The 57,671-nt window shown below is 38.8% G+C and carries 54 protein-coding genes and 1 other RNA gene (1 of these 55 only partly in view); 38 read left to right on the top strand and 17 right to left on the bottom strand.

Annotated features, from left to right (window positions below; translation table 11 throughout):
* The first annotated feature begins 16 nt into the window (after nt 1-16).
* The 9 genes from recJ (at nt 17) to AM305_RS03940 (ending at nt 8,236) form a co-directional block, all read left to right on the top strand.
* Nucleotides 17-1,735 carry a single-stranded-DNA-specific exonuclease RecJ gene (recJ, locus tag AM305_RS03975; protein ID WP_005823337.1) on the top strand — a complete coding sequence of 573 codons (1,719 nt, stop codon included), beginning with the start codon at nt 17-19 and terminating at the stop codon, nt 1,733-1,735.
* Nucleotides 1,736-1,855: 120 nt separating this feature from the next.
* Nucleotides 1,856-2,704, top strand: coding sequence for an OmpA family protein (locus AM305_RS03970; protein ID WP_005823336.1), 849 nt, complete (start codon nt 1,856-1,858; stop codon nt 2,702-2,704).
* A gap of 79 nt (nt 2,705-2,783) precedes the next feature.
* Nucleotides 2,784-3,602, top strand: a complete 819-nt coding sequence (locus AM305_RS03965) for a pyridoxal phosphatase (protein WP_005823335.1) — start codon at nt 2,784-2,786, stop codon at nt 3,600-3,602.
* The gene (gene narQ / locus AM305_RS03960; protein ID WP_005823334.1) at nt 3,602-5,320 is read left to right on the top strand and encodes a nitrate/nitrite two-component system sensor histidine kinase NarQ; all 1,719 of its coding nucleotides are present in this window, start codon (nt 3,602-3,604) and stop codon (nt 5,318-5,320) included. The genes AM305_RS03965 and narQ overlap by 1 nt, the downstream gene beginning before the upstream one ends.
* A gap of 39 nt (nt 5,321-5,359) precedes the next feature.
* A complete protein-coding gene (locus AM305_RS03955; protein WP_005823333.1) occupies nt 5,360-5,872 on the top strand; it encodes a GNAT family N-acetyltransferase in 513 nt (170 codons plus the stop codon).
* A gap of 53 nt (nt 5,873-5,925) precedes the next feature.
* Nucleotides 5,926-6,156 carry a sulfurtransferase TusA family protein gene (locus AM305_RS03950; RefSeq protein WP_005823332.1) on the top strand — a complete coding sequence of 77 codons (231 nt, stop codon included), beginning with the start codon at nt 5,926-5,928 and terminating at the stop codon, nt 6,154-6,156.
* Nucleotides 6,157-6,198: 42 nt separating this feature from the next.
* An RNA gene (gene rnpB, locus AM305_RS11805) (RNase P RNA component class A) lies at nt 6,199-6,577 on the top strand.
* Between the two features lie 58 nt (nt 6,578-6,635).
* Nucleotides 6,636-7,253: a DUF1007 family protein gene (locus AM305_RS03945; RefSeq protein WP_035293877.1), complete on the top strand. Its 618-nt coding sequence runs from the start codon at nt 6,636-6,638 to the stop codon at nt 7,251-7,253.
* The gene (locus tag AM305_RS03940) at nt 7,244-8,236 is read left to right on the top strand and encodes a nickel/cobalt transporter (RefSeq protein ID WP_005823330.1); all 993 of its coding nucleotides are present in this window, start codon (nt 7,244-7,246) and stop codon (nt 8,234-8,236) included. Before AM305_RS03945 ends, AM305_RS03940 begins: the two co-directional genes overlap by 10 nt.
* 37 nt (nt 8,237-8,273) lie before the next feature.
* On the opposite strand, the gene AM305_RS03935 is transcribed toward AM305_RS03940, so the two are convergent.
* On the bottom strand, nt 8,274-8,975 hold the full coding sequence (locus tag AM305_RS03935; protein ID WP_005823329.1) for a 3-deoxy-D-manno-octulosonic acid kinase: 702 nt from the start codon (nt 8,973-8,975) through the stop codon (nt 8,274-8,276).
* 118 nt (nt 8,976-9,093) lie between these two features.
* Here AM305_RS03935 and folE point away from each other — a divergent pair, with 118 nt between their 5' ends.
* Entirely contained in the window at nt 9,094-9,750 is a 657-nt protein-coding gene (gene folE, locus AM305_RS03930) for a GTP cyclohydrolase I FolE (protein WP_193594263.1), read from the top strand.
* Between the two features lie 29 nt (nt 9,751-9,779).
* Nucleotides 9,780-10,568: a tRNA pseudouridine(38-40) synthase TruA gene (truA, locus tag AM305_RS03925; RefSeq protein WP_005823327.1), complete on the top strand. Its 789-nt coding sequence runs from the start codon at nt 9,780-9,782 to the stop codon at nt 10,566-10,568.
* A 54-nt stretch (nt 10,569-10,622) separates the two neighbouring features.
* On the opposite strand, the gene hpf is transcribed toward truA, so the two are convergent.
* The gene (gene hpf / locus AM305_RS03920) at nt 10,623-10,907 is read right to left on the bottom strand and encodes a ribosome hibernation-promoting factor, HPF/YfiA family (protein WP_005823326.1); all 285 of its coding nucleotides are present in this window, start codon (nt 10,905-10,907) and stop codon (nt 10,623-10,625) included.
* Nucleotides 10,908-11,089: 182 nt separating this feature from the next.
* On the opposite strand from hpf, the gene AM305_RS03915 reads away from it, so the two are divergent.
* Nucleotides 11,090-12,031: a Kdo(2)-lipid IV(A) acyltransferase gene (locus AM305_RS03915; RefSeq protein ID WP_005823325.1), complete on the top strand. Its 942-nt coding sequence runs from the start codon at nt 11,090-11,092 to the stop codon at nt 12,029-12,031.
* A 52-nt stretch (nt 12,032-12,083) separates the two neighbouring features.
* Here AM305_RS03915 and ispA read toward each other — a convergent pair whose 3' ends face one another.
* Both ispA and xseB read right to left on the bottom strand, forming a co-directional pair.
* The gene (ispA, locus tag AM305_RS03910; protein ID WP_005823324.1) at nt 12,084-12,983 is read right to left on the bottom strand and encodes a (2E,6E)-farnesyl diphosphate synthase; all 900 of its coding nucleotides are present in this window, start codon (nt 12,981-12,983) and stop codon (nt 12,084-12,086) included.
* Nucleotides 12,976-13,200 carry an exodeoxyribonuclease VII small subunit gene (gene xseB / locus AM305_RS03905; RefSeq protein WP_005823323.1) on the bottom strand — a complete coding sequence of 75 codons (225 nt, stop codon included), beginning with the start codon at nt 13,198-13,200 and terminating at the stop codon, nt 12,976-12,978. Before xseB ends, ispA begins: the two co-directional genes overlap by 8 nt.
* Before the next feature lie 228 nt (nt 13,201-13,428).
* On the opposite strand from xseB, the gene AM305_RS03900 reads away from it, so the two are divergent.
* The gene (locus AM305_RS03900; RefSeq protein WP_005823322.1) at nt 13,429-15,381 is read left to right on the top strand and encodes an LTA synthase family protein; all 1,953 of its coding nucleotides are present in this window, start codon (nt 13,429-13,431) and stop codon (nt 15,379-15,381) included.
* Between the two features lie 56 nt (nt 15,382-15,437).
* Here AM305_RS03900 and AM305_RS03895 read toward each other — a convergent pair whose 3' ends face one another.
* Nucleotides 15,438-15,965, bottom strand: a complete 528-nt coding sequence (locus AM305_RS03895) for a single-stranded DNA-binding protein (RefSeq protein ID WP_005823321.1) — start codon at nt 15,963-15,965, stop codon at nt 15,438-15,440.
* 146 nt (nt 15,966-16,111) lie between these two features.
* On the opposite strand from AM305_RS03895, the gene uvrA reads away from it, so the two are divergent.
* A complete protein-coding gene (gene uvrA, locus AM305_RS03890; protein WP_005823320.1) occupies nt 16,112-18,940 on the top strand; it encodes an excinuclease ABC subunit UvrA in 2,829 nt (942 codons plus the stop codon).
* Nucleotides 18,941-19,029: 89 nt separating this feature from the next.
* Here uvrA and AM305_RS03885 read toward each other — a convergent pair whose 3' ends face one another.
* The gene (locus AM305_RS03885; RefSeq protein WP_005823319.1) at nt 19,030-19,794 is read right to left on the bottom strand and encodes a TOBE domain-containing protein; all 765 of its coding nucleotides are present in this window, start codon (nt 19,792-19,794) and stop codon (nt 19,030-19,032) included.
* Nucleotides 19,795-19,951: 157 nt separating this feature from the next.
* On the opposite strand from AM305_RS03885, the gene AM305_RS03880 reads away from it, so the two are divergent.
* The 5 genes from AM305_RS03880 to AM305_RS03860 all read left to right on the top strand — a co-directional run bounded on the left by AM305_RS03880 (nt 19,952) and on the right by AM305_RS03860 (nt 24,835).
* Nucleotides 19,952-20,866, top strand: a complete 915-nt coding sequence (locus tag AM305_RS03880; protein ID WP_035293857.1) for an ABC transporter permease — start codon at nt 19,952-19,954, stop codon at nt 20,864-20,866.
* Complete coding sequence (locus AM305_RS03875; protein WP_005823317.1) at nt 20,866-21,663, top strand: ABC transporter ATP-binding protein; 798 nt, start codon at nt 20,866-20,868, stop codon at nt 21,661-21,663. Before AM305_RS03880 ends, AM305_RS03875 begins: the two co-directional genes overlap by 1 nt.
* Nucleotides 21,664-21,726: 63 nt before the next feature.
* Nucleotides 21,727-23,649, top strand: coding sequence for a DNA repair helicase YoaA (locus AM305_RS03870; RefSeq protein ID WP_005823316.1), 1,923 nt, complete (start codon nt 21,727-21,729; stop codon nt 23,647-23,649).
* 123 nt (nt 23,650-23,772) lie between these two features.
* Complete coding sequence (locus AM305_RS03865; protein ID WP_005821099.1) at nt 23,773-24,135, top strand: CidA/LrgA family protein; 363 nt, start codon at nt 23,773-23,775, stop codon at nt 24,133-24,135.
* Nucleotides 24,136-24,145: 10 nt separating this feature from the next.
* The gene (locus AM305_RS03860) at nt 24,146-24,835 is read left to right on the top strand and encodes an LrgB family protein (RefSeq protein ID WP_005823315.1); all 690 of its coding nucleotides are present in this window, start codon (nt 24,146-24,148) and stop codon (nt 24,833-24,835) included.
* Between the two features lie 72 nt (nt 24,836-24,907).
* Here AM305_RS03860 and nth read toward each other — a convergent pair whose 3' ends face one another.
* Genes nth through proB form a run of 3 tightly spaced genes read right to left on the bottom strand, consistent with a single transcriptional unit; the run spans nt 24,908 to nt 27,423 of the window.
* Nucleotides 24,908-25,543, bottom strand: a complete 636-nt coding sequence (nth, locus tag AM305_RS03855; RefSeq protein ID WP_005818971.1) for an endonuclease III — start codon at nt 25,541-25,543, stop codon at nt 24,908-24,910.
* Nucleotides 25,544-26,308 carry a TSUP family transporter gene (locus AM305_RS03850; RefSeq protein ID WP_005823314.1) on the bottom strand — a complete coding sequence of 255 codons (765 nt, stop codon included), beginning with the start codon at nt 26,306-26,308 and terminating at the stop codon, nt 25,544-25,546. It lies immediately after the preceding gene.
* Between the two features lie 23 nt (nt 26,309-26,331).
* Entirely contained in the window at nt 26,332-27,423 is a 1,092-nt protein-coding gene (proB, locus tag AM305_RS03845; protein ID WP_005823313.1) for a glutamate 5-kinase, read from the bottom strand.
* Between the two features lie 122 nt (nt 27,424-27,545).
* Here proB and AM305_RS03840 point away from each other — a divergent pair, with 122 nt between their 5' ends.
* Nucleotides 27,546-28,043: a dihydrofolate reductase gene (locus AM305_RS03840; protein ID WP_005823311.1), complete on the top strand. Its 498-nt coding sequence runs from the start codon at nt 27,546-27,548 to the stop codon at nt 28,041-28,043.
* A 73-nt stretch (nt 28,044-28,116) separates the two neighbouring features.
* On the opposite strand, the gene dcd is transcribed toward AM305_RS03840, so the two are convergent.
* Together dcd and udk are read right to left on the bottom strand one after the other, a co-directional pair.
* Nucleotides 28,117-28,701 (bottom strand): dCTP deaminase, encoded by a 585-nt coding sequence (gene dcd / locus AM305_RS03835; RefSeq protein ID WP_005823310.1) that lies wholly within the window; start codon nt 28,699-28,701, stop codon nt 28,117-28,119.
* A 1-nt stretch (nt 28,702) separates the two neighbouring features.
* Nucleotides 28,703-29,362 (bottom strand): uridine kinase, encoded by a 660-nt coding sequence (udk, locus tag AM305_RS03830; RefSeq protein ID WP_005823308.1) that lies wholly within the window; start codon nt 29,360-29,362, stop codon nt 28,703-28,705.
* A gap of 100 nt (nt 29,363-29,462) precedes the next feature.
* Between udk and AM305_RS03825 the strand changes: the two genes are divergently transcribed.
* From AM305_RS03825 to AM305_RS03755, 15 genes are all read left to right on the top strand, one after another.
* Nucleotides 29,463-30,092 carry a LysE/ArgO family amino acid transporter gene (locus AM305_RS03825; protein ID WP_005823307.1) on the top strand — a complete coding sequence of 210 codons (630 nt, stop codon included), beginning with the start codon at nt 29,463-29,465 and terminating at the stop codon, nt 30,090-30,092.
* A gap of 119 nt (nt 30,093-30,211) precedes the next feature.
* Complete coding sequence (locus tag AM305_RS03820; RefSeq protein WP_005823305.1) at nt 30,212-31,264, top strand: rod shape-determining protein; 1,053 nt, start codon at nt 30,212-30,214, stop codon at nt 31,262-31,264.
* Nucleotides 31,265-31,355: 91 nt separating this feature from the next.
* Nucleotides 31,356-32,414 (top strand): rod shape-determining protein MreC, encoded by a 1,059-nt coding sequence (gene mreC / locus AM305_RS03815; RefSeq protein WP_035293853.1) that lies wholly within the window; start codon nt 31,356-31,358, stop codon nt 32,412-32,414.
* On the top strand, nt 32,414-32,902 hold the full coding sequence (gene mreD, locus AM305_RS03810; RefSeq protein WP_005823299.1) for a rod shape-determining protein MreD: 489 nt from the start codon (nt 32,414-32,416) through the stop codon (nt 32,900-32,902). Before mreC ends, mreD begins: the two co-directional genes overlap by 1 nt.
* A gap of 18 nt (nt 32,903-32,920) precedes the next feature.
* Entirely contained in the window at nt 32,921-34,255 is a 1,335-nt protein-coding gene (locus AM305_RS03805; RefSeq protein WP_005823298.1) for a replication-associated recombination protein A, read from the top strand.
* Nucleotides 34,256-34,318: 63 nt separating this feature from the next.
* Nucleotides 34,319-35,098, top strand: coding sequence for a zinc ABC transporter permease subunit ZnuB (gene znuB / locus AM305_RS03800; protein ID WP_005823297.1), 780 nt, complete (start codon nt 34,319-34,321; stop codon nt 35,096-35,098).
* Between the two features lie 83 nt (nt 35,099-35,181).
* On the top strand, nt 35,182-35,982 hold the full coding sequence (locus AM305_RS03795; protein WP_005823296.1) for a class II glutamine amidotransferase: 801 nt from the start codon (nt 35,182-35,184) through the stop codon (nt 35,980-35,982).
* Between the two features lie 85 nt (nt 35,983-36,067).
* Nucleotides 36,068-36,700, top strand: coding sequence for a lipoprotein insertase outer membrane protein LolB (lolB, locus tag AM305_RS03790; protein WP_035293874.1), 633 nt, complete (start codon nt 36,068-36,070; stop codon nt 36,698-36,700).
* Nucleotides 36,700-37,536, top strand: coding sequence for a 4-(cytidine 5'-diphospho)-2-C-methyl-D-erythritol kinase (ispE, locus tag AM305_RS03785; protein WP_005823294.1), 837 nt, complete (start codon nt 36,700-36,702; stop codon nt 37,534-37,536). Before lolB ends, ispE begins: the two co-directional genes overlap by 1 nt.
* 19 nt (nt 37,537-37,555) lie before the next feature.
* The gene (locus AM305_RS03780; protein WP_005820993.1) at nt 37,556-38,506 is read left to right on the top strand and encodes a ribose-phosphate pyrophosphokinase; all 951 of its coding nucleotides are present in this window, start codon (nt 37,556-37,558) and stop codon (nt 38,504-38,506) included.
* Nucleotides 38,507-38,566: 60 nt separating this feature from the next.
* Complete coding sequence (pyrD, locus tag AM305_RS03775) at nt 38,567-39,574, top strand: quinone-dependent dihydroorotate dehydrogenase (protein ID WP_005823293.1); 1,008 nt, start codon at nt 38,567-38,569, stop codon at nt 39,572-39,574.
* 295 nt (nt 39,575-39,869) lie between these two features.
* Nucleotides 39,870-42,527, top strand: coding sequence for a pyruvate dehydrogenase (acetyl-transferring), homodimeric type (gene aceE / locus AM305_RS03770; protein ID WP_005823291.1), 2,658 nt, complete (start codon nt 39,870-39,872; stop codon nt 42,525-42,527).
* 124 nt (nt 42,528-42,651) lie between these two features.
* Nucleotides 42,652-44,544: a pyruvate dehydrogenase complex dihydrolipoyllysine-residue acetyltransferase gene (gene aceF / locus AM305_RS03765; RefSeq protein WP_005823290.1), complete on the top strand. Its 1,893-nt coding sequence runs from the start codon at nt 42,652-42,654 to the stop codon at nt 44,542-44,544.
* Nucleotides 44,545-44,660: 116 nt separating this feature from the next.
* Complete coding sequence (gene lpdA / locus AM305_RS03760) at nt 44,661-46,085, top strand: dihydrolipoyl dehydrogenase (RefSeq protein WP_005823288.1); 1,425 nt, start codon at nt 44,661-44,663, stop codon at nt 46,083-46,085.
* Between the two features lie 178 nt (nt 46,086-46,263).
* Nucleotides 46,264-47,715: an alanine/glycine:cation symporter family protein gene (locus AM305_RS03755; RefSeq protein ID WP_005823286.1), complete on the top strand. Its 1,452-nt coding sequence runs from the start codon at nt 46,264-46,266 to the stop codon at nt 47,713-47,715.
* Between the two features lie 144 nt (nt 47,716-47,859).
* Here AM305_RS03755 and AM305_RS03750 read toward each other — a convergent pair whose 3' ends face one another.
* Nucleotides 47,860-48,477: a DUF1919 domain-containing protein gene (locus tag AM305_RS03750; protein WP_005823284.1), complete on the bottom strand. Its 618-nt coding sequence runs from the start codon at nt 48,475-48,477 to the stop codon at nt 47,860-47,862.
* A gap of 8 nt (nt 48,478-48,485) precedes the next feature.
* Nucleotides 48,486-49,004, bottom strand: coding sequence for a primosomal replication protein PriC (priC, locus tag AM305_RS03745; protein ID WP_005823283.1), 519 nt, complete (start codon nt 49,002-49,004; stop codon nt 48,486-48,488).
* Nucleotides 49,005-49,483: 479 nt separating this feature from the next.
* Here priC and AM305_RS03740 point away from each other — a divergent pair, with 479 nt between their 5' ends.
* On the top strand, nt 49,484-50,536 hold the full coding sequence (locus tag AM305_RS03740; protein WP_005823281.1) for a porin: 1,053 nt from the start codon (nt 49,484-49,486) through the stop codon (nt 50,534-50,536).
* Between the two features lie 162 nt (nt 50,537-50,698).
* Here AM305_RS03740 and AM305_RS12535 read toward each other — a convergent pair whose 3' ends face one another.
* Nucleotides 50,699-50,845: a hypothetical protein gene (locus AM305_RS12535; RefSeq protein ID WP_005823279.1), complete on the bottom strand. Its 147-nt coding sequence runs from the start codon at nt 50,843-50,845 to the stop codon at nt 50,699-50,701.
* 125 nt (nt 50,846-50,970) lie between these two features.
* Between AM305_RS12535 and uvrB the strand changes: the two genes are divergently transcribed.
* Both uvrB and AM305_RS03730 read left to right on the top strand, forming a co-directional pair.
* Nucleotides 50,971-52,986 carry an excinuclease ABC subunit UvrB gene (gene uvrB, locus AM305_RS03735; protein WP_005823277.1) on the top strand — a complete coding sequence of 672 codons (2,016 nt, stop codon included), beginning with the start codon at nt 50,971-50,973 and terminating at the stop codon, nt 52,984-52,986.
* A 145-nt stretch (nt 52,987-53,131) separates the two neighbouring features.
* A complete protein-coding gene (locus AM305_RS03730) occupies nt 53,132-54,355 on the top strand; it encodes an ATP-binding protein (RefSeq protein WP_035293849.1) in 1,224 nt (407 codons plus the stop codon).
* A gap of 4 nt (nt 54,356-54,359) precedes the next feature.
* Here the strand turns inward: AM305_RS03730 and fbpC are convergent, their stop codons facing one another.
* The 3 genes from fbpC to AM305_RS03715 form a co-directional block, all read right to left on the bottom strand.
* Nucleotides 54,360-55,400, bottom strand: coding sequence for a ferric ABC transporter ATP-binding protein (fbpC, locus tag AM305_RS03725; protein ID WP_005823274.1), 1,041 nt, complete (start codon nt 55,398-55,400; stop codon nt 54,360-54,362).
* A 1-nt stretch (nt 55,401) separates the two neighbouring features.
* On the bottom strand, nt 55,402-57,390 hold the full coding sequence (locus tag AM305_RS03720; RefSeq protein ID WP_035293846.1) for an ABC transporter permease: 1,989 nt from the start codon (nt 57,388-57,390) through the stop codon (nt 55,402-55,404).
* Nucleotides 57,391-57,476: 86 nt separating this feature from the next.
* Nucleotides 57,477-57,671: the 3' end of an ABC transporter substrate-binding protein gene (locus AM305_RS03715; protein WP_005823271.1), read on the bottom strand. Its footprint extends 852 nt past the window's final position; the window shows 195 of its 1,047 coding nt (coding positions 853-1,047); the start codon falls outside the window, past its right edge; its stop codon occupies nt 57,477-57,479.

The raw sequence follows: 57,671 nt of genomic DNA, 5'->3' as shown, positions 1-57,671 counted from the left end.
TTAATAAGAATTTATTGTGCAAAAAATTATTAAACAACGTCCTGTATTAACGGATCTTCAATTATCGGAACACCCTCTACTAAATCGGCTATACCAGAGTCGGGGGGTGCAATCGACAAAAGAGTTAGAACGAACGCTTCAACATTTACACCATCCACAACAACTTTCTGGTATAGAGCAAGCAACTGACTTATTAGTTGAGGCTTATGAGCAACAAGCTAACATTATTATTGTCGGCGATTTTGATGCTGATGGCGCAACAAGTACGGCATTAATCTTGCTTGCCTTACGTCAAATGGGGTTCCAGCATGTTGAGTATCTTATTCCGGATCGTTTTTCTCAAGGCTATGGTTTGAGCCTTGATATTGCCAATACGATTTTGGAAAAAGAGGTCGATTTAGTTATTACGGTAGATAATGGCATTTCTTCATTTGAAGGCATTGCGTTATTGAAAGAAAATGGGATCAAAGTATTAGTCACCGATCATCATTTACCGGCAGAGCAACTACCTAATGCGGATGCGATGGTCAATCCGAATTTATCTTATTGCCAGTTTCCTTCCAAATCTTTAGCTGGTGTGGGCGTTGCGTTCTATGTGATGTTGGCATTGCGTAGTAAAATGCGCGAGAAAAATTTATTTCAAGGTAAAGAACCTAACTTAGCCGAGTTATTGGATTTGGTTGCATTAGGTACGGTGGCAGATGTTGTGCCTTTAGATCATAATAATCGGATTTTGGTGCACCAAGGTTTAAATCGTATTCGTTCCGGTGCATGTCGAGTGGGCATTAAAGCCTTAGTGGAAGTAGGGAAGCGAGATTTAGAAACATTACAAGCTGCCGATCTCGGTTTTGCGATTGCTCCAAGACTTAATGCAGCAGGTCGCTTGGAAAATATGTCGTTAGGGGTTGAATTACTCACGGCGGATAATATGGAGATCGCTCGCCAATTAGCTTTTGAATTAGATAGCTTAAATCAGACGCGTAAAGAATTTGAACAAGAGATGAAAACGGAAGCATTGGCGATTTGTGCGAAGTTGCCAAGTCTGGCTCAAAAAGAACAAGCACATGGTATTGTTTTGTATCAACCTGATTGGCATCAAGGCGTGATAGGGATTCTTGCTTCTCGAATTAAAGATCAGTTTCATCGCCCGGTTATTGCATTTGCACAAGAAAATGAAGATAGTCCATTTATTAAAGGCTCCGCACGTTCTATTAGTGGGTTACATATGAGAGACTTGTTAGAACGTATTGATAGTCATTACCCTGAATTAATCGTTAAATTTGGTGGACATGCAATGGCGGCAGGTTTGACGATTCATCAAGATAATTTTCTCAAATTTCAAAGAATCTTTGATGAAAAAATTAATGAAATGATTGAGCCGGAATTATTGCAAGGCATCATTTATACGGATGGTGAATTGCAAGCGGATGAATTTACGCTAGAAATTGCAAATTTATTGCAGCAAGCAGGCCCGTGGGGGCAGCATTTCCCTGAACCAACTTTTGAAGGTGACTTTCGAATTTTACAGCAAAGACTACTAGGTGGAAAACATTTAAAAATGATGGTAGAAAATGAAAGAGGAATGTTACTGGATGCAATTTGGTTTAATATTGATGTCAGAGCATTTCCTGATATGTCAGTAAAAAAAGCTAAAATAATTTACAAACTTGATATAAATGAATTCAAAGGTAATAAAAATTTACAATTGAGGGTGGAAAATGTAATAATATCGTAATTGCTGCACATATATGTAGAATTTCATAAATTTGTATTGTACAATCCGTAAGCCTCATATCCCTAGGTGGGTTCATGAGTCCTTGAATAAAGTTTTTACCTAGATAAGGAATAAATGATAATGAAAAAAGCAACTCTTTTTCGCGGTTTGTTATTATCAAGCGTTGCTGTTGCAGTAGCTGCTTGTGGTAACTTAAGCAATGTGTCTGATGAAGGTCAGATTGAAAATCCGGTATTCCCAAAAATTTCAGAATCTGAATTCAACCATGATGGTTCTCAATTCGGTTCTTGGCCTAACTGGGAAAACGTTCGTCAAATCGAACGTGGTATGAATAAAGACCAACTTTATAACCTAATCGGTCGTCCTCATTTTGAAGAAGGCTTATATGGCGTTCGTGAATGGGACTTCGTGTTTAACTATCGTGAAAATGGTGTTCATAAAATTTGTCAATTCAAAATTGGTTTCGACAAAAACATGAATGCACAAAGCTTCTTCTGGTATCCAAATGGTTGTAACGGTAATGCGTCATTCAATTTAAGTGGCGACTTCTTATTTGATTTTGATAAAGATACTTTAACGGCTAAAGGTAAAGAAGTTGTTGATAATGTTGCAGCACAATTGAAATCTTCTAAAGCACAACAGGTTAAAGTTGCAGGTTATACAGACCGTTTAGGTTCAGTAAATTATAACCTAGATTTATCACAACGCCGTGCTAACATGGTTAAAGCTCGTTTAGTTCAACAAGGCGTAACAGCTCAAATTGAAGCTGTAGGTTACGGTAAAGCAAACCAAGTGAAAGCATGTGATGGCGAATCAGGTCAAGCATTACGTGACTGTTTACGTCCAAACCGTCGTGTAGAAATTTCTGCAAACGGTGGTGTTTTAACACAAAGCGAAGGTGGTAATGTGGCAGGTCCTAATGGTCCAGCTCCATTATATCAAACGCCAGCATACAACTCTGGTAAATAATTTACAGTTCTTTAAGAACTGAGTAGAATAAAGGGTAATCTGAATGGGTTACCCTTTATTTTTATATACGGAGAGATTTATGACTTACCAAGCAGTAGCTTTTGATTTAGACGGCACTTTACTTTCTTCACAAGCCACCATTTTAGAGTCAAGTAAGCAAGCTATTCAAAGAATAAGAGAAAAAGGCATTAAAGTTTTTTTTGTAACAGGTCGCCATCATACTGCTGTTCGACCATATTATGCAGAAATTGGATTAGATACTCCCGTAGTTTGTTGTAATGGCACTTATTTATATGATTTTAAGCAAGATAAAGTGCTTGAAGGAAATCCGTTATCCGCGAAGCTTGCTTCACAATTGATCAATCAAGCTCAAGCCGAAGGAATCCATACTGCAGTTTACTTCCGTGATGCAATGACCTATGAACAACTTAACCCACATTTCACTAAATTCAAAAAATGGGTAGATTCTTGTCCTGAATTGGTTCGTCCGGATGTTCATCAAGTTGAAAAATTCCAAAAAGAAATTGATAAAGGTACGTTAGTTTGGAAAGTACTTATCAGTGATCCTGACTTAGATAAAATGCAAAATTTTGTAAAAACATTACCGCTTGATCAAGTTAGTCCGGAATGGTCTTGGATAGATCGTGTTGATATTACGGCAGTAGGGAATAGTAAAGGGGCGATGTTGGCTAAATTACTTGAACGTGAAGGTATTTCTCCTCAAAATGTTGTGGCATTTGGCGATAACTTTAATGATATTTCGATGTTAGAGCTTGTTGGTTTAGGCGTTGCAATGGGCGGTTCAGAAGCGGAAGTTCAGCAACGCGCGAAGAAAACCATTGGATCTCACGATCAAGATAGTATTGCACAAGAACTCACAACATTGTTTAATCTTTAATGAATACGTTTGTCATTAACCCTAAAAATTCAATTGCAAGGCGCATTGGATTATATTTCTTTATTATTATCGGATTTGCCACGTTAATTAGTGGCATTTCTCTTGGTATTATGTGGAGCAATAAATCAGATGCGAGCCTTATCAACGTATCAGGTTCATTACGCTACCAAAGTTATCGTTTTTGGTACGAAATGAACCATGCGCCTGAAAATATTGAATTAAGGCTTGAAGAGTATCGAGCCAGCTTACACTCTCCGGAATTACAAGCATTAAATTCAAGCTATTTATTACCTAAAGAAGTAAAAGCACGCTATCAACGCCTAAAAGATGTATGGGAAGAGATGGCGTTGTATATTCGTCATCAGGATCATGAGAGTTATTTATCTCGCATAGAACATTATGTAAAAGAAATAGATGCTTTTGTCTCTGCCTTGCAGAAGTTTGCGGAGTTTAAACTTAAGATCGCTATTAGTGTTATTGCGATTTCGATGTTGCTTATTATTGCCCTTGCCTATTATGGCATTTGGTATACCCGTAAACGAATCATTAAGCATTTGGATCAATTAGTTCTGGCGAGCCAACAAATTCAGCAAGAAGATTTTGATCATGTGAGCTTAGCCATTAATGAGCCAAATGAGTTGGGCGTTTTATCAAAAACTTTTACACAAATGGTGAGTGAGTTGAAGAAACTTTATACCTCATTAGAGGATAAGGTTGCGGATAAAACACGGCGTTTAACTGCTGTGAATCGTTCAATGATGGTGCTTTATCATTGCTCACAAATTTTGACTTCGAAGCCGGTCAGTAGGACTCTTCTTTTACAAGTATTAGAGAGGGTTCTTGCTAATGAACAATTAAAAGGCATCGCTTTAGAGGTTTATGGGGCAGACTATTGGAATATTACGATTGATACTGACTTATTAAGCGAACAGTGGCAACAATATGAGATTGCAATTGAAAATGAGAAAATTGCTATGCTTCGTTGGAAATCTTCCTTATTGTGTCCAGATGAACGCTTATTACAAAGCGTAGCTGAAATGATTGGGCGTAGTATTTATGTCGTACAAAATCATAAACAACAGCAACAACTCATTCTTATGGAAGAACGATCGATTATTGCAAGGGAGCTACATGATTCTCTCGCTCAATCGCTTACATTCTTTAAAATTCAGATTAGACTATTGCAGCGTAATGGCGAAATAGAACAAGATTGGGAAAAGCAAAAAGCCATTCTTAATGATCTTGAGAAAGCTTTAAATGATGCTTATAGTCAATTAAGAGAACTGCTTTCAACTTTCCGCCTAACTATAGAAGAAGCTAATTTGACCAGTGCGTTGGAACGAATGTTAGATACCTTACGAGCAAGAACTTCTGCACAGATTAGCCTCACTTGTAAGCTACCTTCATTAATGTTTAGCGCGCAAGAACAGGTTCACGTATTACAAATTGTGCGAGAAGCAGTGATTAATGCTATTAAACATGCGGATGCGAGTGAAATAGAGGTTATTGCCGAAACCAATGCCGATGGCGAACATTGTTTAATGATCCGTGATAATGGAAAAGGTATTGAAACAGATATAGAGCCTGAAGGGCATTATGGTTTAACCATTATGAAAGAGCGAGCGACAGAGCTACATGGCGAATTTAAAATCCAAAATCGCTCAGAAGGGGGGGCTTTAGTGATGGTTATTTTGCCTAATATGCTTAGCAAGCGGTAGAATATAAAGAAAATTTTGCATATTTAAGAAGGAAAAGAAATGCGTATACGCAAATCTACGGAAGCCGATTTTGAAACAATTTTAGCTATTTATAATCAAGCCATTCCAACCCATCAAATTACGGCAGATCTTGAGTTGGCAACAACAACTAATCGCCGTGCATGGTTTGATTTTCATCTATCAAGTGAAAAATATCCCATATGGACAGTGGAAGATGAAGAAGGGATTGCTGGCTGGTTCAGTTTTTCGCCATTTTATGAGCGGCCCGCTTTTATCCATACTTCAGAAATCAGTATTTATTTAGATGGAAAAGCAAAAGGAAAGGGCTACGGTTCAGTGATCATTCAATTTATGCAAGCAGAAATGTTAAATCATGGTATTCATACTCTGATGGCATATGTGTTTGAAATGAATGAAGTGAGTCAGAAATTAATGTACAAACATGGTTTTGAGCAATGGGGACGTTTCCCGAATATAGCCAATATGGGGAAAGATGAGCAAGGGCAAGATAAGTGGCGAACCTTGTTAATGTTATCTTTCCAAAAGATTTAGGAAAAGACTGGAGATGGAGATCTTCAGTTTTTCTTATCATGAGAAAAAATGATATGATGGAAATCAGGCGATTAGATTTTAGAGGTTATATGTGTCCTATGCCTGTATTGATGGCTCACCGTGCGTTGAAACAGCTTCCTCCTCATACTCAAATTCTTTTTCGACTCAATAAACAAAGTGATATTCGTGATTTTGAATTGTTATGTGATGAAATGGGGCTCGTTCTAAAGGAAAAACGAGAAAGTGAGGACGAAATTCAGCTTGTCATTGTATCTCTAGATTAAACCTAGCTTTCCAACAACGGACAAATGCGTTATACTTACGCTTGAGTTGGTTAGACAATCGCTGGTTTATTGAAGCCCTTAACCGTAGCAATACGACCTAGTGGGACAAGTAAACGAGAGGAAAGTCCGAGCTACACAGGGCAGAGTGCCAGATAACGTCTGGGAGGCGTGAGCCTACGACTAGTGCAACAGAGAGCAGACCGCCAGTTTCGGCTGGTAAGGGTGAAAGGGTGCGGTAAGAGCGCACCGCGTGAGTGGTAACATTTCACGGCACGGTAAACTCCACTCGTAGCAAGACCAAATAGGAATCCAATGGGTGGCCCGCTCAGGATTCGGGTAGGTTGCTTGAGCGTATGTGTGAATGTACGCCTAGAGGAATGATTGTCCACGACAGAACTCGGCTTATCGACCAACTCATCTTATTCCAGCGAATCGTTTTTAACGGTTCGCTTTTTTGTATCTTTTCTTTTTTAAATATTATGAAATATATCTTTTTTTCTCTTTTGAGCTTATTTTCCGTATCGCTTTGGGCGCATCCTCACTCTTTTGTTGATCTTAAAACGAAAGCGTTAGTGAATGACAAAACATTAACAGGCTTTCAAATGGACTGGACGTTAGATGAAATCGCTTCAAGTACGTTAATTTATGAATTGCAAGCAAGTGATAGACCGGATAAAACAAAATCCACTATTTTGAATGAGATGATAGAAACGGCAAAAGAAGAACATTATTTCAGTTACTTATATAATCAAAAAAATGATTTGATTAAATTTACAGATAAGCCTGAAGATTATGCTTTTGAGATTAAAAATAATCGCATTATTTTTACCGTGAAGTTTTATTTGGAAAAACCGCAACAGTTAGGCGAGCTCCCCACCGTTCTGATGACCTATGAGCCAACTTACTATATGGGAATGGAATATAATAGTGAAAAAGAACTCGCCATTACTGACTCAAATTGTCAAATCCGGTTAATTCAACCTAAAGTGGATAATTCATTGAAACAATATGCTTCAGGTTTAGATAAAGATCAAACACCGGAAGATGGTTCACTTGGTCGTCATTTTGCTCAAAAGGTAAGTATGACATGCAAATAAAATTTCAGCCTAAATGGTTCAGCTGGGGAATTGTTGTTTTCTTGCTTCTGGTAGGTGGATATTGGCTTTATCCTTATTTACTTTATCAGGTAATGGAATGGCAAAAGAGCTTTAATTTACAGCTATCCGGTGCGCTAAATCAATTAAGTCAGCAACAAGGGAAAGCAGGTGTAACCTTGGTATTGATCAGCTTTCTCTACGGTATTTTCCATGCCGTAGGGCCAGGTCATGGAAAATTTATTTTGACCAGTTATCTCTCTTTAGAGCAAACTAAATTACGCCAAGCAGTTAAAATGAGTTTAGGCGCATCTCTCGTGCAGGGCTTTGTCGCCATTATTTTAGTATCGATTATTGTTGTCGTCTTCACGTTATCTCGAACCTATTTTAATGTTACTTTGCAATGGGTAGAGCGAGTGAGTTTTTTCGTAATGATTGTTTTGGGGGGCTATTGGTGTTATTCAGCATGGCGTGCTAAAAGAGAAACACAAGTAGCTTTTAAAATTCATGCTGCGAAACCTATGCAAAAAATCACACAAATTCGACCGCTTACGCATATACATCATCCATCTTCTGAAAGTTGTAGTTGTGGTCATCAACACTTACCTTCTCAGTCGCAAATGCAAAAAGCAACAAATTGGAAAACACAACTCTTACTCGTTTTGAGTATTGGTGCAAGACCTTGTTCGGGGGCAATTTTAGTTCTTTTCCTTTCTTATACGTTGAATATTTATTGGTGGGGCATGTTGTCTGCTATTGTTATGGCTGTGGGGACAGGGCTTACCCTCACGCTTTTTGCATTATTGGTGGTTTGGGCAAGACAAAAGGCTGTAATGTTAAGTCATTGGTATTTATCACACAGAACAACTCAGCAATATGCCGTGATTTTGAAATGGGGGATCGGCTTTATTTTAATGATGATGGGAATATTGCTTTTACATAGTAGCTTTATTGAAACAACAAGCGGTCATATTTTTAAGCGATAATACAAACCTCTTAGTTGAAAAGCTAAGAGGTTTAGAATTAAGCGTGATAGCCTTTTAGTAGATTTTCCCAATCTATTTCATCAAACAGAATATTTAATCGCCCTTTTTCTTTACGGAATGAGCGAAGTAAGCGGTTGAGATTCTCTTTTTTCCATTCGTTACCTTTTTCCACATGACATTTATCGAAATCAATCAGCCAAAATTTTTCTGCACTATCGAGCAAAATATTGTGAATGTTGAGATCAGAATGATGGACTTGCTTATTGTGTAATTGGCGGATAAGTTGCCCTATTTGTTGGTATTGTTTCGCAGATAAAGCCTGTTTTTGGAGTAATTTGCTTAAATCTTGAGTCTGTTCAATTTTCTCGAGCATGATATTTGCTTGGTAGCAAAATATGGACTTTTTGATCTGAATCCCTACAGGGCGAGGCACAGGCAAGTCCCAATCATACATTTTCTGAAGTAACTCAAACTCTTGATAAGCACGAGTCTGTTTGATACCACGGAACAGATAATGATCTTTTACAATCTTTCCAAACAATCCACCACGATAATAATGGCGCAAGACAATATTGATACCTAACTCTGCTTGTGTATTTAAAAACCAAGCTGTTCCTCTTCCTTTTGAAAAGCCGAGTAAACGTTCTGAATGCATGAAATCTTGCTGATTAAACAAGGATTCAAGAACGAGTTGGTGGGCTTTTGAAACCAGCGTTTGATTAAAATGGTAATAAATCATTGTTATTCTTCTATGTTCTTATATGTTTAAAAGGGATTACTAGATTTTAGAGCTATTTTTTTTGATGTCAATTTGTTAGAATCTTTCGCTTAAATTGAGAGGAAACCAAATGACAACGATCTCACCGATTTCAGAAGAAGCACAAAAAGTTCGTAAAGCACTTATTGCAAAAGGGATTGAAACCCCAACGATTGCCTTAACTAAAGATAAATCGACTCGCCGAGCCGAAATTCAAGCGCACTTTCGTTCCGTAATGGAATTACTGGGGTTAGATTTAAGTGATGATAGCCTAGAGGAAACACCGCAGCGATTAGCTAAAATGTATGTTGATGAGATTTTTAGCGGATTGGATTATGCGACTTTTCCAAAAATTACGAATATCGAAAACCGTATGAAAGTAAGTGAAATGGTGTTGGTTGATGATATTACCCTGACATCAACTTGTGAGCATCATTTTGTTACGATTGATGGCAAAGTAGCAGTGGCTTATTACCCTAAAAAATGGGTTATCGGTTTATCTAAAATTAACCGTGTTGTACAGTTCTTTGCACAACGTCCACAAGTGCAAGAGCGTTTTACAGAGCAAATTTTAACGGCATTCCAAACCATTTTAGAAACAGAAGATGTGGCGGTTTATGTGAAAGCAACGCATTTCTGTGTGAAATGTCGTGGCGTGAAAGATACGAATAGCTATACTGTTACTTCTGCTTTCGGTGGTGTATTTTTAGAAGATCGTGAAACACGCAAAGAGTTTCTTTCGCTTATCAATAAATAAGCGGTCTATTTTTAAAGATTTTTTACAAAATGAAGATTGCATTAGGTATTGAATATGATGGCAGTCGCTATTTTGGCTGGCAACGACAAGAGAGTGTTGAGAGTGTTCAGCAAAAATTAGAAGAGGCTTTATCCACTGTGGCGAATTCGCCTGTTGAGGTTTTTTGTGCAGGACGAACGGATTCTGGCGTACATGGTACAGGGCAAGTTGTCCATTTTGAAACGGATGCGAATCGTCCTCTACAGGCTTGGTGTTTCGGCACCAATGCGCATTTGCCTGATGATATTGCCGTGAAGTGGGCGGTAGAAGTACCCGAGGATTTTCATGCCCGTTTTAGTGCAACAGCTCGCCGTTACCGTTATATTATTTTTAATCGAAAATTACGTTCAGCGATTTTGCCGAAAGGTGTTTCGCATTATCACGTGGATTTAGATCACGAGAAAATGCATGAAGCAGGGCAATATTTATTGGGAGAAAATGATTTTTCTTCTTTTAGGGCGGCAAAATGTCAATCGCATACGCCGTGGCGAAATATCCATCATTTAAATGTAAGTCGATTAGGTGCTTATATTATTGTTGATATTCAAGCAAATGCTTTTGTTCATCATATGGTGCGAAATATCGTTGGTAGTTTGATCGAGGTAGGGCAAGGAAATCAGCCTCCTGAGTGGATTAAGTGGTTATTAGAACAAAAAGATCGTACGTTAGCTGCTCCAACAGCAAAAGCCGAAGGGTTGTATCTGGTAGATGTACATTATCCGGAACATTTTGGATTGCCAAAAGGGGAGCTTGGGCCCCTCTTTTTAGAAAATAATTAGCAAAAAAGCCAAACAGATTTTGCTCCGTTTGGCTTTTATTTTATTTAGTGAAAATTAATGTTCTTTTTTCTCTTTAAGTTTAATCAATTGTGATTCTAATTTTTTCTCCACTTCATTGATTGCATTATATAAATCTTCATTAACAGCTTTTGCAATTAAATCGCCTAAAGGACTACCGATAGTGGCTTCAACCTCATAACTATTAGGTTGTTTGTGAATCATAAAGTGTGGATTGATCAGTTGAGTGTGATATTTGTCGAGTTTTGCTAAACGCTCCTCAATATGGGTACGGATTGCAGGGGTTACTTCCATTTGTTTACTAGAGATATTGAGTGACATAACGTTTTCCTCTTTTTGAGTTGATTGTGTTTTCCTTTACTCCAAAAATATGCCTTTTGCTCCAATAATTCAAGAGCAATTTTCAAATAATTTTCAAATTTGTGATCCACTTAACACTTTTATACTTTTTTATCCCTTTTTTGGCTATAATTACCCCGTGATATTGATGAGAAATCGTATATATGGAAAATAAAAAACAACTCCCGCCATTTCAATGGCACTTTTTATCGCCCAAATTTTGGGGATTATGGATTGGGTTAGTGGTTTTTAGAGCAATCCTTTGCTTACCATATCCTGTTTTAGTTTTAATTGGCAAAGGCTTAGGCAAATTATTTGCATCATTAGGCTTTGGGAAACGCCGCTTACGTATTGCACAACGCAATTTAGCACTCTGCTTTCCGCATTATTCAGATGCTGAGATTCAACATATCTTAACGAAAAATATTGAATCGGTTGGCATGGCAATTATTGAAACGGGAATGGCGTGGTTTTGGTCGGATAAACGTATTTTAAAATGGTCGAAAGTAGAGGGATTGGAACACCTCAAAAATTATCCGGAAGGAACAGGTATTCTGTTTGTTGGGGTACATTTCTTAACTTTAGAATTGGGGGCGAGAATTGTTGGTTTACATCACCAAGGCGTTGGTGTCTATCGTCCTAACGATAACCCTTTGTTAGATTGGATTCAATTTAGAGGACGGATACGCTCAAATAAAGCGATGCTTAATCGTAATGATCTGCGAGGTATGATTAAAGCATTGAAGGCAGGAGAAACGATTTGGTATGCTCCAGATCATGATTATGGGCGTAAAAACAGCGTATTTGTGCCATTCTTTGCGGTAAAAGAGGCTTGTACAACGGCAGGAACACGTATGTTATTAAAATCAACGCCGAATACCGTTGTGGTACCATTTTCTCCGATTCGACATGCTGATTTCTCTGGTTATACGGTAAAAATTAGTGCTGCCGTTGATTTTTGTCATTGCAATGATGAAATAAGTACAGCGATAAAAATGAATCAATTGATTGAAAAAGAAATTATGCAGGCGCTAGAACAATACATGTGGCTACATCGCCGATTTAAAACGCGACCTAATGAAACCGATCATAGTTTGTATGATTAAAAGAAAAAGGGCAGCTTCTCATTGAGCAGCCCTTATTCATGGGGATAAAAAATTAGCTTTCTCGCTGAATAATAAAATGTGCTAATGCTTTTAATGCTCTCGTATCAAAAGGAAGTTCATCTAAAGCTTTTAATGCGGTTTGATATAAACTCTGTGCTTTTTCCATCGCACCTTCTAACCCCAATAGTTTTGGGTAGGTACTTTTATTCAGTGATTCATCCGAGCCTGCGGTTTTACCAATTTTATCCGTATCACCAATGACATCTAAAATATCATCTTGCACTTGGAACGCTAAACCAATCGCTTTTGCATAGCACTCCAGTGCATTTTTAATCTTCTCATCTTGTGCGTAATCAGAGAGATTAAAACCCATAAGTACAGATGCTACAATCAGTGCTCCAGTTTTATTTCGATGAATTAACTCTAATTCAGAAAGTGAAATCGCTTTATTTTCAGAAATTAAATCCAAACTTTGCCCTAAACACATACCTTTAGCACCGGCTGCTTTTGCAAGCGATTGAATTTGTTTGATTTTTTGCAAATCCGTTAAGAACGGATCTTTAGCGATTAACTCAAAAGCAAAGGTTTGTAGAGAATCTCCGGCTAAAATAGCGGTGGCTTCATCAAAAGCAATATGACAAGTCGGTTTGCCTCGGCGAAGTTTGTCATCATCCATGGCAGGAAGATCATCATGAACTAATGAATATGCATGAATGGACTCCATGGCAGCTGCTGAATGGTCTAGAGCCTTAAGTGATACACCTAACATTCTCCCCGTTGCATAGATTAAAAAGGGACGAACACGTTTCCCTCCGAGCAAGACAGCATAAGCCATCGCATCAATCAATGGGGAATGGTGAGCAGAGTATTGCTTTAATTCTTGCTCAATAAATTGATTTACTCGTTGCTGAAAGGTAACGAGATCTGTTTTTAGTTCATACTCGTTATTCATAATCCACTAAATCCGCTTGCTCGTTTTTATTGAGGAGAATTTGAATACGCTGTTCTGCATTTTGTAAACGTTCTTGACCTTGTTGAACTAATTTAATGGCTGTTTCAAATTCATTTAGAGCTTCTTCTAAAGGTAGATCGCCTGCTTCTAAATGATTAACAATTGCTTCAAGTTCTTTTAAAGTGCTTTCAAAATCAGGGGTAGGTTTCTTTGCCATAGTGATGAAAAAAGTAAAAAATAATGAAAAGTTTACCGTTCAGGAAAAGGATTTGCAAATACCTTTTGATTTTTAACCGCTTGTTTTAACTATTCAGTGAAATACAGTTTGAAAAAGCAGGAACTTTCAGGTAAAAAGAGTGCCTTAATGCTGAATTTATGTTGGTTTCAACCTATTTCAAAATAACATGAATTTGAGCTTTTTTCTTTATTTCCCTTTGGAGTTGCTATGCAGCAATCAAATAAATCACCTCACCGTTTTATTCTCTTTCCGGTGTTATTTTTCTTTGCGGTCAACTTGATCGTTCTATTTATTTCTCGTTTAGGATTAGCGTTATGGCAATCTGAGCGTGTTTCAGCCGTAGATGGTTGGGTTCAACTTTTCTTACAAGGGCTACGCATAGATGTTTCTGCACTTTGCTGGCTTTTTGGTATTCCTGCATTATTTACTGCACTGTTTTTAAATCAAAATAGATTAGGAAAAGTGTGGCAAATCATTTTACGTATTTGGCTAACCTTAGGTTCCATTTTCATTTTATTTATGGAAGTGGCTACACCGAACTTTATTGAAACTTTTGACTTACGTCCAAATCGTTTATTTATTGAGTATTTGGTTAGTCCGAAAGAAGTGGCAACGATGTTAATCAATGGGCATTTGACTACGGTTATTATTAGTTTAGTCGCATTGGTTCTTTCGAGCGTAATCTACTGGAAGTTATCGGGTTGGGCTGTTCAACATATCCGTTATCCTCATTGGAAATTTCGCCCATTAATTGGGTTACTGGTTGCTGCTTTAGTTTTTGCCGGAGGGCGTTCAAGCTTTGCTCATCGTGGTATCAATCCGGCAATGGTGGCATTTTCAAGTGATCCATTAGTGAACTCTTTAGTGCTGAGTTCCGGATACTCTGTTTTATATGCTGTTCAACAACTAAAAGATGAAGAAAAGTCCTCGGAACAATATGGCAAAATGTCCGAAGAAGAGATGTTCGAACGTGTAAAAAATGCGAGGGGCAGACCGGCGAGTGATTATATTTCAACAGAGATCCCAACGCTTACTTATAACCAAGCGACCTATCAGGGAAAACCTAAAAATATCGTGATTATTTTGGAAGAAAGTTTAGGGGCGCAATTTGTTGGTACTTTAGGTGGAAAACCACTTACCCCTAATTTTGATAATTTAGCAAAAGAAGGTTGGCTATTTGAAAATCTTTATGCCACAGGAACGCGTTCGGTACGTGGTATTGAAGCTGTTACGACTGGCTTCACGCCGACACCGGCTCGTGCTGTTGTCAAATTAACGAAGAGCCAAAATAACTTCTTCAGTATTGCGGAATTATTACGCCGTCAAGGTTATGACACCTCATTTATTTATGGTGGTGAAAAGCATTTTGATAATATGGCAAGTTTCTTCTATGGGAATGGTTTCAGTCGCATTATTGATGAAAAAGATTATGTCAATCCAAAATTTAAAGCGACTTGGGGGATGAGTGATGAAGATTTATTTGATAAAGCAAATGAAACTTTCACGCAGTTACAACAAGAGGGCAAGCCATTTTTTAGCTTAGTTTTTAGTTCAAGTAATCACGACCCGTTTGAATTCCCTGATGGCAAAATTGAACTTTATGAACAGCCTAAACAAACCCGTAATAATGCAGCGAAATATGCGGATTATGCGTTAGGACATTTCTTTAATTTAGCGAAGAAATCGAATTATTGGAAAGATACTCTCTTTTTAGTCATAGCCGATCACGACTCACGAGCTGCGGGCGATCATCTTGTGCCAATTAAACATTTCCGTATCCCGGGGCTATTTTTAGGTGAAGGAATTGAAGCAAAACGTGATAGTCGCTTAGTGAGCCAAATTGATATGCCTACAACCTTGCTTTCTCTCGCTGGGATAAGTGGTGAATACCCAATGATTGGCTATGATTTGACTAAAAACGTTAATCCGGATCGTGCAATTATGCAGTATGACGGCACTCAAGCGATGCTAAAAGGGAATAATGATGTTATCGTAATGCGCCCAAATTTACCGATTGAAGGCTATCAATATGACAAAGCCAACGAAAAACTGATCGCAAAAGATTTGCCAGAAGAGCAGAAAAAAGAGGCGTTAGCGCATGCGTTATTAGGTAGTTATCTATATAAAAACCAGTTATATCGTTTACCTAAAACAAAATAAAAATTGTACAAAAAACCAGCGTGCAGCTGGTTTTTTTATACCTTTATAGCAGTAACTTAGAACGGAATATCATCATCAAAGTTGTTCATAACCGGTTCTGCCGGTGCAGCTGGTTTTGTCTGTTGTGGACGAGGCGCTGAAGTTTGATCGTAACCATAGCCACTATTACCTTGATTATAATTGTTGCCTGCCGGTTGTGTTTGCGCATTACCGCCCCAAGATTGTCCACCGCCGAAATCGCCACCTTGATTACGACCGCCTAACATTTGTAGCACATCGCCTTGAATTTCTGTGGTATAGCGATCTTGACCGTTTTGGTCTTGCCATTTACGTGTGCGTAAACGTCCTTCAACGTAAACCTGCGAACCTTTGCGTAAGTATTGGCCTGCAACTTCAGCTTGGCGGCGATAGAACACAATACGATGCCATTCTGTGATTTCACGGCGTTCGCCTGTATTTTTGTCCGTCCAGCTTTCACTTGTTGCGACACTGATATTTGCCACGGCTTCACCGTTTGGCATTGTACGCATTTCCGGATCGTTTCCTAAATTACCAACAATAATAACTTTATTGATACCCGCCATAAAAACCTCTTTAAGCTGAATGAATTTGTAAAATTTTGGCGTATTCTAACCGCTTTAAATAAAAAATGCTAGGATAAACTGATATTTTGTACAGTTTTTGTTTTTATGGCATAATAAACATTATTTCCCATTTTATGTGAGGGAGCATGAAACAAATTGATATTCGTGGTGCAAGAACCCACAACCTAAAAAATATAAACCTAACACTGCCGAGAGATAAATTTATTGTGATCACGGGCTTGTCCGGCTCAGGTAAATCATCTTTAGCCTTTGATACCCTTTATGCAGAAGGGCAACGCCGCTATGTTGAAAGTTTATCCGCCTATGCTCGTCAATTCTTATCGTTAATGGAAAAGCCTGATGTTGATCATATCGAAGGGCTATCACCGGCGATTTCAATTGAACAAAAATCAACATCGCATAACCCTCGTTCTACGGTTGGTACAGTAACCGAAATTCACGATTATTTACGTTTATTGTTTGCGCGTGTGGGCGATCCTCGTTGTCCTGATCACGATATACCATTAGCGGCACAAACGATTTCACAGATGGTTGATCGTGTGCTGGAAGAACCGGAAGGCAAACGTTTAATGTTGCTAGCCCCTGTCGTGAAAGATCGAAAAGGGGAACACGTAAAATTATTAGAAAATTTGACTGCTAACGGCTATATTCGGGCTCGAATTGATGGTGAAATTTGCGATTTATCCGATCCACCTAAATTGGAATTACAAAAAAAACATACCATTGAAGTTGTGGTTGATCGCTTTAAAGTGCGAAGTGATATTGCAACACGTTTAGCGGAATCTTTTGAAACGGCGTTAGACCTTTCCGGCTCGACGGCAATTATTGCGGATATGGACGATCCTAATGCGGAAGAATTAGTCTTTTCTTCCAGTTTTGCGTGTCCGCATTGTGGCTATTCGCTACATGAATTAGAACCTCGCCTATTCTCATTTAATAACCCTGCCGGGGCTTGTCCTACTTGCGATGGATTGGGCGTTGAACAGTATTTTGATCCGCAAAAAGTGGTTCAAAATGCTGATGTTTCACTTGCAAGCGGTGCGATTAAGGGCTGGGATCGCCGTAGTTTTTACTATTTTGGTTTATTAAAAGCCGTGGCAGAACATTATGGTTTTGATATTGAAAAACCATTTAATCAGCTTTCTAAAAAACACCAAGAAATTATTTTAAACGGCTCAAAAGATGAAATTGAATTTGTTTATGTGAATGATCGAGGCGATAAAGTTAAGCGTAAGCACGCTTTTGAAGGCGTACTGAATAATATGGCTCGCCGTTATAAAGAAACGGAGTCGAATGCCGTTCGAGAAGAGCTAGCAAAATATATCAATAACCGTCCTTGTTTGGATTGCAGCGGTTCTCGTTTGAGAAAAGAAGCTCGTTATGTATTTTTAGATAAAACCAATTTACCGATGGTATCGGAAAAATCAATTGGGGAAGCATTAACTTTCTTTGAAGAATTAACGCTAAATGGGCAAAAAGCCAAAATTGCAGAAAAAATCTTAAAAGAGATCCGTGAGCGTTTGCAGTTCTTAGTGAATGTCGGGTTAAATTATCTTTCGTTATCTCGCTCAGCAGAAACTTTGTCAGGGGGCGAGGCTCAACGTATTCGTTTGGCAAGCCAGATTGGCGCAGGTTTAGTTGGCGTTATGTATGTGCTTGATGAGCCCTCAATCGGATTACATCAACGTGATAATGAACGACTTTTGAATACCTTATTACATTTACGCAATTTAGGAAATACCGTCATTGTGGTTGAACACGATGAAGATGCTATTCGAGCGGCAGATCATATTGTTGATATTGGACCGGGTGCCGGTGTGCATGGTGGGAACATTATCGCTCAAGGCACAGCGGAAGAAATTATGCAAGTGGAAGCTTCTATTACTGGGCAGTTTTTATCTGGTAAACAGAAGATAGAAGTGCCTGCGAAGCGCATTCCTTATGATGAGAAGAAAGTCCTTACGTTAAAAGGGGCGAAAGGAAATAACCTAAAAAATGTGCAACTAGATATTCCGGTTGGCTTATTTACTTGTATTACCGGTGTGTCCGGTTCAGGCAAATCAACTTTGATCAACGATACGCTTTTCCCACTTGCGCAAAATGCTTTAAATCGGGCTGAAAGAACAGATGTAGCACCTTATGACAGTATTGAAGGTTTGGCCCATTTTGATAAAGTCATTGATATTGACCAAAGTCCTATTGGACGAACGCCTCGTTCAAATCCGGCAACTTATACAGGTTTATTTACCCCTATTCGAGAATTGTTTGCCGGCACACAAGAAGCTCGAGCCAGAGGCTACAATGTTGGTCGTTTTAGCTTTAACGTACGGGGCGGACGTTGCGAGGCTTGCCAAGGCGATGGAGTAATCAAAGTTGAAATGCACTTCCTGCCTGATGTTTATGTGCCTTGTGATCAATGCAAAGGTAAGCGTTACAATCGAGAAACCCTCGAAATTCGTTATAAAGGCAAAACCATTCATCAAGTATTGGATATGACCGTGGAAGAAGCTAGAGAATTTTTCGATCCTGTTCCGGCTATTGCACGCAAATTGCAAACCTTGATAGACGTTGGGCTATCTTATATTCGACTAGGGCAGTCATCAACGACACTTTCAGGAGGAGAGGCTCAGCGTGTTAAATTGGCAACCGAACTTTCAAAACGAGATACAGGGAAAACACTCTATATCCTAGATGAACCAACGACAGGGCTACATTTTGCCGATATTAAGCAATTATTAGGCGTGTTACATCGTTTACGTGATCAAGGAAATACCATTGTAGTGATTGAGCATAACCTAGATGTGATTAAAACCGCAGACTGGATTGTGGATTTAGGTCCGGAAGGTGGTTCTGGTGGTGGGCAGATTATTGCAACGGGTACGCCGGAAGAGGTCGCAAAACATCAAGGTTCACATACGGCGAGATTTTTAAAGGATATCTTACAGAAAAAATAATTGGCAAAACTATATCAACAAGCGGTCAAATTTCTTTTGTGATTTGCAAATTAAGAGAGAAATTTGGCCGCTTGTATAGAGAGGGTCATTTAAAGTGTCGCTAAAATGATTTGTTCGGGATCGATGCTAAATGAAATGGTTTCTCCGATATTAGCCATTACAGGTTTTGTAGTAGCAGCACAAAATTCAATATCGTTTACATTTATTAAAACTTCAACTTCATTATCTTGCTTTTGCAGATGCGTTATTTTCCCTAAAAAAACATTCTCAGAATGAGATGTATGCTCTAAGTTTACCCAAGGTGCTTTGATCATAATCATCACTTCTTTCTCTAAAGAAAGGGATAGCCTTTCGTAACTTTTTAGTGTAATTCGGGCGTTAATCGGATGAGGTAAACCTTTAACTTGGATTGAAATAGTCGCATAGATGCCATCAATTTGAATAGCAGAAACCGTGCCAAAAAATTGGTTTCGAGCACTGGTTTTAAGCGAAGAACAAGCGGTTGCAACCAAAAGGTTATCTAAAGAGACCTCTTCTTGATGAAGGATCGTAAAAGCCCTTTCTTGGATCTGTTTTAAGAGATCATAAAGTTGAAGTAAGCGTTCAGCATAGGCGGTTAAACGTGTGCCTCCACCTTGTTTTCCGCCAACATTTCTCTCAAGTAATGGCTTAGGACTTAATTTATTCATTGCATCAATGTTATCCCAAGCGGTTTTATAGCTTACATCAGCTAATTTAGCGGCTTGGCTGATTGAGCCAATTTTTTGAATTTGGCGTAATAATTCGATACGACGTGGATCGGCAAATAATTGTTCATTTAGTTTGATAGTTAATAAAATTTCTGAACTTAACATATCACTCCAGTTAAATTTTGATATTTGTTACGTATTCTATATGAAATACAAGCAGTTAGCACAGATTTGCTCAATATAATTTCGGTAAGGGCATTTACACAGCAAGGCTTGTACTAGTATAATAGTGCAAGTTTTTACTGATTTTGTAGCGAATATGATGAATGATATTTTTAGTAACATTGCTTTATTAGGCGCATTAGAACTAGGATTAATTTATGCCCTTGTTGCTTTAGGTGTGTTAATTTCATATAAAATTTTGGATTTTCCGGACTTAACCGCAGACGGCTCTTTTCCATTAGGGGGCGCAGTTTGTGTTGTCTGTATTCTTAATCAAATTGATCCTTGGCTAGCAACCTTATTTGGGATGTTAGCAGGGGGATTTGCTGGTGTGATTACAGCAACGCTTTATATCGGATTTAAAATCGAAAAATTATTATCAAGTATTTTGATGATGATTGCACTTTACTCCATCAACTTACGTATTATGGGAATGCCGAATTTAGCCTTATTGGGCGAAGCAACAATTTATGATGTGATGTCAGTCGAAACAGACGTTCAACTGGCATTAGTTCGTTTTGCGATAGCAGCATTAGTTGTTGCAGTTGCTAAAATTTTATTTGATTTGTTCTTTTCTACTCAAATTGGTTTAGCAGTTAGAGCAACAGGGACTAACCCTCGAATGGCAAAAGCACAAGGGATTGCAATCAATAAAATGACAATACTCGGAATGGCGATCTCAAATGGCTTGATTGCTTTAGCCGGCGCATTATATGTACAGAGCAATGGCGGTGTCGATATTTCTATCGGTGTCGGAACAATTGTTATCGGCTTAGCAGCCGTGATCATTGGAGAAGCTATTTTTTCTGCAAAACGTATTGTTTGGCTAACAACAGCGGTGATTATCGGTTCTATCTTATATCGTGCCTTTATCGCTTTAGCTTTAAATAATGAAACCTTAAATACAATTGGATTTGGGCCTCAAGATCTGAATTTAATTACAGCACTTTTAGTCGTTTTTGTGTTAATATTACCAAAAATGAAGCAACGTTGGTTAGCCTCTTGGGGGAAATGATGATCGAACTGAAAAATTTATTCATTACCTTTAATAAAGGCACCGTAATTGAAAATCCTGTATTAAGAGGGCTTTCTTTAAATGTTGCAGAAGGCGAATTTGTTTCTGTCATTGGTAGCAACGGAGCCGGTAAATCTACGCTATTAAATGCAATTAGTGGCGATTGTATGATTGATCGAGGTGAAATCCTTATTCAGGGTAAAAATGTTAATCAGCGTAGTGTTTGGCAACGCGCTAATTCAGTGGCTCGCGTTTTTCAAGATCCAATGGCTGGAACCTGTGAAGAGTTAACTATCGAAGAAAATATGGCACTTGCATACCAACGTGGACAAAAACGTGGATTGGGTTTTGCAATTAAACACCAGCAGCGTGAAATTTTCCGAGAAAAATTAGCCTTACTTGGTTTAGGTTTGGAAAACCGTTTAACGGATCAAATGGGACGTTTATCCGGCGGGCAACGCCAAGCGGTAAGTTTACTTATGGCATCGCTTCAACCTTCGAATATTCTTTTATTAGATGAGCATACGGCAGCATTAGATCCGAAAACCACGGATTTTGTGATGCAATTAACGGATAAAATTGTTCGTGAGCAAAAATTAACAACGCTAATGGTTACGCACTCTATGCGACAAGCATTAGACTACGGTGACCGTACGGTTATGTTACATCAAGGGCAGGTTGCTTTTGATGTATCGGGCGAGCAACGTAAAAAAATGGATGTGTCTGATCTCCTTGCGTTATTCCAGAAAAATCGTCATCAGCAATTAAGCGATGATGGATTATTGTTGGATAATTAACGCTCTTATCCATATTAGAGAAGGCGCAAGCAATGCTTGTGCCTTTGTTTTTAGTGAAAAAATATGAAATATAGTGAAAAAATTATACATGCTTTCAGTGATGATGGTTGGTTAAGTAGCAACATTAAAGGTTTTAAACCAAGAAAAGCGCAACTAGAAATGGCGCAAGCGGTTGGAAATGCCGTGAAATTTGCAACGCCTGTTGTTGTGGAAGCCGGAACAGGGACGGGAAAAACCTTTGCCTATTTAGTACCAGCCTTATTGTCGGGTAAAAAAACGATTGTCTCTACGGGATCTAAAAATCTGCAAGATCAGCTATTTAATCGTGATTTACCAACCATTCAAAAAGCATTGAAATATAAAGGGAAAATTGCCTTATTAAAAGGAAGAGCAAACTATCTTTGTTTAGAGCGATTAGATCAACTCATTGCAATGGGGGTAGTTGGTGATAAATCTGTGTTAAGCGATTTATCTAAAGTGCGAAAATGGCATCAATCAACGAAAACAGGCGATCTGAGCGAATGCACAACGATAGCGGAAGATAGTCCGATTTTACCGCAGTTAGTTAGTACAACAGAAAGTTGTTTGGGGAGTGATTGTCCGAATTATAAAGATTGCCACGTGGTTCAGGCTCGTAAAAAAGCGATGGATGCAGATTTAGTTGTGGTTAATCATCACTTATTTTGTGCAGATATAGCGGTAAAGGAAACTGGATTTGGCGAGCTTATTCCTGACGCGGAGCTGGTGGTTTTTGATGAGGCACATCAACTACCCGATATTGCCAGCCAGTACTTTGGTCAATCCTTAACCTCACGGCAATTATTTGACCTTTGTAAAGATACTAACATTGTTTATCGCTCAGAACTTAAAGATCTCGCTCAATTAGGAAAGGCAGCAGATCATCTACAAAAAGTGATCCAAGATTTTCGTCTATTGATGGGGGGCGAAGGGCAAATTAGGGGTAATCTACGAGATTTATTTGCAGATCAAAAAATCGTAAATGGGCTAAATAAAATCGCAGAAAATATTGATTTTTTAAGTGAAATTGCCAAAAAATCATTAGGGCGTTCAGAAACATTAGATAAAATTTTTGAACGTTTAGCTGAAATTAAATTGTTATTAAAGAAATTTGGCGATACGACCATTACTGGCTACTGCTATTGGTATGAAGCTAACGGACGCTCTTTCGGATTGCATATTACGCCTTTAACGGTCGCAGATAAATTTGGCGAGCAGATGAAAGGGCAGAAAAAGGCATGGGTATTTACTTCTGCAACCTTAGAAGTGGGAGGAAACTTTAACCATTTTTGCCAGCGATTAGGCATTGAGAATGCAGAACAAATGGTGCTACAAAGTCCATTTGATTATGCCTCGCAATCGTTATTATGCGTTCCACGCTATTTGCCGGAGAGCAATAAGCCTCATACATTAACATCACTCGGGCAAATGTTAATGCCTCTGATTGAAGCTAATCAAGGGCGCTGTTTTTTACTTTGTACCTCTTATTATATGATGCGAGGGCTGGCTGATTTTCTTCGTGAACATTCATCACTTAACGTGTTATTACAAGGAGAAACCAGCAAAAGCAAATTATTGGAAAAATTTATTCAAGAACCACATTCGGTGCTCGTTGCAACCCAAAGCTTTTGGGAAGGGATTGATGTTCGAGGCGATGATTTATCGCTTGTGATTATTGATAAATTGCCTTTTACTTCACCGGACGAACCGCTATTTAAAGCAAGAATGGAGGACTGTCGTTTACAAGGCGGTGATCCTTTTAACGATATACAAATTCCAGAAGCGGTTATTACTTTAAAGCAAGGCGTGGGGCGATTAATTCGGGATATATCGGATCGTGGAGCCGTTATTATTTGTGATAACCGCTTGGTAACACGACAATATGGTGCGACCTTTTTGAAAAGTCTTCCCCCTTCGGCTCGAACAAGGGATTTAGAGAAAGTTATTCAATTTCTAAAGAAAAATTAAGGTAAATCAAATTTTTACCTTCTGAAAGCGGTATAATTTGTGCGATTTTTTACAAATTGTGAATTAAATCAATTGTAAAAAATGACTAAAATCTTACCGCTTGTTTTTTATTAGGGGGCTTATATGCTTATTAAAGCAATCCGCAACCTGCTTTCGCTCGCTTTGCTTTTTGCTATGTTATATCTCGGAAAAGGATTGGCTATTTTAATACCTATTGGTATTTCCGATAGTATTTGGGGCATGTTACTTCTCTTTTCCTGCCTTGTACTTGGTATTGTTAAAGTGGAATGGGTAACGCCTAGTGCAAGACCTCTCACACGATATATGACCGTCTTTTTTATCCCTATCTGCGCCGAAATTATTGAACATCTTGATGTTTTACAAGCTCATTTAGCGTCATTTGTACTTTCTAATGTGCTAAGTACATCACTTTCTGTTGTGCTAATCGGACTATTTGGGCAATGGATTTTCCATCGTTATAAATAATGGGGGCGATATGGTGTATCTTTTTTCGGTTTTAACGATTTTCGCATTTTTACTCGGACAGAAAATCAGTAAGAAATTAAACTCAGCGATTTTGAACCCCTTTCTAATTGCCTTGTTATTGGTTATTTTGATTTTGGTTGTCGGGGACATTCCTTATTCTGATTATTATCGTGGTAATTTCCCGTTGAATAATTTGTTGGGTGTTTCAGTGGTTGCATTGGCTCTACCTTTTTATGAACAATTGCCACAAATTAGAAAAAAATGGAAACCTATAACAGCTGTTGTTTTATTTGGTACCTTAATAGCAATGAGTACAGGGGTATTATTTGCCGTTTTGTTGGGGGCAAGTCAAGATATTTTGGCCACGATTATTCCTAAATCGGTTTCAACACCCATTGCTATTTCTATAGCTGGACAAATTGGTGGAAGTTCTGCTATTACGGCTGTTGGCGTGATGATTGCAGGATTATTAGGCTCAGTGTTTGGCTTTTCTGTTTTGCATTGGCTTGGCGTCAGAAATGTGCGAGCGATTGGCTTAACCATGGGCGCTGTTTCTCATGCACTCGGAACTGGGCGATGCATGGAATATAGTGTAAAAACAGGTAGTTATAGTTCTATCGCTTTAGTTGCTTGTGGGGTTCTTTCTTCTATATTTGCGCCAATGGTCTTTAAATTGGCTGTTTGGTTGTTTTGGGCGTAGTAGGAAAACGGCGTTTAGCTGTTCAGCAACTATTTGGGGGCAAATTATATTTGCCCCTGATATTTAGTTTAACTAAATCTCTGTTTTCTCTTTATACTCGCAAAGATCTTCAATAATACAGGAGCCACAGCGAGGCTTTCTTGCTATGCAAGTATAACGACCATGTAAAATCAGCCAGTGGTGTACATCAACTTTAAATTCATCCGGAACAACCTTCAGTAGCTTTTCCTCAACTTTAACCACGTCTTTACCTGGGGCAAATCCTGTGCGATTTGAAACACGGAAGATGTGAGTATCTACGGCAATAGTAGGGTGTCCGAAGGCGGTGTTTAACACAACATTGGCTGTCTTTCTTCCCACGCCGGCTAAGGCTTCTAAGGCTTCACGATTTTCAGGAACTTGACCTTGATGTTTTTCAATTAAATCACGGCAAGTTTTGATGATATTTTCCGCTTTACTGTTAAATAGCCCAATAGTCTTAATGTATTCTTTAAGCCCTTCAACGCCCAAATCTAAAATAGCTTGCGGAGTATTGGCTACGGCAAAGAGTTTTTCTGTTGCTTTATTTACGCCTTTATCTGTTGCTTGTGCTGATAAAATCACGGCAATCAGCAATTCAAACGGATTTGTGTAGTTTAATTCCGTTGTAGGATGCGGATTTTCATTTCTTAGTCGAGTTAAAATCTCGATACGTTTTTGTTTATTCATTTAATTAAAAAAGCCTTGTTCATATAACATTTTGGCAACCATACTAAAAGACATAATCACTAACATTGGGCGAATAAGCGCTTTGCCTTTGGTTACAACCATTCTAGCCCCTAAATTCCCACCAATAAATTGCCCTACCATCATAATCAACCCTACTTTCCATAAAACAGCACCGCCTAAAATAAAGAAAATTAAGGATGCAAAATTGGAGGTAAAGTTAAGCACTTTAGCATGGGCAACGCTCTTAGATAAGTTAAATCCAAGTAAAAGCAAGAACGCTAGCGTAAAAAATGAGCCTGTAGCAGGGCCAAATAAGCCATCATAAAAACCAATCGGCATTGCGGCAATCAACGCAAATACTAGCAAACTAACACGTTGTTTTCGGTCTCCATCGCCAACATTTGGGCTAAATAGAAAATAAATACCAATAAGTAAAATCAAGAATGGGAGTATTTTTTTTAATGCTTCAACGTCAATGAGTTGCACTAAAATCGTCCCGATAGTTGCACCGATAAAGGTCAAAAAGAGGATAAATTTGATCTGATGGAAATCTACCGCTTTTTTGCGAATAAAATAGAGTGAGGCAGAGAACGAACCGCCACAAGCTTGCAATTTATTGGTGCCTAATGCCATAGCTGGCGGAATACCGGCAGAAAGTAATGCAGGAATCGTTAATAAGCCCCCACCACCGGCAATCGCATCAATAAAACCGGCGAAGGCTGCAACGGCGAATAAAATCATCAATGTATCAAAAGCTAATTCCATAACCTTTCCTTAATATGATTAAGCTAATAAATAATCATCTCATCAATGTGAATAGCGACTGTTCCAAACTCATATCCAAGCAACGGTTCAATTTCGGTTGATTTTTTCCCTTTAATGCGTAATAACGCCTCACTACCGTAGCGGACCAATCCAAGAGCAAGCGGTTTCCCATCTTGACTGAACACCTTAACCAATTCGCCTCGGGCAAATTCACCTTTTACTTCAACAATTCCAACAGGCAGTAATGATTTATGCTGTTGTAATGCTGTTTCAGCGCCTTTATCTACGGTAATTGAACCCACTTGTGGTGCTGCAAAGAGCCACTGTTTTCTGCCTTCCAAGCGGTCGGATTGCACTAAAAATTTACTACCAATTTCTTTACCATTGGCTAAATCCACGAGGACGTTTTCACGTGAGCCAGAGGCAATAATGGTCTCAACGCCTGAGCGAGTAGCAATATCGGCAGCGGTAATTTTTGTACTCATACCACCAGTGCCTAGCCCTGTTGAGCTACCGCCAGCAATTTGACGGATTTCGGGCGTAATTTTTTCAACTACCGAGAGTAATTTCGCATTCGGATCTTTACGCGGATCAGCAGTAAAAAGCCCTTCTTGGTCAGTTAATAAATAAAGTTGATCAGCTTGGGCAAGAATGGCGACTAACGCAGAAAGGTTATCGTTATCGCCAACTTTAAATTCTTCAGTCGCAACGGTATCATTTTCGTTGATAACAGGGATAATCTGCTGTTCAAGTAAAGCATTGAGCGTATCGCGAGCATTTAAAAAACGCTCACGATCATCAATATCCGCACGGGTTAAGAGAATTTGCCCGATATGAATGCCGTAAATATCAAATAAATTTTCCCAAGTGCGAATCAGTTGGCTTTGACCGACCGCTGCAAGCATCTGTTTATAAGCCAATGTTTTAGGTAACTCAGGATGTCTTAAATAATCACGTCCTGCCGCAGCCGCTCCAGAGGTTACGACAATAACACGATGGTGTTTATGTAATTCAGCGATCTGCTTAACCAATTCCAACATATAAGGACGGCTTAGGCTTTTTGAACCATGAGTAAGTGTGCTCGTTCCGAATTTAATCACGATTGTTTTTTTCATATATCCCTCAACAAATGCTATTAGGCGGATTTTCACCCATTTCAAAATTAGGTAAAAATTATCACTAATCGATGTTAAAATCACGCTTAATTTTTCATAAAACATCATCAACGAGATAAAACATGACGATTAGCTTAATTGTTGCACGCACACAAAATCATATCATTGGTAAAGAAAATGCTATGCCATGGCACTTACCAAAAGATTTGGCATGGTTTCGCCAAAATACCGTAGGAAAACCGGTTATCATGGGGCGCAAAACCTATGAGTCTATCGGTAGATTACTGCCTAAACGCCCGAATATCATTCTCTCTCGCGCAGGCTTTTCTGTTGAAGGTGCTTATTCAGCCAATACTCTCGAACAAGCGATTGAATTAGCGAGAAGTTTTGCAAATACTGATGAAATTATGATTATTGGTGGCGGAGAATTATTTAAACAGGCTTTACCGATAGCAAATAGATTATATCTGACAGAAATTCAAGCAGATATTGATGGCGACACATTATTTGAATTTGACGAAGAAAATTGGCGATTAACCCAAGACATTTGGTCAGAAAAAGATGCTGAAAATGCATATGATTGCCGATTTATGGTGTTTGAGCGTTCCTCGCATTTCTAATAAACAATTCTTTCATCTTTTCTAATAACTAAAGGGCTGAATTCGATATTAAATCGCATTCAGCCCTTTTGTCTCATTTATCTTCATGAATTCGGCTCGAAACGGCACTTTGCTGGTTTTTATATTTTGCATCTTCACGAGCATTATAAGGTTTGGCTGCATGTCCGCTTAGAATTTCAAAACTGAGCGCACCAATTGCCATATTAGGACGCAAAGCTAATGGAAGTTTACCGGCATTGAAGAATTCAAGGACAATTCGACCTTCCCAACCTGGATCAATACGATGAGCAGTTACATGAACCATAAGTCCTAAACGCGCTAATGATGAACGCCCATCTAGCCAGCCGACCATATTAGAAGGCAATTTAACCGACTCAAGTGTGACTGAAAGCGCTAACTCTCCTGGATGAAGAAAAAATGCCTCACCTTCTTCAATAATGATTTCTTCACTCATCACTTTATCAAGTTGAGCAGTAACGGCTTCACGAGGGCCACTTACATCAATATAAGGTGTTGAATGTTCTCGGAAGATACGAAAAGAGTTGCCAAGGCGAACATCAACGGTTGCCCCACTAATCTTTTCATCAGAAGGGCGAGGCGATATTTCAATAATGCCTTCATCTAGGTAACGGATAATATCAGTATCGCACAAGCGCATTTTATTTTTTTCCTAATAACTGTTTGATTTGAGCTTTTAAAATATTGATTGCAATGCGGTTTTTTCCACCTTTTGGCACAATAATATCAGCATATTGTTTAGAAGGTTCAATAAATTGCAAGAACATTGGGCGAACGGTTTTACGATATTGCGCAATGACTGATTCCATGGTTCTACCGCGCTCAACCATATCACGTTGTAAACGGCGAATAAAACAGATGTCTAATGGGGCATCAACGAAAATAGAAACATTTAGCTCATTGCGGATTTCTTCATCTGTAAGTAATAAAATCCCTTCTAGAATGATGATTTTTTTTGCTTCAAATTTAGTCGTTGTGGTTTTACGGTTATGTTCAGCGTAATCGTACTCTGGCACATCAATGGCCTTCCCTTGTTTAAGTTGGCGGAGGTGTTCGACTAGCAAATGATGATCCATCGAATTTGGGTGATCGTAGTTCGTTTTTACACGTTCTTCCATGGTAAGATGGCTTTGATCTTTATAGTAAGCATCTTCAGAGATAATACCAATATCATCTGAGCCAAGCTCTTCTTTTAGTTCTTTATAAATTGTTGAGGCAATAAGACTTTTGCCTGAAGCAGAAGCCCCTGCAATTGCAATTACAATACAAGATTGGTTTTCAGTTTCGTTGATGTCAGCCATATACATTCTCAATAGTCAAAATAAAATCTAAAAGATTATACATTAAATTTGTAAAAATTTGCGTATAATTGACCGCTTATCAACACTATTTGGAGGAAAAATGGAATATTTTTTACAAGGATTCATCGTTTGTTTTGGTTTGATCGTTTCAATTGGCGCTCAAAATGCATTTTTACTTAAACAAGGAATTCTAAAACAGCATGTTTTGTCTATTGCATTACTATGCTTTCTCGGAGATGTCTTTTTAATGACTCTCGGTGTATTGGGATTGGGGGCGATTATTACTCAGTTACCCGTATTGAGTTTGATTATTGCAGTGTTAGGCGCTATTTTTTTAATTACCTATGGTAGTCGCTCTTTTATTAGTGTGTTCAAAAATAATGCAGTATTAAAAAATGAAGAATATCACCGCTTAAGTTTAAAAAAAGCGTTGATGATTACTTTTGCTATTACCTTTCTTAATCCACATGTTTATATTGATACTGTGGTTATTTTAGGCGCAATAGGCGGTAAATTAGATCTTGCCGGCAAGATGGCATTTTTAGGTGGTGCATTGTCTTGTTCGTTAATTTGGTTTTTAGGTCTGGGATATGGTGCAGGATTTTTAGCACCTTACTTTGAAAAACGTAGAACATGGCAACTTCTTGATTTTATTACAGGGTTGATTATGTATGGGATTGCATTTAGTTTGATTATTTATGCGCTGGGTTTGGCGAAACAGCTATTTTAGTGGCGTGTAAATTATTCATTGAAAAACCTCCCCTTTTTTTGCTATATTAGCCATCATTTTTGTACGCTAAGCGTTTAAAATTCTCATTCTTTATTTTTGTTAAAACGGATTCCGTAAATATGTTTAAAAAATTTCTTGGATTATTTTCAAATGATTTATCAATTGACCTCGGTACAGCAAATACACTCGTTTATGTAAAAGGGCAAGGCATTGTGCTTGATGAGCCATCTGTTGTGGCAGTGCGTCAAGATCGTGTTGGTTCATTAAAAAGTATTGCGGCAGTAGGAACGGATGCTAAACTTATGCTAGGTCGTACGCCTAAGAGCATTACAGCTATTCGTCCGATGAAAGATGGGGTAATCGCAGATTTTTTTGTGACTGAAAAAATGTTACAGCACTTCATTAAACAAGTTCACAGTAATAACTTTATGCGCCCAAGTCCTCGTGTGTTAGTGTGCGTGCCTGCTGGTGCTACACAGGTTGAACGCCGTGCAATTAAAGAATCAGCTATTGGTGCTGGCGCACGAGAAGTTTATTTAATTGAAGAACCAATGGCTGCTGCCATTGGTGCAGGTTTACCTGTTCACGAAGCTACGGGGTCAATGGTTATTGATATTGGTGGTGGTACAACAGAAGTTGCGGTTCTTTCATTAAATGGTATTGTTTATTCAACATCAGTTCGTATTGGTGGCGATAAATTAGATGAAGCGATTGTGGCTTATGTTCGCCGTCATTTTGGTTCTGCAATTGGTGAAGCAACTGCAGAACGTATCAAAAAAGAAATCGCGATGGCGAAAATCGACTCTGACGATGATGTGAAAAGTATGGAAGTACATGGACATAACCTTGCAGAAGGTGCTCCTCGTACCTTTACATTAAACTCAAGACATGTATTAGAAGCCATTGAGCAACCTTTAAATGGTATTGTAGAAGCAGTTAAATCGGTGTTAGAGCAATGCCCACCTGAATTAGCCGCTGATATTTTTGAGCGTGGTATGGTTTTAACCGGTGGTGGTGCATTATTACGAAACATTGATGCATTACTTTCAGACTCAACTGGTGTAACAGTTATCATCGCAGAAGAGCCTTTAACTTGCGTAGCGCGCGGTGGTGGTAAGGCCCTCGATATGATTGATATGCATGGTGGTGATGTTTTTAGTAACGATGACTAAGTCATATTTTTAAGTAAAAATAGAAATGGACAACAGAGTGTGTCCATTTTCTATTTTTCTCGTATCTTTTTCATTTTTAGAAGTTAATTCTATGAAGCCTATTTTTGCGAAAGCACCCTCCTTAGGAGTTCGCCTTTTCTTTGCGGTAAGTATTTCAGTAGCATTGATTGCCTTAGATGGTAGAAGTAGTGCCATGATTCAGATCCGTAATATGTTAGAAACTGCTGTTAGCGGACTATATTATTTTGCAAATACGCCTCGTTCTGTGTTAGATGGCATTAGCAATAACTTTATTGATACTAATAAATTACAACTTGAAAACAGTGTTTTAAAAGAACAACTTCGTGAGAAAAATGCGGATTTATTACTTTTAGATCAGTTGAAAGTTGAAAATCAGCGTTTACGTTTATTGTTGAGTTCTCCTCTTCGTCAAGATGAATACAAAAAGATAGCGGAAGTATTAACAGCCGAGATGGATGCTTATCGCCAGCAAGTAGTTATCAATCAAGGACAAAATACAGGTGCATATGTTGGTCAAGCCGTGATCGATGAACGTGGTGTTGTCGGGCAGGTTATTTCTGTTGGTGAAACCAGTAGCCGCGTGCTATTAGTTAGTGATGTTACACATGCCATTCCTGTGCAAGTATTACGTAATGATGTGCGAGGGATTGCAAATGGTACAGGTCATAATGATGAGTTAATTATGGATAATCTCCCTCGTTCAACAGATATTGTGAAAGGAGATGTATTAGTTACATCGGGGCTGGGGGGGCGTTTCCCTGAAGGCTATCCTGTTGCAGTGGTTGAAGAGGTCACTAATGATACTAAAAGCCAATTTGCCCGTATTGTTGCAAAACCTCTGGCTTCATTAGATCGCCTTCGTTATTTGCTTTTACTTTGGCCAATTAATGAAGAAGGTCGAAGAACTCAAGCACTTTCTCCTCAACAAGTTCGTGATGTGGTTGAAGAACGCCGTAACAGTGCGAATCCTTTTGAGCGCTTAAAAGGCTCAACTCAGAAAAAAGAGCAGATTGATACAAAAGAGAAAGAGGATGTTATTGAACAATCTGATGAAGCTTCAGATAATCCTGCAACGCAGCCGGAAGTTGAATCAGAACAGAATAATCATACTGAACAAGGAGCGGAGTAGTGCGTACAAATCCGTTATTTCAACTTTTCGTTTTGGTCTCTATTTTTATCGTAGCATTTATTTTGGAAATCATGCCTTGGCCAATTGGTTTTCAAGGGTTTAGACCCTCATGGCTTATTTTGGTACTCATTTACTGGGCATTAGCCTTACCTGATAAAGTAAGTGTCGGTACGGCATTTATAGCTGGGATTGTTTGGGATTTAATTTTAGGATCAATTTTAGGTATTCATGCTTTAGTGCTGTCGATCTCAATATATTTTGTAGCGAAGCACCATCTTGTGTTACGTAATTTATCATTATGGTTACAAGGCTTATTAGTCATGCTTTATATCATTATGATTAGAGGTTTTATTTTTGTCATTGAACATACTTTGCATGCAGCAACGTTCAATACACAAGAAATTGCAGGGGCATTTATTAGTGGTATTTTATGGCCTTGGGTCTTTTTACTCATGCGTCAAATTAGACGCCAGTTACGATTACGTTAGGGGTTATGAACATCATCTATGAGTAGTTTCTCCTTTGATTTTGCAGAGGACTTCCGTCCTCTTTCAGCCCGTATGCGCCCAAGAAATCTGAGTGAGTATATTGGGCAGCATCATCTTATCGGCGAAGGCAAACCACTTCGCCGAGCGATTGAATCTAAACATCCTCACTCTATGATCTTCTGGGGACCTCCCGGTACGGGTAAAACGACACTGGCAGAAATCATTGCTTATCATTTTGATGCCGATGTTGAACGTCTTTCTGCAGTAACGAGTGGCATTAAAGAGATCCGAGAAGCGATTGAACGAGCCAAATTGAATCGGCAAACAGGGAGACGAACCCTTCTGTTTGTTGATGAGGTTCACCGTTTTAATAAAAGCCAGCAAGATGCTTTTCTACCTTATATTGAAGATGGCACCATTATTTTTATTGGTGCAACAACCGAAAATCCCTCATTTGAATTAAATAATGCATTACTATCACGTGCAAGAGTATATATTTTAAAACCATTACAACCTGCAGATGTTTTGGTTGTACTACAAAATGCCTTGAATGATAAAACACGAGGTTTAGGGGCTGAAAAGATTATCTTAAAAGATAATGTACTCAATTTACTCGCAGACTATGTAAATGGTGATGCACGTTATGCTTTAAATTGTTTAGAACAGATGTCAGACATGGCAACGCAAACAGAAGCGGGAAAGCTGTTTGATCTTAATCTTCTTACAGAAATACTTGGCGAAAGATTAGCGAGATTTGATAAAGGGGGCGATCGCTACTACGATCTTATCTCTGCATTACATAAATCAATTCGAGGTTCTTCGCCTGATGGTGCATTATATTGGTATGCGAGAATACTTACCGCAGGTGGTGATCCGCTCTATGTTGCTCGAAGATTGCTAGCGATTGCTTCTGAAGATATTGGCAATGCTGATCCAAGAGCTATGCAAGTCGCATTAAGCGCATGGGATTGCTATACTCGAGTCGGCGCTTATGAAGGCGAACGAGCGATTGCTCAAGCCGTTATTTATTTAGCCGTGGCACCGAAAAGCAATGCTGTTTATACCGCATTTAATGAGGCTAAACGGTTAGCTAAAGAAGCAAAAGATTATGATGTGCCTGAACACTTGCGTAATGCACCAACCCATTTAATGAAAACATTGGGATATGGCGAAGAGTATCGTTATGCGCATCATGAAGAGCATGCTTATGCTGCAGGGGAAAATTATTTCCCTCCTGAATTAAAAGATACGCAGTTTTATTTTCCAAGTGAGCGAGGCATGGAAAAGCAAATTAAAGAAAAAATGGTTTGGTTAAAAGCTCTTGATGCGCAGAGCCGGATAAAACGTTATTGATAATTTAATGAGGAAGCGGTTAAATTAGTAAAATATTTTACAAATCAAACCGCTTGAAACACTATGTTAGATATTCTATTACCTGCTTGGTTGGCAGGCTTACTCCTTTCTTTTATTACCGCACCGCTTGGTGCTTTTGTCGTGTGGCGGAAAATGGCTTATTTCGGCGATACATTATCCCATTCAGCATTATTAGGTGTAGCCTTAGGGATTTTCTTGCAAATCGATCCCTATATTGCCGTCATTGCGATGACGATTATCTTAGCCCTTGCATTAGTCTGGATAGAGCACAAAACCAATTATTCCGTTGATACTGTATTGGGCATCATTGCTCATTGTAGCCTTTCTCTGGGCGTGATTACGATTAGTTTACTTGATAATGTCCGAGTGGATTTAATGTCTTATCTTTTTGGCGATTTACTTGCCATTGATTTCAATGATGTCATTTTTATTGCCGTGGGGGTTGTCTTTATAGCCGCTATTTTAGGGTTTTATTGGGAAAAATTATTATCGATCACCATAAGTCCTGAGTTAGCACAAATAGAAGGGCTAAAAGTAGCAAGATTGCGCTTATTATTGATGATTTTAACGGCATTAACTATTGCGCTAAGCATGAAATTTGTAGGCGCATTGATTATTACCTCTTTACTGATAATCCCTTCAGCAACAGCACGCCGTTTTGCAAAAACACCAGAAGCAATGGTAATTTATGCGATTGGATTTAGTATTATTGCAATTACGGGAGGATTATTATTATCCAGTATCAAAGATACGCCGGCAGGTCCTTCCGTAGTGGTTTGTGCCGGTGGACTCTTTTTAATGAGTTTATTGAAGAAAGAATAAAATTTTTGATCTACCTCTATTGAATTAGTCTGAAGAATTTATCAAAATGCACAGCAATTATTTTTTATTTTAAATTGTGAATTATGTGTCAATTACTTGGAATGAACTGTAATACACCGACGGATATTACGTTCTCTTTTGAAGGTTTCCGTCGGCGTGCAGGTTTAACGGATCATCATACAGACGGTTTTGGTATTGCTTTTTTTGAAGGGAAGGGCGTGCGTATTTTTCGGGATAACCGCCCTGGAGCATCATCGCCAGTTGCTGATTTAGTCAGTGAATTTAAAATTAAATCTTTTAATGTCATTTCTCATATTCGAAAAGCCACGCGAGGCGATATCAATTTAGAAAACACACATCCTTTTATTCGTGAACTATGGGGAGAAAACTGGGTTTTTGCTCATAATGGTACGGTAGAGGGGGTTGGTGTTTGTGAAGAGTGTCATTATCAACCTATTGGTTCTACTGATTCAGAAGCTGCTTTTTGTTGTTTGGTTTCACAGTTAAGAGAAAGATTTAATAAAAAGCCAACTGAAAAAGAAATTTTTGATGCCGTTGTTGAAATTACCTCTGAAATAGCAACAAAAGGCGTATTTAATTTTATCTTATCAAATGGGCATTGGATGATCGCACGTTGCTCAACTAATCTATATTATGTGACTCGTAAAGCACCATTTTGTAAGGCATTGCGAGATGATGATGTTGAAATTGACTTTAGTAAATATACAACAGAAAAAGATAAAGTAACGATTATTGCGACCCAACCTTTGACTAAAAATGAAAATTGGGTCAAGATGAAAAATGGTGGTTATGTCTTTTTTAAAGATGGTGATTTAATCGAAGAGATTGAAGGTACATTACCAAATAACCAAACGCACGTGTAAAACCGCGTGAGAGTTACAGACAAGCGGTGAGATTTCAGGTAGAATTTGCGAAATTCTAATGAAATCTTACCGCTTCTTTATTGATATGAAAAAACTTTCAAAAATTTTTTTGCTGACACCTCTGGTGTTTTTAGCCGGGTGTCAATCTGTACTTGATGCACCGACAACGATTGAACAACCAACTCAACAAATTTCTCATCAAGATCCTCAATGGCAGGCTCATCTTACCGCATTGGCTAAGATTCACAGTTATAAAGCAACAGGGCAATTTGGTTATATCTCGCCTGAAGAACGCTTTTCATCACATTTTGATTGGCAATATAACAATACAACCAACTTTGGGCTTGAACTTTCTTCGAATTTATCCAGTAAATCGCTAAAATTACATCGTAATGCACGTGGACTAACAATTTCTGATAGTGAAGGGAATAGCCGTTCAGATCGTGATATGGATGCTTTAATGCAAGAAATTATTGGTGTGGCATTTCCTATCGATCAGTTTGCCTATTGGCTAAAAGGGCAACCAGAGAAGAATGGTCAATATGTGGTAAATGATAAGCGTCAATTAGCACAGTTTAGCTATCCAATTAAAGGCGTTGTTTGGAAAGTCAGTTATGTGACCTATGATGAGACAAAACAGCCAAACTTACCTAAATTGATTGTATTAGAAAATGGTTCTCAAACGTTAAAAATTCGCATTGATAATTGGACATACTAATGAAATTTCCAAGCCCTGCTAAGTTGAATTTATTTTTATATATTACCGGACAGCGACCGAACGGTTACCATGAACTTCAAACGTTATTTCAATTTCTTGATTTTGGCGATGAAATTGAAATAGAGGTTGATGAGAGCGGTCAGATAGAATTATTGAACGATCTGCCTCAAGTGGCAAAAGAAGATAATTTAATTTATAAGGCTGCAAAACTTTTACAAGAAACTACCGCTTGTCAAAAAGGTGCAAGAATTGGGATAACTAAACGGCTTCCTATGGGCGGTGGTGTTGGAGGCGGTTCGTCTAATGCTGCAACCGTTCTTGTTGGGTTAAATTATCTTTGGCAAACGGGGCTTACCCTTGAAGCGTTAGCAGAATTAGGGTTAGTCTTAGGTGCTGATGTGCCTATTTTTGTGCGAGGTTTTGCAGCCTTTGCAGAAGGTGTTGGCGAAGTTTTAACGCCTTGCGAGCCTAAAGAAAAATGGTATGTGGTGCTTAAGCCTGAAATTGCGATTTCAACCGCAGTGGTTTTTAAAGACCCTAAATTGCCAAGAAACACGCCAAAACGTTCAATGAATGACCTTCTTAATAACAGATGGGAAAACGATTGCGAAAAAGTTGTTCGAGATCATTATTTCGAGGTTGAAGATCTGATTGCAAAATTGCTAAAATATGCAAGATTCAGATTGACAGGCACTGGTGCTTGTATTTTTGCTGAATTTGATAGCGAGGCAGAAGCTAGAGCAGTTTTTGCGCATAAACCGGAAGATGTATTCGGTTTTATCGCAAAAGGGCAGAATCGTTCTCCGTTACATCAATTTCTTAACTTAACTTTCTAATCCTAAAGGATCCATTCCAATGCCAGATATTAAATTGTTTGCAGGTAATGCAACTCCAGAACTTGCGAAACGTATTGCAGAGCGTCTTTATATTTCTCTTGGTGATGCGACAGTTGGTCGTTTCAGTGATGGAGAAATCCAAGTTCAAATTAACGAGAATGTACGTGGTTCAGACGTATTCATCGTACAATCGACTTGTGCGCCAACGAATGATAATTTAATGGAATTGATCGTCATGGTAGACGCGTTACGTCGTGCATCTGCAGGTCGTATCACGGCGGTAATCCCTTACTTCGGCTATGCTCGTCAAGATCGCCGTGTGCGTTCGGCTCGTGTGCCAATTACCGCAAAAGTAGTTGCAGATTTTCTTTCAAGTGTGGGTGTGGATCGCGTATTAACTTGCGATTTACACGCAGAGCAAATTCAAGGCTTCTTTGATGTGCCGGTAGATAACGTATTTGGTTCTCCGGTGTTAATCAAAGATATTTTACAAAAAACAGATTTAAATAATCCAATGGTAGTTTCACCGGATATCGGTGGCGTGGTTCGTGCCCGTGCGATTGCAAAATTATTAAATGATGCAGATATGGCTATCATTGATAAACGTCGTCCAAAAGCGAATGTATCACAAGTAATGCACATCATTGGTGATGTTGCTGGTCGTGATTGTATTCTCGTTGATGATATGATCGATACCGGCGGTACTTTAGTTAAAGCGGCTGAAGCGTTAAAAGAACGTGGTGCAACAAAGGTGGTTGCTTATGCAACTCACCCAGTATTCTCTGGTACAGCGGCAAAAAATCTTGCGAACCCTGCTTTAGATGAAGTAGTGGTAACAGATACTATTCCGCTTTCAGAAGAAATTAAAGCGCTTAACAAAGTTCGTGCATTAACTCTATCTGGTATGCTTGCAGAGGCTATTCGCCGTATTAGTAACGAAGAATCTATTTCTGCAATGTTTGATGCTTAATAGATTGAAGCGGGTTTTATACCCGCTTTTTTTACATTTATCACTCAATAATCCAATAATATGTATTCACTCATCCGTAAATTTATTTTTACTATGGAGCCTGAAACGGCACATAATTTTTCTATCCAAGCCTTAAAAATAATGGGGAAGTTACCCGTTAATCCGTTTCCTATTTCGCAAAATCCAACAGAAGTGATGGGGCTTAAATTTAAAAATCCTATTGGTTTAGCTGCTGGAGCAGATAAAAATGGCGAAGCAATAGATGGATTTGGCAAATTAGGTTTTGGTTTTATTGAAGTGGGAACGGTTACACCGGTTGCCCAAGATGGAAACCCTAAGCCACGCCAATTTAGAATTTTAGAAGCTGAAGGTATTGTGAATCGTAATGGATTTAACAATTATGGGGTAGATGTACTCGTTGAGAATGTTAAAAAATCCAGATATGACGGTATTTTGGGGATCAACATTGGTAAAAATGCGATTACGCCGATTGAAAAAGCCCTAGACGATTACCAAATTTGTTTGCGTAAAGTTTATGAACATGCTGATTATATTACGGTCAATATTTCTTCTCCAAATACTAAAAACTTACGTTCGTTACAATATGGCGAAGCATTAGATGATCTTCTTCAACATTTAAAAGCTGAACAGGCACATCTTTCGCAAAAATTTAATCAATATAAACCGCTTGTCTTAAAAATTGCGCCGGATCTGACGGAAGATGAAATTGCTTCCGTGGCAGACAGTTTAGTTAGACATAAAATTGATGGTGTTATTGCCGGTAATACCACGCTTTCTCGAGAATCCGTTGTAGGTTTTAAAAATGCGGAACAACAAGGTGGGTTAAGTGGTAAACCGTTGAATACACTAAGCACACGTTTAATTCGTTTGTTGGCAAAAGAACTAAATGGTGCATTGCCTATTATTGGGAGTGGCGGTATTCATTCGGTTGAATCAGGTCAAGAAAAAATAGATGCCGGTGCATTATTATTACAAGTTTACTCCGCAATGATTTATCAAGGACCACAATTAATTCAAGAATTAGCCAAGCAGATCAAATTGCGTTAATGATTTAATCATTGAAGAAAACTGTTAATTTGATTTGGCGCAAAAAAATAGACAAATCAGCAGTTTTTTGTTATCTTAATTTAAAAATTTATCTACATTTTTATAACAAGCAAATAGATTATAAATTCGTAGATATTGTGGATGTGATAGGCTTTAACAATAGTTTGGAAATCATCAATGATATTTGCAAACTTTTGTTAAGGCTTGTCGCATTGAAATCAAGCAACGATAAAGCTTTTTAATATCTGTGATATAAGCTTTATTTTATTTTAAACAAACTAATAAGGGAAAACCTATGTCAGAGATTTTAGTAAATGACGTAGATCCAATCGAAACTCAAGATTGGTTAGAGTCTTTAGATTCTTTAATTCGTGAAGAAGGTGTTGAGCGTGCTCAATTTATTATTGAACAAGTGATGAGCCAAGCTCGTAACAATGGTGTTGCAATTCAATCAGGTGTAACAACGCCATACATCAATACGATTCCAGCTTCAGAACAACCAGCTTACCCGGGCGATCACGCGATTGAACGCCGTATTCGTTCAGCTGTACGTTGGAATGCGATTGCGATGGTTTTACGTAGTCAGAAGAAAGATCTTGACTTAGGTGGTCATATCTCAACATTCCAATCAGCAGCAACCATGTATGAAGTGTGCTATAACCACTTCTTCAAAGCAGCAACAGAAAAAAATGGTGGCGACTTAGTATTTTTCCAAGGTCACGCCGCACCAGGTATGTATGCTCGTGCGTTCTTAGAAGGTCGTATCACTGAAGAGCAAATGGATAATTTCCGTCAAGAAGCATTTGTAGATGGTCTATCTTCATATCCTCACCCAAAATTAATGCCTGAATTCTGGCAATTCTCAACCGTATCTATGGGTTTAGGTCCTGTTAATGCAATCTACCAAGCTCGTTTCTTAAAATACCTTGAAAATCGTGGCTTAAAAGATACAGCAGATCAAAAAGTCTATGCATTCTTAGGCGATGGCGAGATGGATGAAATCGAGTCAAAAGGTGCATTAACCTTTGCTGCACGTGAAAAATTAGATAACTTAATTTTCACAATTAGCTGTAACTTACAACGTTTAGATGGTCCGGTAAATGGTAACGGTAAAATCGTTCAAGAATTAGAAGGCTTATTTACCGGTGCTGGTTGGGAAGTAATCAAAGTATTATGGGGCAGCAACTGGGATAAATTATTCGCAAAAGATACTTCAGGTAAATTAACTCAGTTAATGATGGAAGTGGTTGATGGCGACTATTTAACCTTCAAATCTAAAAACGGTGCTTACATTCGTGAACACTTCTTCGGTCGTTACCCTGAAACTGCGGCATTAGTTGCAGATATGACAGATGATGAAATTTGGGAATTACGCCGTGGTGCACACGATAGCGAAAAACTTTACGCTGCATATGCAAAAGCACAAAACGCAACAAAACCGGTTGTGATTTTAGCGCACCAAGTTAAAGGTTATAAAATTCCTGAAGCAGAAAGTAAAAATACTGCGCACCAATCGAAAAAAATGTCATTAGAAAGCTTAAAAGGCTTCCGTGACTATTTCGAATTACCATTAACAGATGAACAAGTTGAAAACTTAGAATACATTAAGTTTGCAGAAGGTTCAGCAGAATATAACTACTTACACGGTAAACGTGCAGCATTAAATGGTTATGTACCTGCTCGTAAACCAAAATTTGATATTGAATATCAAGTACCGGCATTAAATGAGTTCCAAGCATTATTAGAAGCTCAACCTCGTGGTATTTCAACGACAATGGCATTCAGCCGTGTGTTAAATACACTATTAAAAGATAAAAACATTGGTAACTCAATCGTGCCAATTATTGCCGATGAAGCTCGTACTTTTGGTATGGAAGGTTTATTCCGTCAAATCGGTATTTACAACCCACATGGTCAAAACTATGTGCCATCAGACCGTGAATTAGTAGCTTACTATCGTGAAGCGAAAGATGGTCAAGTATTACAAGAAGGTATCAACGAATTAGGTGCAACAGCTTCATGGGTTGCAGCTGCGACATCTTACTCTGTAAGCAATCGTCCAATGATCCCATTCTTCATCTATTACTCTATGTTTGGTTTCCAACGTGTGGGCGATATGATGTGGTTAGCTGGCGACCAATTAGCTCGTGGTTTCATGATCGGTGGTACATCAGGTCGTACAACATTAAACGGCGAAGGTTTACAACACGAAGATGGTCATAGCCATATTCAAGCAGGTATCATCCCTAACTGTGTAACATACGATCCATCATTTGCATTTGAAGTTGCAGTGATTGTTCAAGATGGTATCCGCCGTATGTACGGTGAAAACCAAGAAGATGTGTTCTACTACATCACAACATTAAATGAAATTACTGAACAACCAGCAATGCCGGAAGGTGCAGAAGAAGGTATCCGTAAAGGTCTTTATAAATTCGAAACCGTTGAAGGTAAAGGCAAAGGTCGTGTTCAATTATTAGGTTCGGGTGCAATTATGCGTCATGTTCGTGAAGCAGCACAGATCCTTGCAAACGACTACGGTATCACTTCTGATGTGTTCTCAGCACCTTCATTTAATGAATTAGGTCGTGATGGTAACGATGCAGCTCGTTGGAATTTATTGCACCCAACAGAAACGCCACGTGTACCATATGTTGCACAAGTATTAGCGGATTTACCAACAGTTGCTTCAACTGACTACGTGAAATCTTATGCAGAGCAAATTCGTGCATTCGTACCAACTAAACACTACCATGTGTTAGGCACAGATGGTTTCGGTCGTTCAGACAGCCGTGCAAACTTACGTGAACACTTTGAAGTAGATGAGCGTTATGTTGTGGTTGCAGCATTAAGCCAATTAGCGAAAGAAGGCACAGTTGAAACGAAAGTGGTTGCTGATGCGATTGCGAAATTTGGCTTAAATGTAGATCGTATTAACCCGTTATATGCATAATAAAAGCGGTAAAATTTTTATAAAAATTTGCAAAATCGGGCGGGTATAAAACCCGCCCCTACGAATAAACGATATTTGTAGGGACAGGGTTTATCCCTGTCCGTTTACAAGAAGGATTACCAAAATGTCAAAACAAATTAATGTACCAGACATCGGTTCAGATGAAGTAAGCGTAACAGAAGTAATGGTCAAAGTGGGTGATACCATTTCTATCGACCAATCTATTATCAATGTGGAAGGCGACAAAGCTTCTATGGAAGTACCTGCGCCAGAAGCTGGTGTTGTAAAAGAAGTACTTGTTAAAGTAGGCGATAAAGTCACAACAGGTTCTCCAATGCTTGTTTTAGAAGCAGCAGGTTCAGCGCCTGTGGCAGAAGCACCGGCTCAAGTAGCACCGGCACCGATTGCAACAGCATCAGCAATCGTTGAAGTAAACGTACCGGATATTGGTTCAGATGAAGTAAATGTCACTGAAATCATGGTTAAAGTGGGCGATGCTGTTGAAGTTGATCAATCTATCATCAACGTAGAAGGCGACAAAGCATCTATGGAAGTTCCGGCTCCGGTTGCAGGTGTGGTAAAAGAAATTTTAATCAATGTTGGCGATAAAGTATCAACAGGTAAATTGATTATGAAATTTGAAACTGCCTCTGCAGCATCAGCGGCAGCTGCACCAGTAGCAGAAGTTGCACCAGTAGCTCCAGCAGTAGCAGCGGTTAAAGATGTTAATGTACCAGATATCGGTGGCGATGAAGTAAACGTAACTGAAATCATGGTTAAAGTGGGCGATACTGTTTCAGAAGAGCAATCTTTAATTACCGTTGAAGGCGACAAAGCATCAATGGAAGTACCGGCACCATTTGCAGGTGTAGTAAAAGAAATTTTAGTGAACTCTGGCGACAAAGTGAAAACCGGTTCACTCATTATGCGTTTTGAAGTCGCAGGTACAGCGCCTGCAGCCGCTCCAGCTCCAGTTGCTCAAACAGCGACACCAGCACCAACTACACCGGCAGCGCCAGCACAAAGTGGCAATGTTTCAGGTTTAAGCCAAGAACAAGTTGTTGCTTCAGCTGCGTATGCTCACGCAACACCGGTTATTCGCCGTTTAGCACGCGAATTCGGCGTAAACTTAGATAAAGTAAAAGGTACAGGACGTAAAGGGCGTATCGTTAAAGAAGATATCCAAGCTTACGTGAAAACTGCGGTTCAATTATTTGAAGATGTAAAAGCAGGCAAAGCACCGGCAGGTACAGGTGTCGCAAATGGCGCAGGTTTAGGTTTATTACCATGGCCGAAAGTGGACTTCAGCAAATTTGGTGAAGTTGAAGAAGTTGAATTAAGCCGTATCAATAAGATCTCTGGTGCGAACTTACACCGTAACTGGGTAATGATTCCACACGTAACACACTTCGATCGTACCGACATTACGGATTTAGAAGCGTTCCGTAAAGAACAAAACAAATTAGCAGAGAAACAAAAATTAGATGTGAAGATCACGCCAGTGGTATTCATCATGAAAGCGGTTGCGAAAGCGTTAGAAGCATACCCACGTTTCAATAGCTCAATTTCTGAAGATGGTCAAAAATTAACGATCAAGAAATATATCAACATCGGTGTTGCAGTTGATACACCAAATGGCTTAGTTGTTCCAGTGTTCAAAAATGTGAACAAAAAAGGCATCGTTGAGCTTTCTCGTGAATTAATGGAAGTATCGAAAAAAGCACGTGATGGCAAACTTTCAGGTTCTGATATGCAAGGTGGCTGTTTCACGATTTCAAGCTTAGGCGGTATCGGTACAACTCACTTCACGCCAATCGTGAATGCACCTGAAGTGGCAATTTTAGGCGTTTCTAAATCAGAAATGATGCCACAATGGAATGGTAAAGAGTTTGAGCCACGTTTAATGCTTCCATTATCATTATCATTCGACCACCGCGTAATCGATGGTGCTGATGGTGCACGTTTCTTAAGTTATATCAACGGTGTTCTTGCGGATATTCGCCGTTTAGTAATGTAATTGATGTAAGCGGTCAGTTTTGCAAAACATAATGCAAAAAAGACCGCTTGTTGTAGGGACGCAATGCTTGCGTCCGTGGACACACGCAGTGTGTCCCTACATAAGAGGAAAAATTTATGAGCAAAGAAATCAAAACCCAAGTGGTTGTACTTGGTGCTGGTCCAGCTGGTTATTCAGCAGCATTCCGTTGTGCGGATTTAGGTTTAGAGACCGTATTAGTTGAACGTTATTCAACATTAGGTGGGGTTTGCTTAAACGTAGGTTGTATCCCATCTAAAGCGTTATTACACGTAGCAAAAGTGATCGAAGAAGCAAAACACGCAGAGAAAAATGGTATCTTCTTTGCTGAACCAACGATTGATTTAGATAAAGTTCGCGCGGGTAAAGATGCAGTAGTAGCTAAATTAACCGGCGGTTTAGCGGGTATGGCAAAAGCACGTAAAGTAACGGTTGTAGAAGGCTTAGCAGCATTTACTGATCCAAATACTTTAGTTGCTCGTGATCGTGATGGTAACCCAACTACTATTAAATTTGATAATGCGATTATCGCAGCAGGTTCTCGCCCAATTCAATTACCATTTATTCCACACGAAGATCCACGTATTTGGGATTCAACAGATGCACTTAAATTAAAAGAAGTGCCGAAAAAACTACTTATCATGGGCGGCGGTATCATCGGTTTAGAGATGGGTACAGTTTACCACGCATTAGGCTCAGAAATCGAAGTGGTTGAGATGTTTGACCAAGTAATTCCAGCAGCAGATAAAGATGTGGTTGGAATCTATACCAAACAGATCGAGAAGAAATTTAAGTTAATGCTTGAAACGAAAGTAACTGCAGTAGAAGCAAAAGATGATGGTATCTATGTTTCTATGGAAGGTAAAGCATGTAACGATACTAAACGTTATGATGCTGTACTTGTTGCTATCGGTCGTGTACCAAACGGTAAATTGATTGATGCAGGTAAAGCAGGTGTAAATGTTGATGATCGTGGTTTCATTGCAGTTGATAAACAAATGCGTACAAATGTACCTCACATCTTTGCTATCGGCGATATCGTTGGTCAGCCAATGTTAGCACACAAAGGTGTTCACGAAGGACACGTTGCTGCAGAAGTGATTGCAGGACAAAAACACTACTTTGATCCAAAAGTAATCCCTTCAATTGCTTACACTGAGCCGGAAGTTGCTTGGGTAGGTAAAACAGAGAAAGAGTGTAAACAAGAAGGCTTAAACTACGAAGTGGCAAAATTCCCTTGGGCTGCTTCAGGTCGTGCGATTGCTTCTGAATGTTCAGAAGGTATGACGAAGTTAATCTTTGATAAAGACACGCATCGTTTACTTGGTGGCGCTATTGTTGGTGCAAATGGTGGCGAATTATTAGGCGAAATCGGTCTTGCCATCGAAATGGGTTGTGATGCTGAAGATATCGCATTAACGATTCATGCTCACCCAACTCTACACGAATCAGTGGGCTTAGCAGCGGAAGTATTTGAAGGTTCAATCACTGACCTTCCAAATGCTAAGGCGAAAAAACGCTAATTTAGCTTTATAACAATATAATTTCAAAGCGGCTTTCTTATAAAAAGCCGCTTTTTGTTTTTTTTGAATCTGAAAAAGATAATTTTTGTTATAAAAAGCATTAAAAAAAGTTTTCAAAAGTAAAAAAATAGTTACAATGCAGAAAGTTGTCAATTTTAGCTATTAACAGAGGTCTTATATGGATTCAATTGTTTCGGGTTTTGAAGCTCTGCTTACATGGGTAGTTAATACGATTGATGGACCACTTTGGGACATTACTATCTTACTACTTCTTGGTACGGGGTTATTTTTCACAATTACAACAGGATTAGTGCAACTTCGCCTATTACCTCAAAGTTTGCGTGAAATGTGGGGCGGGCGAGCTGCAGAGGGTAGTTCTTTAACACCTTTCCAAGCATTTACAACAGGTTTGGCAAGCCGTGTTGGTGTAGGTAATATCGGTGGGGTAGCTACAGCTATCGCACTTGGTGGACCGGGGGCAGTATTTTGGATGTGGATTACTGCATTGATGGGAATGAGCTCCGCATTTGCAGAATCTTCATTAGCACAGTTGTATAAAACAAAAGATCCAAACGGTATGTTCCGTGGTGGGCCGGCGTATTATATTACACGTGGTTTAAAATGTAAGCCTTTAGCCATTGCATTTGCATTAACGCTGATTTTTACGTTTGGTTTTGCATTCAATGCAGTACAGTCAAACTCAATCGTGGCAGCAACAAGAAAAGCATGGGAATGGAATGCGGAATATGTAGGAATTATTCTTGTCATTTTAACCGCTGCTATTATTTCTGGTGGAGTAAAGCGCATTGGGCAAGTTTCAGCGAAAGTGGTTCCTACTATGGCGTTGTTTTATTTAATTATCGCCGTGATCATTTTAGGTATGAATATTGAGCGTGTACCGGCGATTTTAGCGATGATTATTGATAGCGCCTTCGATTTCTCTGCCGCAGCAGGGGGAATGTTTGGAACATTAGTTTCTAAAACCATGTTAATGGGGATTAAACGTGGTTTATTTTCTAATGAAGCAGGTATGGGGTCAGCACCTAACTCTGCAGCGACATCAGATGCAAAACATCCGGCAAGCCAAGGTTTAATTCAGATGCTAGGCGTATTTGTTGATACGATCGTGGTTTGTACTTGTACCGCTGTCATTATTTTAATGTCAGATAACTACGGTAATGAGACTTTAAAAGGCGTTGAATTAACCCAAGTTGCATTACAGTATCATTTAGGCGAATTTGGCTTACACTTCTTAGCCTTTATCTTATTATTATTCTGCTATACCTCAATTATTGGTAACTATGCTTATGCAGAAACGAATATTCGTTATATCAAAAATAAAGCATGGTTTGTGTGGGGATTCCGTGCAGTTGTTTTATTCTTTGTCTATTTTGGTGCGGTACGAGATGGTGGTATTGTATGGGCATTTGCCGATACGGTCATGGCATCAATGGCGGTAATTAACCTGATTGCTATTTTGATTCTTTCTCCACTCGTTTGGCGTATTTTGAAGGACTACATACGCCAAATTAAAGCAAATCAAGAACCGATTTTCAGAATCGAAGAACACCAAGACCTTATTCATAAAGGTGTTGATCCTTTGGTTTGGAAGTCACAGAAGTCAGAATAATGGTATTATGCAAAATTGTATAACATTGAAATTGTTTATAGGGGGAATTGCATTCGCCCTGATGTTCTAGCAATTGTTTTGGGGCAAATATGATTTGCCCCTACAATTTATTTGTCTCCTCTGCATAATACCAAATCTCCCTTATCATTTCGTTTGATTAAACCAACTCACGTAATCAAATTGATCGTAAAATTTTCTACCGTCTAATCCAACATACTCAAATAAATCACCAACCTGTTTTTCTTGTTCAAATCCTGAAATGTAAAATGCAGAAGCAAATTCAGGATAAGGCTTATGGGTAAATACGACTTTATTCTTAAATGGCAAGCGGTCAAATTCTTGCAAATTTTGGTAAGTGCAACCATCTCGATCTGTCATCATAATAAAGAGATTTTCTTTATTGATTCTTTGGCTACGTGCCTGCCATTTGCTTTTAGCTTCCTCTTCTGAGTGGTAGTGCATAAAGTGAATCGTAATATCTTTTAAAATACCAACAGGGTAGGATTTATCGCTTTTGATAAACACAAGTTCTTCATTCATATATTGATCAAGATGCTTTAAGTATTGAATAAAATCATTCGGCGTTAAATAAAGATTCACAAAAGGTGAGCGGAATTGCTCCCCTAAATCATGCAGAATAAAAGCACCATTACAGTTGCTCGAAATAACAGACATGGAATGATTTGCCAATCTCTGTTGATTTCGTTGGTTAATACGTTTGCGATAAAAATGATTAATTAATTTTTTTATTCTTGAAAACATAATAAATCCTAGTTTTTATATGAAGTTAATTCTTCCAACTCTTCAATAGCCGCTAAACATCGCATTTTGCGATATTCTGTTTCATCAATTTGATATTTGAGTTGTTGATATTCATCATGATGAGAAGCATTGAGTTGCTTTTCTACCAACCAACTTATTTTATCATTTAATGCCCGCAATGCTTTACGATACTCAATTAAGCGTTTTTCAGGGCTTAAAGCATGAACATTCTTAGGAAAGTGATAAGCGGATCGAAAAGCGGTTTCTCTCGGTTTTTCTTTAGAGAGTACAGCAACAGCTTTATTTAATGCATCAAATTGGCGGAGCAATTTTTCAGCATAAATTTCCGCATATTCAGGTTGATTTTGTTGTTGTAATAAATGAACAGATTGCTTGATTTCTTCCACAAATTGACTAACAAGCGCCCCTTCTTTTGTAAAATATCCTCCGGATACGACCGCTTGTTGTGTTAAAAAAGGTTCAAATTTTTTTAAAAGTTGTTCGATATGTTGGCTAAAATTCTTCATTTTTAGAGATAAATTAAGATTTATTACCTATTATAACGGGCATGAAAAGGCTTTCCAAACAGAAAATTTGTTCATAAAGTGAGCGTAAAATAAAGTAAATGTTAAAAATGTGAGATATGTCACAAAAAAAATACAAAAAAACAAGGAACTTTATTTAGAATCAATAACATATAAATAAAGTCTTATTTTTCAATGGGTTATGTTTGTTGTTTTTATGGAGTATAACGCTAAAAATTTCTGAAATATTATTTTATTTCTTCATTGTTTTTTTGTAACTTATTGATTTTGAATGATAAATCACGCTCTGAGGAGAAAAGGTTGAACTATTGACAGAATATAGCCTTTTTGCCATTATAACTACGCAAAAAACATTTACTCGAATTTACAGAACTAAATGTTTGCGTTTTTTTTAAAGAAATGTTCTTTAATAGTAAAGAACATCCATACTAAAAATCAACCTCCATAGATAGGTGAACATTATGAAAAAAACATTAGTTGCATTATCAGTAGCTGCATTCGCAGCATCAGCAAACGCGGTAACAGTATTAGACGCTGAAGGTACCAAAGTAGATTTCGAAGGTTCTTTACGTTTAATTATGGAAAAAACAAACGAGAAAACTAAAGCAGCAGATGGTACATTAGTGTCAAAAGCTAGCGAGTCAAAATTACGTAATGCTGGCTCTCGTTTTGGTGTAAAAGTAAAACATCAATTAGGTGAAGATTTCTATGCATTAGGCCGTGTTGAGTTCCGTTTTAACAAAAACAATAAGGATGATCAATTTGGTGATTTATATGCTCACCGAGCTTATGTAGGTTTAGGTAGCAAACAATTTGGTGAGATTGCATTTGGTCGTCAAGTAACAATTGCAGATGATTTAAGCCAAACTAACGATTATGAATATGGTTTAATTCCAAAAGGTGACTATATCCCAACTTCTGGTACACAAGTAGTACGTTACGACTATCGTGGTATTGAAGGTTTACAATTAAGTGCGAACTATAACTTCAATGAAAATGATGATCCACTATTAAATAATGGCGCAGTAAAAAATGCTATCGGTGTAGGTGCATTATATAGTGTTGGTGATGCAGATGTTCGTTTCGCGTATGGCCATACTAACTATGAAACAAATTCTGCAATTAAACATCGTAAGGATGGCTATTTAGCGTCAGCAAGCTATGCATTTGGCGATTTCACTGTAATCGGTGATTTCGGTTATGCACATGAGAAAGTTGGTGACTCAAAACTTAATAAATTCTATGTATCCCCAGGTTTCAAATATCAAGTTGTTCCAACATCAAGCGTGTATGGTAACTACTTATATGAGCGTGTGAAAACTAAAGATACAAGCAAAGAAAAAACTCACGGTTTCTTACTTGGTGTTGATTACAAATTCCACAAACAAGTGGTTGCATTCGTAGAAGGTAAAGTTGTTCAAACTAAAGCGTACAACAAAGTTAATAATGGTTATGAATACGCAGAAAAAACAACTGATAAAGCTATCGGTGTAGGTATGCGTGTTTACTGGTAATCCGGTAATATAACTCGTTAAATAATCCCCCAGTCAGAAATGATTGGGGGATTTTTTAGGTATATAGCTAAGATAACTACTTATTGAAATATAGGTCAATAAAGAATCTTCTTATTTAAAAAAGTTGCTAAGAATAGTTGTGTTCATTAGCAACCATTTTGCTTAAGGATTTAGCGAAAATTCTTTATCCGTAGAGCTATAACGAATGCCAGAATGTGAACCTTCAGCACCGTTAAAATAAATATTTTTAGACTGAGAGCAAGCAGTAATAGTTAATACACCAAGAAGCAATAAAACAATTTTTTTCATATGGACACCTATAAGATAAAAAGAGCCTCATTATAGAGATTTCTTTTCTATTTGCAAAATTTTCCCCAAAATTGACCGCTTGCTTATGCTAAAATTCTCGCAAATTTTCAGACTAGGATTTTTCAATGAACAAGCAAGGCAAACCTTTTATTCTCCATTCCCCCTTCAAACCCTCAGGCGACCAACCGACTGCGATTGCCAAATTAGTCGAGGGATTGAATGATGGCTTGGCACATCAAACCTTGCTAGGCGTAACGGGATCAGGCAAAACCTTTACCATTGCTAATGTAATTGCGACTTTAAACCGTCCAGCAATGGTGCTTGCCCCAAACAAAACCCTTGCGGCACAGCTTTATGCCGAGATGAAAGCCTTTTTCCCTGAAAATGCGGTGGAGTATTTCGTTTCCTACTATGATTACTATCAGCCTGAAGCCTATGTGCCTGCCAGCGATACTTTTATTGAAAAAGATGCCTCTATTAATGAGCAGATCGAACAGATGCGACTGTCTGCCACCAAATCTTTTTTAGAAAGACGGGATACGATTGTAGTCGCATCGGTGTCGGCAATTTACGGCTTGGGGGATGTGGATGCTTATATGCAGATGATGTTACATCTGCAAGTGGGCGAAATGATCGACCAACGCAAAATTCTCTCTCGTCTTGCTGAATTACAATACACTCGCAACGATCAAGCTTTTCAGCGTGCGACTTTCCGTGTGCGTGGTGAAGTGATTGATATTTTCCCTGCCGAATCGGACGATGTTGCTTTGCGTGTGGAACTGTTTGATGATGAAATCGAAAATCTGTCCTTATTCGATCCGCTCACAGGACATAGTTTAGGGCGTGTTCCCCGTTATACGATTTACCCGAAAACCCACTACGTTACACCGAGAGAGCGGATTTTAGAAGCGATTGAGCAGATCAAAGAAGAGCTTGCCGAGCGTCGAACTTACTTTATCAAAGAGAATAAATTACTCGAAGAACAGCGGATCGCCCAGCGTACCCAGTTTGACATTGAGATGATGAACGAGTTGGGCTACTGCTCAGGTATTGAAAACTACTCACGTTATTTATCGGGCAGAAAAGAGGGCGAACCGCCACCGACCTTGTTTGACTATATGCCGTCAGACGGCTTGCTGATTATTGATGAGTCCCACGTTACCGTGCCACAAATCGGCGGTATGTTTAGGGGCGACCGAGCAAGAAAAGAAACTTTGGTGCAATACGGTTTCCGCTTGCCATCTGCTTTAGACAACCGTCCGTTGCGTTTTGAAGAGTTTGAACGCTTATCGCCACAGACAATCTATGTATCGGCAACCCCTGGACCTTACGAATTAGAGAAAAATCCTGATGTAATCGACCAAGTGGTTCGTCCAACTGGCTTGTTAGATCCGATTATCGAAGTTCGCCCCGTGGCAACGCAAGTTGATGATTTATTATCGGAAATTCATAAGCGTGTGGCGGTAGATGAACGAGTGCTAGTCACAACGCTGACCAAAAAAATGGCGGAAGATTTAACCGACTACCTCGATGAACACGGCGTGCGAGTGCGTTATCTACACAGCGACATCGATACAGTCGAGCGGGTCGAAATTATCCACGATTTACGAATGGGAATGTTTGATGTGTTAGTTGGGATCAACTTGTTGCGAGAAGGCTTGGATATGCCCGAAGTATCGCTGGTGGCGATTTTAGATGCCGACAAAGAGGGCTTTTTACGTTCTGAACGTTCTTTAATTCAAACCATCGGACGTGCGGCACGAAATCTCAACGGCAAAGCAATTTTATACGGCGACCGCATTACCAACTCAATGCAAAAAGCGATCACAGAAACCGAACGCCGCCGAGAGAAGCAGCAAAAATACAACGAAGAACACGGCATTGTGCCACAAGCGTTGAACAAAAAAGTTGGCGAGTTGTTGGATATTGGGCAGACAGATAAACCAAAACGAAGTAAAAAATCTGCAAAATCAACCGATAATCAGACCGCTTACATTCCAAAATCTCGTAAAGAGTTAGAAAAAGAACTGAAAGTGCTTGAACAACAGATGCGAGATTTTGCTAAAGATCTTGAGTTTGAAAAAGCGGCTGCGGTGAGGGATAAGATTGGGGTGTTAAAGGCGGTATTACTAGAGGTTTAGAAGGCTATCAAATTACTTTATCAGCAACCTGAATTTCTAGTTTAATTTACGATGCTATCGTAAATTAAACTAGTTTTTTCTTTACTTACACGTTAATTTTTAGTTTAATTTACGATAACATCTTAAATTAAACTAACTTTTGCCTATGAATTTCTACTCTCGTCAAATGAAACCGTTGTTGCAAACGGTGATTAAACAGTTTCCAGCGGTGTTGATTACCGGCCCAAGACAAGTTGGGAAATCGACATTGTTACAACATATTAGTGAGGATTATCAATATGTGACCTTTGATGATCCGATGCTGTTATCAATGGCTCGTAACGATCCGACCTTGTTTATGCTTAACCATTCGGGCAAGTTAATTTTGGACGAGGTGCAATATGTGCCGGAGCTATTTTCAAGTCTAAAACTGGCTATTGATAAACAGAAAACTGCCGGGCTTTATCTGCTTTCTGGCTCGCAGGCATTTGAGTTAATGCAAAATGTGACGGAGACATTAGCAGGGCGAATTGCAGTGTTAAAACTGCAAGGTTTTTCGTTGCGTGAAATTCAGCGGATTGAGTTTTATCAACCCTTTGTCCCGAATTTAGATTATCTTACCGCTCGTGAAAAACATTTCCAACCCATTGAAAATATTTGGAAAATTATTCATCAAGGCTATATGCCTCGTCTGTATGAACAAGAGATGAACTGGGAAATTTATTATGCCTCTTATGTTTCAACCTACATTGAACGAGATGTACGATCCTTAACGAATATCTCAAATATCAGTGATTTCACTCGCTTTATGGTCGCTATTGCAGCGCGTAGTGGCGAGCTGTTAAATTACAGCAATGTGGCACAAGAAGTTGGTGTATCGGTGGATACGATTAAGCGTTGGACAACGATTTTAGAAACCTCAGGCATTATTTATTTGCTTAAACCATACAGCAATAATCATTTAAAACGGGCGATTAAAACACCGAAGGTTTATATGTTGGATACTGGTTTGATGGCGTGGCTAACAAAATGGCTAACGCCTGAAACCATTCAACAAGGGGCAAAAAGCGGTCAATTTTTTGAAACTTTTGTGGTTAGCGAAATTATTAAATCGTTCTATAACAGTGGTATTGAACCGCCTCTGTATTTTTATCGAGATACCAATCAAAAAGAGATCGATTTATTGATTGAGTACGACAGAACAATCTACCCCGTAGAAATCAAAACCACCGCAAGCCCAGATAAAAAAATGGCAAAAGCCTTCGGTATTTTGAAAGATAATTTGCCTGAAGAAGAAATCAAAATCGGTAATGGTGTAATTATCAACCAGTATCCACAGAAATTATGGCTGGCGGAAGATTTAGTTGCTTTGCCGATTTGGGCGATTTAGCGGATTACTCTTCTAATAAAAAAATGCCTTGAGGATTAAATTGCAACCCATATTGTGAGCGAGCATCTTGGTAATCTTCTAGCTTTGCATGAATGGTAAGAGGCTGATTTTGCCATTCTGCAATAATTTCCCAATGGCTTCCCATATAAACGGCGTGGCGGATTTGGCAGCTGTTTTCTGCAAAATGAGGCGTTAATTTGACCGCTTCCGGGCGGATACCGAGAAGGCATTTTCCTGAAAAATTTGACCAAGGTGTATGATGAAGGAGTGTCAGAATTGTCTGCCCAATTTGGACTTGATCCCCTACCTTATGGGCTTCAAAAAGGCTTGCCTCACCCATAAACTTTGCCATAAAAGCATTTTTAGGGTGGCGATAGAGTGTCGCTGGCGAACCTTGTTGGATGATTTTTCCTTCTTTCATAACCACAATTTCATCTGATACGGCAAATGCTTCAGCCTGATCATGGGTAACGTACAGCGCTGTCATTTGCAATTGCAGTTGAAGTTCTCGAATTTTTTCTCGCATCATACGGCGTAAGTTTGCATCGAGATTACTTAGTGGCTCATCAAACAATAACACTTTCGGCTTTAAAATGAGCGCTCGTGCGAGAGCGACTCGTTGTTGTTGTCCGCCCGAGAGTTGATCAACAGTACGAGATTCAAAGCCACTTAAATCGACTAATTCGAGTGCTTCTTTTACTCGAACTTTGCGTTCTGCTTGAGATATGCCTTGCATTTTTAAGCTATATTCAACGTTTTCGCCAATAGTTAAATGTGGGAAAAGGGCATAGGATTGAAACACAATGCCAATATCACGCTCTTGTGGAGGCGTTGAGGTGATTTCGTGATTTTCGAGAAAAATTTGACCGCTTGTTGGTTGTTCTAACCCTGCAATTAAACGCAAAATAGTCGTTTTACCGCAGCCGGAAGGACCGAGTAAGGTTGTCATAGAACCTTGCTTTAAGGTTAAATTGAAATCCTGAATAATATGAGATTTCCCAAATGACTTATGGAGATTTTTTAAGACTAAGAATTCACTCTTCATTTTAACCTTTACGATAGATCAATTTATTAAATCCGAAAATAACAGCCATCATGACTAAAATCAGTGTAGAACCATAAGCAACAGCTAAGCCATAATCGCCATCTTCAACCCTGCTTAAAATATAAGATGTCGCAACTTGGGTATTTGGGGTAACCAAGAAAATAATTGCACTAATTGTTGTCATTGAGCGCACGAAGCTCGTTACCAATGCTGACAATAAAGCGGGTTTGAGCAATGGTAGCACGATAAAACGGAAAGTATCAAATGCACTGCCTTTGAGTGTGAGAGAAGCTTCCTCGAGAGATTTGTCGATCTGTGCTAACCCAGCCATTGCTGAACGCATACCGATTGGCATATTACGAGTTACCATAGATAAAACAATGATGATACTTGTTCCTGTTAAATAAAATGGTGCGTTATTAAATGCCATCACATAAGAGAGCCCTGCCACCGTCCCCGGCACCGCAAAGCAGAGGAGCGTAAGGAACTCAAAATATTTTTTCCCTTTAAACGGCTTGCGAGCTGTAAGGTAGGCTATCAATAAACCGATGATAGCAGTAATCGGCGCAGCACAAAGAGCAAAAGTAACTGTATGAATAAGTGAAGGGAAACCGCCAAAATTGATGCCTTGCCCAAATAGACGAAGATAGTGTTTGAGGGTAAAGCTGTGATCAACACCCCAATTCACCACAACACTACCAAAGAAAATCGAACCATATAAAACGGCATTAAATAGAACCCAAATTACTAAAATGCAAATGATCAGTTTTTTTAGACCGCTTGCAAGGGGAGTATAATTTGTTTGATTTCCCTTTCCGGATACCGTTGTATAAGCCCGTTTTCCGATCCACCAGTATTGAATTAAAAAGCAGAGCAGAGAGAAACTAAGAAGAATAAATCCCATGGTGCTGGCAGCAGCATAGTTAGGTTGTGCGCCAACGATATAAAAATAGATTTGCCCAGCAAGTACTTCGTAATTTCCACCTAAAACGAAAGGCGTACTGAAGTCAGCTAGGGATTGAACAAAAGTAATTAAAAATGCATTACCTAATGCTGGTTTTAGTAGAGGAAAAAGTACAAACCGGAACGTTTGATGTGCTGATCCTTTTAAACTATAACTGGCTTCTTCGAATTGAGCAGGAATGTATTTTAATGCGCCTTCGATGACCATAAATGCCATTGGAGTTAATGCAAGGGTATGCGAAATCAGAATACCATTAAAGCCGTAAAGCCAATTCTTACTGACACCAAAATACTCGACAAGAATTTGGGTGATATAACCTGTTCTACCCATCAATAGTACGACACCAAGCCCAACAACGAACGGGGGAGTAACAATCGGTAAGATTGAAAAGAGTTTTCCTAAAAATTGCGTTTTCTTTGCAATTCGAGTGGTGTAAAGGGCTAAGCAAAGCCCGAGTGATGTTGAAAGTAAGCCAACAGAAGCTGAAACACGAAGTGAGTTCCAAATCGTATTTAGTAAATGCGATTGAAGAAAGACCTGTTTTACAGATTGCAGAGAATAAGTGCCGTCTTCATAAAACAAATGGCTAAAAATCGCCAGTGAAGGGTATAAAATAAAAACAAGTAAAAGAATAAAAACGGCGAGCAATGAACCAATGATAAAGCGTTCACCTTGCATGGCGCGCAATTGGGCTAGGGCTTCAACCGTGAGCATAAAAAGGGACAAAAACAGAAAGAGAACGGCATATCCCAAGCGTATTTGACAAAATGTGGCAGAAAGTAAAATAAAACTTGTGATGCCAATAAGAGCATAAAGGCGATTTTTAGGCGACTTTACCCATGGTATAGTAAGAAAACCGCCAAACCATGCCCAACTGAGATTGATTTCATGCCATCCCATTGCAGCAAGCCATTCTTGGCTTGTTGAGCCCCATAAGCCATAGTGCAATGCTTGAGTAGGCAATGCAATAAAAGCAATGACCGGCAAGATAAGCCAAAGCGGGGAACGAGTAGAAAATAGATGCATGAATTGATAAAAATGTAAGCGGTTAAATTTCCCAAAAATATTGCGAATTCTAGCAAAAATTTAACCGCTTGCGTGAAGGTTCTTGTCTATTTTGTTAATTTATCAGCAAGTTTGACCTCTTCAACCCATTTGTTTATGAGGCGTTTACCTTCTTCACTTGAGCCAAATTTTTCAAAATCATATTCTACAAGGTTAAGTGTTTCAGGTTTTGGCAATTTTGAAGAGGCCTCCGCATTGATGACGGTCGGCATTTGGTATAAACCATGATCACGCCAAGTTAG

This window comes from Actinobacillus minor NM305 (genome assembly GCF_000175195.1).
Classification (GTDB): domain Bacteria; phylum Pseudomonadota; class Gammaproteobacteria; order Enterobacterales; family Pasteurellaceae; genus Haemophilus_A; species Haemophilus_A minor.
Note: the sequence above shows the minus strand (reverse complement) of the source record. Positions and strands in the feature narration are given on the sequence as shown.

What these genes read in the sequence shown, in the direction of transcription:
- AM305_RS03730 (WP_035293849.1), top strand. Translation starts at nt 53,132, where the DNA reads ATGAATTTCTACTCTCGTCAAATGAAACCGTTGTTGCAAACGGTGATT.
- AM305_RS03885 (WP_005823319.1), bottom strand. Translation starts at nt 19,794, where the DNA reads ATGTTAAGTTCAGAAATTTTATTAACTATCAAACTAAATGAACAATTA.
- AM305_RS03795 (WP_005823296.1), top strand. Translation starts at nt 35,182, where the DNA reads ATGTGTCAATTACTTGGAATGAACTGTAATACACCGACGGATATTACG.
- znuB (WP_005823297.1), top strand. Translation starts at nt 34,319, where the DNA reads ATGTTAGATATTCTATTACCTGCTTGGTTGGCAGGCTTACTCCTTTCT.
- AM305_RS03940 (WP_005823330.1), top strand. Translation starts at nt 7,244, where the DNA reads ATGCAAATAAAATTTCAGCCTAAATGGTTCAGCTGGGGAATTGTTGTT.
- AM305_RS03740 (WP_005823281.1), top strand. Translation starts at nt 49,484, where the DNA reads ATGAAAAAAACATTAGTTGCATTATCAGTAGCTGCATTCGCAGCATCA.
- AM305_RS03895 (WP_005823321.1), bottom strand. Translation starts at nt 15,965, where the DNA reads ATGGCGGGTATCAATAAAGTTATTATTGTTGGTAATTTAGGAAACGAT.
- pyrD (WP_005823293.1), top strand. Translation starts at nt 38,567, where the DNA reads ATGTATTCACTCATCCGTAAATTTATTTTTACTATGGAGCCTGAAACG.
- AM305_RS03870 (WP_005823316.1), top strand. Translation starts at nt 21,727, where the DNA reads ATGAAATATAGTGAAAAAATTATACATGCTTTCAGTGATGATGGTTGG.
- uvrB (WP_005823277.1), top strand. Translation starts at nt 50,971, where the DNA reads ATGAACAAGCAAGGCAAACCTTTTATTCTCCATTCCCCCTTCAAACCC.
- AM305_RS03755 (WP_005823286.1), top strand. Translation starts at nt 46,264, where the DNA reads ATGGATTCAATTGTTTCGGGTTTTGAAGCTCTGCTTACATGGGTAGTT.
- AM305_RS03950 (WP_005823332.1), top strand. Translation starts at nt 5,926, where the DNA reads ATGATGGAAATCAGGCGATTAGATTTTAGAGGTTATATGTGTCCTATG.
- AM305_RS03805 (WP_005823298.1), top strand. Translation starts at nt 32,921, where the DNA reads ATGAGTAGTTTCTCCTTTGATTTTGCAGAGGACTTCCGTCCTCTTTCA.
- priC (WP_005823283.1), bottom strand. Translation starts at nt 49,004, where the DNA reads ATGAAGAATTTTAGCCAACATATCGAACAACTTTTAAAAAAATTTGAA.
- AM305_RS03875 (WP_005823317.1), top strand. Translation starts at nt 20,866, where the DNA reads ATGATCGAACTGAAAAATTTATTCATTACCTTTAATAAAGGCACCGTA.
- lolB (WP_035293874.1), top strand. Translation starts at nt 36,068, where the DNA reads ATGAAAAAACTTTCAAAAATTTTTTTGCTGACACCTCTGGTGTTTTTA.
- mreC (WP_035293853.1), top strand. Translation starts at nt 31,356, where the DNA reads ATGAAGCCTATTTTTGCGAAAGCACCCTCCTTAGGAGTTCGCCTTTTC.
- proB (WP_005823313.1), bottom strand. Translation starts at nt 27,423, where the DNA reads ATGAAAAAAACAATCGTGATTAAATTCGGAACGAGCACACTTACTCAT.
- AM305_RS03915 (WP_005823325.1), top strand. Translation starts at nt 11,090, where the DNA reads ATGGAAAATAAAAAACAACTCCCGCCATTTCAATGGCACTTTTTATCG.
- AM305_RS03750 (WP_005823284.1), bottom strand. Translation starts at nt 48,477, where the DNA reads ATGTTTTCAAGAATAAAAAAATTAATTAATCATTTTTATCGCAAACGT.
- AM305_RS03965 (WP_005823335.1), top strand. Translation starts at nt 2,784, where the DNA reads ATGACTTACCAAGCAGTAGCTTTTGATTTAGACGGCACTTTACTTTCT.
- AM305_RS03955 (WP_005823333.1), top strand. Translation starts at nt 5,360, where the DNA reads ATGCGTATACGCAAATCTACGGAAGCCGATTTTGAAACAATTTTAGCT.
- AM305_RS03865 (WP_005821099.1), top strand. Translation starts at nt 23,773, where the DNA reads ATGCTTATTAAAGCAATCCGCAACCTGCTTTCGCTCGCTTTGCTTTTT.
- AM305_RS03825 (WP_005823307.1), top strand. Translation starts at nt 29,463, where the DNA reads ATGGAATATTTTTTACAAGGATTCATCGTTTGTTTTGGTTTGATCGTT.
- AM305_RS03900 (WP_005823322.1), top strand. Translation starts at nt 13,429, where the DNA reads ATGCAGCAATCAAATAAATCACCTCACCGTTTTATTCTCTTTCCGGTG.
- AM305_RS03945 (WP_035293877.1), top strand. Translation starts at nt 6,636, where the DNA reads ATGAAATATATCTTTTTTTCTCTTTTGAGCTTATTTTCCGTATCGCTT.
- aceF (WP_005823290.1), top strand. Translation starts at nt 42,652, where the DNA reads ATGTCAAAACAAATTAATGTACCAGACATCGGTTCAGATGAAGTAAGC.
- lpdA (WP_005823288.1), top strand. Translation starts at nt 44,661, where the DNA reads ATGAGCAAAGAAATCAAAACCCAAGTGGTTGTACTTGGTGCTGGTCCA.
- AM305_RS03880 (WP_035293857.1), top strand. Translation starts at nt 19,952, where the DNA reads ATGAATGATATTTTTAGTAACATTGCTTTATTAGGCGCATTAGAACTA.
- AM305_RS03780 (WP_005820993.1), top strand. Translation starts at nt 37,556, where the DNA reads ATGCCAGATATTAAATTGTTTGCAGGTAATGCAACTCCAGAACTTGCG.
- AM305_RS03720 (WP_035293846.1), bottom strand. Translation starts at nt 57,390, where the DNA reads ATGCATCTATTTTCTACTCGTTCCCCGCTTTGGCTTATCTTGCCGGTC.
- aceE (WP_005823291.1), top strand. Translation starts at nt 39,870, where the DNA reads ATGTCAGAGATTTTAGTAAATGACGTAGATCCAATCGAAACTCAAGAT.
- xseB (WP_005823323.1), bottom strand. Translation starts at nt 13,200, where the DNA reads ATGGCAAAGAAACCTACCCCTGATTTTGAAAGCACTTTAAAAGAACTT.
- AM305_RS03860 (WP_005823315.1), top strand. Translation starts at nt 24,146, where the DNA reads ATGGTGTATCTTTTTTCGGTTTTAACGATTTTCGCATTTTTACTCGGA.
- hpf (WP_005823326.1), bottom strand. Translation starts at nt 10,907, where the DNA reads ATGTCACTCAATATCTCTAGTAAACAAATGGAAGTAACCCCTGCAATC.
- udk (WP_005823308.1), bottom strand. Translation starts at nt 29,362, where the DNA reads ATGGCTGACATCAACGAAACTGAAAACCAATCTTGTATTGTAATTGCA.
- AM305_RS12535 (WP_005823279.1), bottom strand. Translation starts at nt 50,845, where the DNA reads ATGAAAAAAATTGTTTTATTGCTTCTTGGTGTATTAACTATTACTGCT.
- fbpC (WP_005823274.1), bottom strand. Translation starts at nt 55,400, where the DNA reads ATGAAGAGTGAATTCTTAGTCTTAAAAAATCTCCATAAGTCATTTGGG.
- dcd (WP_005823310.1), bottom strand. Translation starts at nt 28,701, where the DNA reads ATGCGCTTGTGCGATACTGATATTATCCGTTACCTAGATGAAGGCATT.
- ispE (WP_005823294.1), top strand. Translation starts at nt 36,700, where the DNA reads ATGAAATTTCCAAGCCCTGCTAAGTTGAATTTATTTTTATATATTACC.
- truA (WP_005823327.1), top strand. Translation starts at nt 9,780, where the DNA reads ATGAAGATTGCATTAGGTATTGAATATGATGGCAGTCGCTATTTTGGC.
- narQ (WP_005823334.1), top strand. Translation starts at nt 3,602, where the DNA reads ATGAATACGTTTGTCATTAACCCTAAAAATTCAATTGCAAGGCGCATT.
- AM305_RS03840 (WP_005823311.1), top strand. Translation starts at nt 27,546, where the DNA reads ATGACGATTAGCTTAATTGTTGCACGCACACAAAATCATATCATTGGT.
- AM305_RS03970 (WP_005823336.1), top strand. Translation starts at nt 1,856, where the DNA reads ATGAAAAAAGCAACTCTTTTTCGCGGTTTGTTATTATCAAGCGTTGCT.
- AM305_RS03935 (WP_005823329.1), bottom strand. Translation starts at nt 8,975, where the DNA reads ATGATTTATTACCATTTTAATCAAACGCTGGTTTCAAAAGCCCACCAA.
- nth (WP_005818971.1), bottom strand. Translation starts at nt 25,543, where the DNA reads ATGAATAAACAAAAACGTATCGAGATTTTAACTCGACTAAGAAATGAA.
- uvrA (WP_005823320.1), top strand. Translation starts at nt 16,112, where the DNA reads ATGAAACAAATTGATATTCGTGGTGCAAGAACCCACAACCTAAAAAAT.
- ispA (WP_005823324.1), bottom strand. Translation starts at nt 12,983, where the DNA reads ATGAATAACGAGTATGAACTAAAAACAGATCTCGTTACCTTTCAGCAA.
- AM305_RS03820 (WP_005823305.1), top strand. Translation starts at nt 30,212, where the DNA reads ATGTTTAAAAAATTTCTTGGATTATTTTCAAATGATTTATCAATTGAC.
- AM305_RS03850 (WP_005823314.1), bottom strand. Translation starts at nt 26,308, where the DNA reads ATGGAATTAGCTTTTGATACATTGATGATTTTATTCGCCGTTGCAGCC.